This is a genomic window from Lactiplantibacillus pingfangensis (assembly GCF_005404945.1).
Classification (GTDB): Bacteria; Bacillota; Bacilli; order Lactobacillales; family Lactobacillaceae; genus Lactiplantibacillus; species Lactiplantibacillus pingfangensis.
On record NZ_BJDG01000028.1, the window covers coordinates 1 to 43,420 of the forward strand.

Sequence of the window (43,420 nt, forward strand, 5' to 3'; positions counted from 1 at the left end):
AATACCGAAATGAGGTCGCTTAGAGACAACAGTAAATTTATATTATTTCATCTGACAACTTGACAGGGCCTAGCGCATACTTCAACTTTAATACCTACTTTGGCTCATACGGCTTCTTTACCGTTATGATTCTAGGGGCAATTGCCAGTGCTTGCTACATTTATTTGATGAAGAAACATATTACGATTAAAATGCCTGATTCAGTGCCACCGGCAGTTGCCAATGCCTTTACTGGGATTATTCCAGCCGCTGCAGCATTTTACGTCGTTGGGATTATCAACTGGCTCTTCAGTAACTTTGGCCAAACAACCGTTATCGAATGGATTGCCAAAGTTATCCAAGAACCACTATTGAACATGAGTCAAGGTTATGGCGCCGTCTTATTGATGACGTTGTTAGTTCAAGTTTTCTGGTTCTTTGGGATTCACGGTTCCAACGTTTTAGCACCTGTTTTAGATGGGATTTGGTTAACTGCCCAATTAGCTAACGTTAACGCGTTCCAAGCTCACAAAGCCTTACCATATCTCTGGACTCGGAACTGTTTCGACTTGTACGCTTGGATTGGTGGGGCCGGTTCGACCTTACTCTTACTCATCGCTATCTTGATATTCAGTAAGCGTGACGATCAACGTTCCGTGGCGAAATTAGCCATTGGACCTGGATTCTTCAACATTAACGAACCAGTTATGTTTGGGTTACCAATCGTCTTAGATCCAATTTACTTTATTCCGTTCATTTTAGCACCAGTTGTAACCGTCTCCATTGCGTATGCTGCCATTACCGCTGGTTGGGTTGCCCCAATCACCAACAACATTGTTTGGTCAATGCCACCAATTATGAATGCTTTAGTTGCCACCATGGATTGGCGTTCAGTTGTCTTACAAGTTGTTAACGGCTTGATTGCCTTCGCAATTTATGTGCCATTTGTTAAAGCTGCCAACAGAATGAAACCAAACGAGATTGGAGAATAACTAACTCATGAAAACCTTAAAGCAGTGTTTACTCATCGGGATGAACCTTGCATTATTAGCCGTTGTTTTGAGTCCCATGGCCGGCAGTGTTGGTCAATGGGTAACGCTCGGACTAGGGTTAGGAGTCAGTGCAGTGTTGTTTATCCTTTACCGTCACGTTGGACAGCTTGAAAGGAGCCAAAAAGATGCAAATTAAGATGACATTAAAAGCTCCGGTAGACTATTTGTATCAACAATTGATTGACTCAGCTCAAGCAGATATTCAGCAGCAAACTGGTCGACCGGCACCCAAGCAAAGTTTGCAAGGGTTTCAGTATGAAAAGAAATGGCACAACGGCATGGTGGGTTCACTCAAAGTGACCCATGCCGAACCGGGTGTACGATACGCTTACGAGTTGGAAACCCCGCACGACCATTACTTAGTCGATTATCAGTTTACACGGGATGGCGATAATGACGCCGGATTGACTTATGCGGAAACGTTCTTAGGAAAAGATAAGAAAACGGACGCAAATAATCGGATTGGCGTAATGTTATTAGGCTGGTTCCGAAAACGCCGCTTTAAGAAAATGATGGGTCAGATGGCTGCCACGTATTATCAATAGCATGAACGGACGAAAGCAATCCGGTCACTTTGAGATTGAAAATAGGTGACACTGAAATTCAATAGTCTTAGCATTACCAAACAGCTTAGCAAGGCTGGTTGGTAATGCTTTTTTTGTACGACGACTAAAGGTCGTAAATTGAAATAGTTGTTGGCGAGTTAATTTTTAAAAGTTTCGGCTTGATTATAAGTGACTAATCAGTTATTATTGGCACATGCGAAAAATAGATGAACAAAAAAAACTGAAAATTAAAGCGGCCGTTATGACCTTGGTTGACCAGGATGGGCTAACCAATTTAACAACGGCTAAGGTCGCGAAGACCGCTGGGGTCAGTCCGGCAACTCTCTATATTTACTATCAAGATAAAACGGATATGTTAAGCCGGATTTATGAGTCAGTGAAAGATGAGTTACATTTAGGCCTATTGGCTGAGTTGTCAGCAACGGCCCCGGATTTGGCTGCCCAATTGCGAGCCATGTTACAGTTTTCGGTGACACAGTATCGCCAGCAACCGCGGGCGGCGCATTTCGTACAAGCGCTGTGGACGAACCCGGAAGCCTTGGATGAGCAGGCGCTACAGCACGGAACCGAATTGGATTCCGCGTTAGGCCAGTTGTTTACAAAGTTAGTGGCGGATCAAGCCTATGTGAACTTATCTCGGCCTGCATTTGAATTGATCTTTGCCACCCCCACGCAATTATTATTGCGGCAACCAACTGTTAGCAATGAAGAAGTCGAACAGCTAATTGACGTGGTCATTAAAGCGGTTCAGCAATGAGCCACTTTAATTTTTGCCATTTAAGTAACTAACTAGTCAGTTATAAAAAGAGGAGCGATTATTTTGAAAAAAACAATTTTGATTACTGGTGCCACGGATGGAATTGGCAAAGCAACGGCGATGGCCTTAGCACAACAAGGCCATCAAGTGATTGTGCATGGACGTAATCGTGAGAAGGCGCAACGGGTCGTGGCTGAAATTCGCACGGCGACTGGCAATCAGCAAGTCACGTTTTTAATTGCGGATTTATTTTCACTGCGGGCGGTTCAGCAGCTCGCCGCGCAATTTTTAGCGGAGAATGATCACTTAGACGTGTTGATCAACAATGCCGGGGCGGTCCTGAATAATCACCGCGCTGTTTCAGTTGATGGCATTGAAAAAACGATGGCTCTGAACGTGCTGGCGCCATTCTTGTTGACACAATTATTAATACCGAGCCTTGAAAAAAGTTCAGATGGTCGCATTATCAATATGTCTTCAGCCTCACATCGGGCTAGTGGCCGACCTGACCTGAACGATTTGAACTTGGAAAAGGATAACTCGGCGCAACGTCGGTATTCGTTATCAAAATTATTTGTGATTTGGAATACGCAGCATCAGGGCAAATTATTGAAGCAGCAAGGCGTTCAGAATGTGACTGTTAACGCGTCGCATCCTGGGGCAATCGTCACTAATTTTGGTCAGGATAGTGATAAGGGATGGTTGGTAAACTTAGTGTATAAAGTCGCCATCAAGTTAGCGTCGTTTGGGCCCTTACGCACGATGGCGACACCGGAACATGGTGCAGCAACCAATATTTATTTAGCGACAAGTGAGAACGTTGATGGTATTAGTGGACTGTTTTGGGGTGACGCTAAGCCACAAAAGCCGTCAACACGATACTATTCGGCAACCGCAGAACAACAAGTTTGGGATTATTGTCAGGCGGTTGTGCGACCGTTTTTGAGTGATGCCAAGCATTGAGCTAATTATAATGTTTCAATCGATTAAGGATAGCTGTGCTTGGATTAATTTTTGACTTGTTTCAGTGACACAGGCATAAGTGAGTTCCGCCTCGTGATTGAACCAATAAATGTAAGTTTGCATCACTCCTGCTGCCAGCGAGGTTAAGACTAATTGGTTGGCAGGCGTTTTTTGACGAGCGAGTAGGTTGTCATATAACGTCTCGAACAGCATTTGCTGCAATTGATCTACTAGTCGCTGTTGTTGCTGGTTCAAACAGAGGTATTTAAAACCAGAAAAGTTGGTCATCAAAATCCGATCAAAAGTTGCAATTAATGTCCGAGCATCTAAGTGTGCGCCTGTTAATGAAGCGGCAACCTGTTCAGCCAAAATGACTTGGTAATCATCAAAAATATCAGTGACATGCTCGTAATGACTATAAAAAGTGCGTCGATTAATGTGGGCGGTCCGACAGAGTGCAGTGACAGTTATCGTATCAATCGGTTGGGTCGCTAATAACTTAAATAATGTGGTGGTTAAGGCTTGTTTGGTCTTTCGAACGCGTTCATCCAAAAAAATCATCTCCAGTTAATACACACTTTTAGCAAAAATGACGCTAAAAGCTGATTTAATAAGTCTATGATAATACACAATCTTATTAAACACGAGGAGTTGAAGTATAATGTGGCAGTTTTTGAACAGTCTAGTAGCAACTTATCATGGGACTGGCTATCGCTTGACCGATTTTGTGACCGCTTTTAGTCCCAATAATCCACATTTTGTCAGCACACTATTAGTGGCGGGGCTGACTTTTGCGATTGGCTTTATTGAATATATTTACAGCTTTTTATTGGTGAATCGTGAGGGCAAGTCGCCGTACAATTTGTTAATGCATTCATATTACTTTGCCATTGATTCAATGGGAATTCTTGTCTTTGCAACGGCATCTCACGCGGTCGGGGGCTTTTGGATTTTTGACTTGGCCGCGGTTGCTGAAGTCGTCTGGACCTTGTTTGAAGTCTACAATTTAATTAAGTGTGTTTATGTGGAACGCGCAGATATTTGGGGGCCTGATGTAACGGTGCATTCAGCTTGGTTGCGAGTCGCCGGTTGGGTGATTGTCATGATGGCAACCGTTAACCTGTTCAGGGTCTTCATGAATGATCCGGCGATGTTCAAATGGTATATTTTCACCAATATCTTAATGGGAATTATGCCAGGCCTATACTGGGAAAAACGCGGCACGCAATTAGGTGCTTCCAAAGGATTGGCTATCGTCATTTTGATTGGGACGATTAACTCATTTTTGCCAACCAATATGTGGGCGGCCGTCAGTCCATATTTTAGCGTGCAAAACAATCCGTGGTTTTATGTGGTGGGCGTCATTGCGATTGCCTTTTCGGCCCGAAGCCTGTTAGTGCTACATCGTATGCCGGCAAAACCTGCGACTTTAGCAACGGGTAAGAAAACAATTTGGTGAGTTAAAATTGAGAGACAACTCAGAGTTGTGTGGCAAGCTATTATCCCTTGCTGGAAGCATGATTTTCGCGATAATTTAAAATGCCGTCGGTACGAGCAAGTTCAGACGGCATTGTCAGTCATCGGCGGGGTGTTATTAGCCATTAGTGGCGGTGTCATCGTATGGTGGCGTCGTCGACAATAGGCGGTTAGAAAAATAAAATAATGACAGCAGAAAAGCTGACCCACAATTTTGGTGTGTGGGTCAGCTTTTCGCATTGTAAACTAATTAATTGACAGGCAACCCAAATTATCGTAACTTGAAAGCGTAAACAATAAACTTAATTAATCAGGGGGTCTGTTTAATGGCAGCAATTACGATTTTTGGTAAAGGTAACATGGGTCAAGCTATTGGTGATGTATTCAAGCAAGGTGGCAACGAAGTCAACTACTTGGTTAACGGTGATCCAGTTAAAGATTTAGGTGACATCGTCGTTTTGGCTGTGCCATATCCAGCCGCAATTAGTATCGCTAAGGCAAATCCAACCGCTTTAGTTGGAAAGATTGTGGTTGATATTACTAACCCATTGAATTTTGACACTTGGGATGAACTAGTTGTGCCAGCAGACAGCTCAGCTGCTGAACAAATCAAGCAATTATTGCCAGATGCGAAAATTGTCAAGGCGTTCAACACTACTTTTGCGGCAACTTTGCAAAGCCGTAAAGTTGGCGGCCAACAAACGACAGTTATGGCTGCGAGTGACTCTAGCGAAGCTAAAGCTGCTTTGGAAGCTGCCTTGAAAGACAGCGGCGTGGCCTTTGTGGATGCTGGTACCTTGAAACGTGCCCATGAGTTGGAAAGCTTCGGTTTCTTACAAATGACCTTAGCTGCCAAAGAAAAGATTGGTTGGGATGGCGGTTTCGCTGTCGAAAAGTAATGTAAATCAAATTAAAAGCAGTCATCCAAAAAATGGGTGGCTGCTTTATTTTGGCCTAAAACTTCTTGTTATCAATCATTGCCGCATTATATTCAGTCCAACCTGAAATATGATGCCGTTTTTTGTAAGCTTTCCAAGTCGCCTTGTCAATCCAAATTTTTTCAACCCGATTGTCAACCGGTGAAACTAAGACTTGACTCGCAAATTCTGCGTAGAGCACATAAACGAGAATTACTAAGATAGGGGCATACAACTTTTGCATGATGAAAATTGAAAGTAAAAATGCGATGACAAACACAACATCGGCCGTCGAATGTCGGCGGTAGTATTTGGTATTGTCATCTAAAATTTGTTTAGCCATGTTGGTTAGAACTCCTTGTATAGTCTTTTCCAAAGTATAACATAGTCCTATATCAAATGTGAAAACGCCACCAATAAAAAACGCGACTCAGTAATCCGAGTCGCGTTTTGGCGATTAGTCGATGGTAATCAGTGCTTTAATCGCTTCACGTTTAGTCATCGCTTGGTAAGCCGAATCAATATCGTCAAGTTTAAACCGTTGGGTAAAGACTTTGCCGGGATGAATCTCACCGTCCAAAACAGCTTTCAGTAGGACTTGCTTGTCATAAGTCGTGACGGAAGCCGGTCCACCAGCGATAATTGTGTTGTTATAAAAGGAAGCCGTCATATCCATCTTAGGTTCATGTGGTAAACCGACACGTCCAACAATGGCACCGGGACGCGCCGCTTGCATAGCTGTCTCATTAGACAACTCTGTACCGACACATTCGAGAACCGCATCGGCGCCGGCATGATTCGTTAAGGTCATCACTTTAGCAATCGCGTCGTCACCACGTTCGGCGATAATATCGGTGGCGCCAAATTCTAAGGCTAATTGTTGGCGATCAGCATGGCGACTCATCGCGATAATCCGTTTGGCACCGCGCATCTTAGCGGCAATGACGCCACAAAGGCCAACCGCACCGTCACCAACAACCACGACGGTGTCGCCGGTTTTGACATTAGCGACGCGGGCCGCATGATAACCAGTTGCCATGACATCAGCTAAGCTCAGTAAGGAATTCAACATCGCATCGCTGTAGTCTGCTGGGTGTCCAGGGATTTTCACCAAGGCCCAGTCAGCATGTTGGAAACGGATATACTCTGCTTGGACGCCGTTACTAAAGTTATCTTGATGATTTTGACAATCGCCTTCAAAACCAGCGAGACAGGCGGCACAATAGCCACAGCCATGGGTAAATGGGGCAATGACGAAATCTCCGGGTTGAACGGTTGTAATGTCGGCGCCGACACTTTCGACAACCCCGATGGCTTCATGACCAGAGTTTTCAGAATGGTTGGCCTTTTCTTCCAGACCACGATAAGCCCAGAGGTCCGAACCACAAACACAAGTCCGCACAACGTGAATAATCACATCATCGGCAGCTTGAATGGTTGGTTTTTCAATGTTTTCAACGGCAATTTTGCCGGGTTGCATAAAGATCGCACTTTTCATATTGGTAGCACTCCTTGTGAGTCAGAATTAATTAACCAGCTCAATTATAGAAATAATGACGGTTAATAACCAGTACTTATTTTGCATACTTCAGAATACTTAAAAGGCATGGCTCATCGTGTTGAAATTTTATCGTTGACAAATGTAAACGATGACGGTAAGATATATCTTGTAGTTTACAAATGTAATCGTAAATAATTATTTTGGGAGAAGGCAATTGAGATGACAAAATTACTTGTTTTACTAATTGGTGTGATCATTATCGGGTTTATCCTGTGGTGGTTTTTTGGCAAGCATCAGGTGGCGAGTGCCGAGGCAGCAGTGACTAACGATCGGCAGTCGGTTGATATTGAAGTAAAGGGTGGTTATTCACCGGAAAATGTGGTTTTAAAACAAGGGGTTCCAGCCGTTTTGAATTTTACGCGCAAAGATGCGTCAACTTGTTTAGATCGCGTGGTGTTTAGTGATTTTGGGATTAACCAGGAATTACCGAAGAATCAATTAGAAACAATTAAAATTGATACTAGCAAGCCTGGCGAATATGAGTGGGCCTGTGGGATGGACATGTTTCATGGCAAACTCATCATTAAATAGGGGGTCAAACAAATGACTGAAGCACAACAAACTGTAAAGATTACTGTTGCTGGGGGCTATCAACCCGCGGTGGTGACGCTGAAACAAGGCATTCCCGCTAAATTGATTTTCACGCGAACGAACGCTCAAGGCTGTTTGGATGTGGTGCATTCGACGGACTTGCAGTTTAAAACGACCTTACCCTTAAATCAGCCGCAAACGGTGATGATTTCAACCGATCAGGCCGGAGAATTTAATTATAGTTGTGGCATGGACATGTTTAGTGGAAAGGTGGTCATTGCCTAATGACAGTCACAAAACGCTTTTGGATTTCATTAATTTTGTCATTACCAATGCTTGCGAATATGATTTTAATGCCTTTTGGTTGGATGCTTCCTGGGGGTAATTGGACACAACTCGCGCTAACAACGGTGATCATGTTAGTTTCGGCGGGCCCGTTTGCGCAAAGTGCTTGGGCATCTTTCAAAAAGCACCATTCCAACATGGATACACTCGTGGCGATTGGGACGGTAACAGCTTATTTATATAGTATTTATGCGATGATTACTAATCAAGCGGTCTTCTTTGAAAGTGCCGCCTTTGTCACTGCTTTTGTGCTACTCGGACAAGTTTTCGAAGAACGGATGCGCAATAATGCGTCTGACGCGGTAGAGAAGTTGGCCAATTTGCAAGCCAAAGCCGCGGAAGTCTTACGTGACGGTCAGTTTGTCAAATTACCACTGAGTGAAGTTGTTTTGAATGACGTGATCCGAGTTAAGCCAGGTGAAAAAGTGCCGGTGGATGGTGTGATTGTCAAAGGCAGTTCCACCGTTGACGAGTCAATGGTGACTGGTGAGAGCATGCCCGTGACGAAGCAAGTCGACGATAATGTGATTGGGGCCACCATGAACAGTACGGGGACCTTCTTATTGAAAGCGAATAAAGTTGGCAATCAGACGATGCTGTCACAAATTGTTGAGTTGGTGAAAAAGGCCCAAAATAGTCACGCGCCAATTCAAAAATTGACGGATAAAGTTTCTGATATTTTTGTACCAGTTGTTTTAATTTTAGCCATTTTAACGTTCTTAACTTGGTATGTCTTCTTAGATGCCAGCGTGGCGCGCGCCTTGATTTTTGCCGTTTCGGTGGTCGTGATTGCTTGCCCCTGTGCGCTTGGTTTGGCGACACCCACGGCATTAATGGTGGGAACCGGTCGCGGCGCCAAGATGGGGATCTTGATTAAGAATGGTGAAGTTTTGGAAGCTGTCAACGATGTTAAAACGGTTGTTTTCGATAAAACTGGGACGATTACAGTTGGCAAGCCCCAAGTGACCGATATTGTGGGTGATGAAGCCCAAGTCTTACAAATTGCGGCTAGTTTAGAAGATTCCTCGGAACATCCACTGGCGGCGGCAATTTTAGCACGGGCGAAAACCGCTAAGATTAGCGCTAAGGCAGTTGATCAGTTCCAAGCGATTGAAGGCAAAGGCGTGTCAGCGATTATTGATGGCAAACATGGCTTCGTTGGGAATCACAAACTATTAGCTGATTTAAAGTTTGACAATGACTTAGCTCAGCAAGAAATTAAGTTGCAAAATGAAGCGAAAACCGTCGTCTTTGTTGGCCTAGATGACCGTATTATTGGCATGATTGCGATTCAGGATGTTCCTAAGGAGACTTCAAAAGAAGCGATTGCCGAGTTGAAGGCTCGCGGGCTGAAGACCGTGATGTTAACCGGTGATAACGAACGGGTGGCACAAGCCGTTGCTGAACAAGTTGGTATTGATGAGGTCATTGCGGATGTGTTACCTGGTGACAAAGCGGAACATGTGAAGGCGTTCCAACAAACTGGCAAAGTGGCCTTCGTTGGTGACGGGATTAACGACGCGCCGGCTTTAACGATGGCTGATGTTGGGATTGCGATGGGGTCTGGGACTGATATTGCCATTGATTCCGGTGGGATTGTCCTAGTCAAAAATGACCTGCGTGATGTGGATAAGGCCCTAGCATTGAGTCGGAAAACCTTTAATCGGATCAAGCTCAATTTGTTCTGGGCGTTTATCTACAACGTTTTAGGGATTCCTGTGGCTGCCGGTATTTTCTTCACGATTGGCTTCACTTTGAGTCCTGAACTGGCTGGCTTGGCAATGGCATTTAGTTCACTGTCTGTCGTCATGAGCTCAGTCTTGTTGAATAAAGCTAAGATTAAGACTAAGGCGCGACTAGCCTAAATGATGAAGGACTTGCTGATGACTTGGCAAGTCTTTTTTTGTTACGATAATTAAAATAGTTGACATTAACTAAATGAACGTTTATTATATAATCATGCGAAAAATTGATGAAGGTAAAAAGAACAGAATCAAACAGGCTGTTTTTGAAATTGCTCGTGATGAGGGTATTGCCGGATTATCATTTGGTAAGCTAGCCAAGCGTGCTGGTGTCAGTTCCGGGACACCGTATGTTTATTATCAAGATAAAACGGATATGTTGGGCAAAATTTATCTTGACGTGAAAACGTTAGTGGATGAGGGGCTACAGGCAGATATTGATCAAGGTAAAACGCCGGAAGAACGGCTGTTCAATGCGGTGAATCACTTTGCCAAGCAACTGGTTGCGCATCAACTTGAGGCAAATTATTTGGCCGCAATTGAAGATAATCCGCAGTTGGTCACAGCGGCGGTGTTACAAGCTGGTAATCAATTGGCAGCACCGCTGAAAGTCGCTTTTGAAGCCGCCGCTGCGACTGGCCGGCTGAAAACGACGAATCCAGAAACGGTGATGGCCTTGCTGTTTGGCCCATTTACAATGGTGTTGCGACAACGTTTTGCCATTGACCAACCCGTGTTAGCGAGTGAATTGGAAACGGTGATTCAGTTTTCGATGCAAGGACTACTTAAAGATCGGTAAACCGATTTTTATTTTTAAGCTTTAATTAAATAAATGTTTAATCAATTAAAAGAAAGCAGGTTTCAAAAATGACTAAAAAAACAATCTTAATTACTGGTGCCTCAAGTGGGATGGGTTTAGCGGCGACAAAATTATTTGCTGAAAAGGGCTGGGAAGTCTTCGCTGGTGCACGGCGCGTTACCAAAATTCCAACGGGTGCGCACATTCATGCGTTGCAATTAGATGTGACCGATACCCCATCTAAGCGTAACTTTGTGCAAACCGCGCAAGAGCTGACGGGACGGATTGATGTCTTACTGAATAATGCCGGCTATGGCGAATTTGGCCCGTTAGAAGAAGTCCCAATGGCACGCGCCCGGCAACAGTTGGAGACCAACTTGTTGGGCGCGGCCGAGTTGGCCCAATTAGTTTTGCCGCTGATGCGCCGACAAGGTTTTGGCCGTATCATCAATAATTCGTCGGTGGGTGGCGACATGTATTCACCACTCGGCGGTTGGTATTACGTCAGCAAGCACAGCTTAAATGTCTGGTCCGATGTCTTGGATACAGAAATCCGGCAATTTGGGTTGCGGTCAGTCGTGATTGAACCAGGTGGGACTGCCTCGGCCTGGAGTTCAATTGCGATGGACAATGTCAAAAAGAACCTCAGTACCGATTCGCCGTATCAAGGTTTGGTCGATAAGACCAAAGGGTTGATGACGCGATTGGGTGGCATGAGCTCGGCAACGTCCGCTGATTTAGCCAAAGTCTTTTATCGGGCTGCCACGGATCAACGTCCCAAGCGACGTTATTTCTATGCCTGGTCGGATCGCTTAATGGCTCATTTTTCACGTGTTCATCCTGGCGTCTTTCATCAAAGCATGACCATGATGTTTGACAAGAAATAGTTTAATTGATTGTCTCAGTGCTAACTGGAATTTGGTTGGCTCAAAAAAACACTAAGCTCACTTGGAATTTACAAGTGATACTGGTGTTTTTTTGTGAGCTAAAGATTAAAAGGTGATACTGACTGTCGCTTCCGGTTGGGACGGATAACATGCGGTCGTGGGACCGGGCCAAGCCAAACACGTCTTGGCCCTCGCCCGGAACTCTTGCTAAAATCGCAAGTGTCCCGGCCCGTCCGTGGCATAAAATCGGCAAAACCGGCCGATTCAACGCCACCTTCACGACCGATGTTATCCGTCCCAATCTCCAGCTAACTAGGCTTCGTGGAAACAGGTAGAACCGTGCCACAGTGTCAACAAAATTAGTTGGTTTTAACTCAAACACGGCAGTCAAGGTGCTTATATGACTGAATTAGCGGGAATGACGAATGAATTAGTTTGTAAGCCATAATTACGGCTTGAATGTCCTTTAAATACGAATGATTACCTGAATAAATTAAATAAGGTTCATATATTTTATGAAAACCACTGTTATTTTTCAATGGGTTCTGCTATAGTATTGATGAAATAGTTAACATTTATTTGTTCAGGAATTATATTGTTCGTATTTTAAGGAGGAATTGATTTTGGATAAGTTTTTCAAGCTCAAGGAATCAGGAACCACGGTTGGGACTGAAATTGGTGCCGGTGTCACGACTTTCTTCGCCATGTCGTATATTTTATTTGTTAACCCACAGATTTTGGGTCAAACGGGAATGCCGCAACAGGCCGTCTTTCTAGCGACCATCATCGCTTCCGTTGCTGGGACTTTAGTGATGGGCCTCTTCGCCAATGTGCCTTACGCGCTGGCGCCGGGGATGGGATTGAATGCCTTTTTCACTTATACCGTTGTCATGAGCTTAGGATTTTCTTGGCAAGAAGGACTCGCCTTAGTTTTCTTCTGTGGCATTATCAATATTGTGATTACTGCTACCAAGATTCGGAAGATGCTGATTTCTGCAATTCCCATTAATTTACAACTAGCGATTAGTGGTGGGATTGGCGCCTTCATTGCCTACGCTGGTTTGAAAAATGCGAACTTTCTCAATTTTACGACGGACGCAACTAGTATCACGTCGATCAATAACAAAGTTTATAATGCGGCTCAAACGACGTTCCAACATGGCGTTAGCACCGTGGTTTCTAATGGGAGTGTGACGCCAGCGTTACAAATGTTTAATTCGCCGGCGCTCGTTTTGGCGCTGATTGGGTTGATTTTAACGGTCATTCTCAAAGTTAGAAAAGTTCCTGGGGCGTTGCTGATTGGGATCTTAGCCACAACGGTGATTGGGATTCCCATGGGCGTAACTAATTTACATGTTGCTAGTGGTTATTCCATTGGCGCGTCTTTCCATCAGTTAGGGACAACCTTCTTAGCGGCCTTTTCGTCAAAAGGGATGGGATCACTTTTCGCCTCACAGAACCGATTGATCTTAGTTTTAATGACGATTTTATCATTTAGTTTATCGGATACCTTTGATTCACTGGGAACCTTTATTGGGACTGGTCGGCAAACCGGGATTTTCTCCGGTGAAAAAGAACTCGCACTTGAAAAGGCGCCCGGGTTCAAATCAAAATTGGATAAAGCCTTATTTGCAGATTCAATTGCAACCGGGGTTGGCTCGATTTTTGGCACGTCCAACATTACCACTTATGTTGAAAGCTCTGCCGGAATTGGCGCTGGTGGTCGGACCGGGCTGACGAGTGTCGTGGTGGCAATCTTATTCTTACTCAGTTCATTGGCGTCACCACTATTGTCGATTATTCCAACCGCGGCGATTGCGCCATCTTTGATTCTAGTCGGGGTCATGATGATGAGTTCCTTTAGTAAGATTCCATGGTCTGACTTGAGTGAAGCCATTCCAGCGTTCATGACGGCGTTTATCATGGCATTTGCTTTCAATATTACTTATGGGATTGCGGCCGGGTTTATTTTCTATTGCATCATTCGGACCGTTAACGGTAAAGCGAAGACCGTCCATCCATTAATTTGGGGTGTTTCAGCATTATTCGTGATTAACTTCTTAGTCTTGGCACTAGTTTAAAATTAGAAAAGCTATTACAAACTAAACAACGTCAGCACATAAAATTGTGTTGGCGTTGTTTGATTTGTATTTAATTTTCTGGCATTACCGCGACGAACTGGTCAATTAACGGCATGACTTGATGTCGGTCGGCAGTTAAGTAGCAAGCATAGATCGGCATGCTTGCCTGTGAATCGCTGATGGGGATTTCAACGCGACTATCATCTTGAGCGTGTTGCGCGCGATAGTCGGCATCAAAAATCGACAAGGTTGTGCTGAAATAAGGAAAGTCAGAATATTGCGTGATTTCAGTAAAGGCGTCACGTTGTTTCTGGTAAAAGAAGCGGGCGTTGGGAATGGCTTGTTGAATGAGTGAACGCCATGGTCCAATGTCAGCCATCACGATGAAACTGAGGTCTTTCAGTTCTGAAAAGCTAACGCTAGCTTGGTTAGCTTGATACATAAATTTGTTCAAATGAACGGACAGTGCCTCCGTGCCGATAAAGCGTGAGCTAACTTGATCAGTTTTAATCGAATGATTGGAAAAGATCAGTGAAAAATCATGTTGTCGCAACTGATCGCTGATTTTATCATCAGACAATAGTTGGTCAGTTACCGTAGATTGGGGTGGCAAAGTGACTTGGGCGACTAACAGCAGTGGCCCAGGAATCGTCATGCCGATTTTAAGGCGGTGTTGGGTTTGATCAAAGTTACGAACAGTGGTGACGAGCTGCTGACTGGCATGTAGCAACTTAGCGGCTTCTGTTGCGGCTAAGTCGCCAGTGGGCGTTAAAGTGATCCGATTGGGTTGCCGGGAAAAGAGCTGAACGCCAAAATCGGCTTCCAATTTTTGCATGCCGCGCGTGACGGTTGGCTGCGTCACATTGAGTTGTTCAGCTGTTTTGGCCAAAGTTTTAGTTTGGGAAAAAGTCACGAGTTCTTGTAATAAGTAGTTATCTATCATATTAAGTCACCTCAGTATACGCTATGAGTATACTAGCATGTTAAAGTGGTAATTTTCAAGTGTGACGTCCGATGTTAAAGTGATCACAGTTCAGCAAAGAAAGCAGGGTAATCATGATTCCAACAGTTAAATTGAATAATGGTATTGACATGCCACAACTCGGATTCGGTGTTTTCCAAGTGCCAGAACTGGCAGCCTGTGAAACGGCCGTGACCCAAGCCTTGGACGCCGGGTATCGCTTAATTGATACCGCCACGGCCTATCAAAATGAAGCGGCAGTCGGGCGGGCAATTAAAAAGAGCGGGATAAAACGTGAAGACTTATTTGTAACCTCAAAATTATGGGTTTCAGATTTTACTTATGAACGTGCGCAAAAGGGCATCGATGCCTCATTAGAACGTTTGGGCTTAGACTACATGGATTTGTATTTGTTGCATCAGCCATATGGGGATGTCATGGGAGCTTGGCGCGCCTTGGAAGAAGCCTATCATGCCGGCAAGATTCGCGCGATTGGCGTTTCTAACTTTTATGCTGACCAACTAAAAAATTTGGAGCTAACGATGAGTGTGAAGCCGGTCCTGAACCAGATTGAAGTTAATCCTTGGTATCAACAGTCAACTGAGGTCGCTTTTAATCAACGTGATGACGTCCGGGTCGAAGCTTGGGCACCATTTGCGGAAGGCAAGCACGGTATTTTCACTGACCCAACCATTGCAGCGATTGCGGAATCGCATGGCAAAACAGTCGGGCAAGTAATTTTACGTTGGCTATTACAACGTGGGATTACCGTGATTCCAAAATCGGTGCATTCAACACGGATGGCTGAAAATATCGCCGTTTTTGACTTCGACTTAACCGAGGCGGAAATGCACACAATGGGGACACTTGATCGACAGGAAAGCCAATTTTTTGATCATCGTGATCCGGTAACGATTGAACAGATTTTTGGCGCAAGTCTCAAACAACTAAAGGAGTAATCGAATGACAGCAACAATTAAATTAAATGATGGTAATGAAATTCCAGTTATCGGTTTCGGCACCTTTCAAATTCCGAATGATGGGTCAACTTATCGCGCGGTTAGTGACGCTTTAAAGTTGGGTTATCGCCATATTGACACCGCGGTGGCTTACTTTAATGAAGCCGAAGTTGGGCGAGCCATTAAAGATAGCGGCATTCCTCGAGATCAAATTTGGGTGACCAGTAAATTATGGCTGCAAGATTTTGGCTTTGAAGCAGCTACCAAAGCCATTGAGACTTCCTTAACGAAACTAGGCTTGGATTATATGGATCTTTACTTGATTCATCAGCCTTATGGTGACGTTCCTGGTGCTTGGCGGGCAATGGAAGCGGCGAAGCAAGCCGGCAAGATTAGGTCCATTGGTGTTTCCAACATGACAACTAAAATTTGGCAAAGCTTTGTTCCACAATTTGTGACGAAGCCGGCTGTGAACCAAGTGGAATTTAATCCCTACTTTCAACAGCGCCCACTGCGGGAGTTGCTGGCCGCGGATGAGGTTAAATTAGAAGCATGGGCACCGTTAGGACAAGGTAATCAGGCTTTATTAAATGAACCAGTGATTACAAAACTCGCTGAAAAGTATGGCAAGGATGCCGGACAAATTATTTTGCGCTTTGAAAATCAAAGTGGCATTATCGTCTTTCCAAAGTCCGTACATCCAGCGCGCATCAAAAGTAATCTGGAGATTTTTGATTTTGAGCTGACGACATCCGAAATGACAGCGATTGAACAATTAGATACGGATCATGGCCAACATAATCCCGATGCTGACGGGGTTCAAGCTATCTTGTTGTCAGCTTTCGATGTTCATGCCGATAATTAAGTTGTTTTGAAGTAGTGGTCTAATGATAAGAATGGATTCAAAAGCGACACTAATCAGTTTTTAACTGATGGCGGCGCTTTTTTGGTCTAAGCCATTTTTAGTGATTAATCTGTACATTGCGATAATTAATGAGGTGTAGTTTGCTATAATTAAGATTATTAATTGGATCAGACATGCGGAGGAATCAATGAAAAAGCAGGATTATCAATTAACAATCCCGGCAGAAATCGGGGAACAATTTAAACTTAAAGATCAAGATTCGGCGAAATTGATTGTTAAACGGGGACGCTTAGTCGTACAGTTTGAGGACTCACGCCTGAGTATTTTTCAAAAGCGCGTCTGGATGTGGCCGGTCTTAATGGCTCTATTTGCCAGCATTGGTTATTATATTTATTGTTTAACACAAAATATCAGATCAGTGGCATTAAGTGGTGATAGCTCGCTAGCAACCGCGATTATTGTCATCGGCGTCAGTATGGGAATGCTGCTGTTCGCAGGATTCTTCATTCATGACCGCAATAATCCACATAATCATTTTAGTAAAAATATTTATTGGCGAAACTTTCCAGTCATTGTGCTTTCCTTTGCTTTAATTTTGGCGTTAATCTTGATTGGTGCCATGTGGTTATTAGGGGTCATCTTTAATGGCGCCAGATTTGACTTTTTCACGGCCAGTATCATTTTATTTGTTTTTGGGGTGGTCACGAACTTTGCAATGGTGTACGTCTCACTCATCGTTGATGCGAGCTTGTTATCAACCGTCTTAACGTTGGTAATTATTAGTGGTGTCGCGATTTCAATGGCGGTGAATAATCAACGTTATTGGTGGCAGCACAATTTGAGCTTTTTGGGTACTAAGAATGCCTCAAGTGGCTGGGGCTTTAACGCGACGTTGATCTTTGCGGCGTTATTGATGATTGCCTTGGTGGACTATTTATTTGTCAGCTTGCATCATGCGTTTCCACGGTCACGGCGATTATTTGTGTTGCGGGTGCTGCTGACTGTCACCGCGGTCGATTTAGGCCTAGTAGGGGTCTTTCCGAATAATGCTTGGTCTCATGAGGTTCATGATCAGTTTGCGATTATTTTAGTTTACTTGATTATTGCGTTAATCATCGGGATTCGTTGGCTATTACCAAATGTGTCCAAGGATTTTCTCCATTTATCATACGGCGTGGGCGTGGCGTTAGTCGTCGCGGAAATTCTATTTCAGGGGATTGGCTACTTTTCACTGACTGCTTTTGAGGTTGTTGGCTTCTTGATGGCCTTTGGCTGGTTACTGATGTTGTTGGATCGAATCGAGTCGCTGATTGATACCGGGATTGAAAGTAAGATCACGAAAAAATGAAAAAAGACCGTTGCCAGTAAAAATTAGGCAACGGTCTTTTTTAGTTATTAAAGGTTGAAGACTGGCAATCGCTAGTAATTACCGTCATGTCAATGATTAGGACATGAAGATTGGTTGACACGGCTGTCTCCAGTCGCCACTGATAACATGCGGCCGTGGGACCGGGTCAAGCCTGAGGAACGTTTTGGCCCTCGCCCGGAACCCTTGCACAAATCGCAAGTGTCCCGGACCGTCCGTGGCGTAACGCCGGCAAGGAACATGCCGACCCAACGCCACGGTCACGACCGATGGGATCAGCGGCGACTTCCGGCTAATTTAACTGTTTTTAGGTTAGGTATAGTAGCGGCAGGCAGCGTTGGATTACCACATTAGGAAGGCTAAAGCTAGTTGAAAGCTACCTGATAACAATGATAAGTTAGTGTCGATTGTGGTAGTAAGATGAAATGATGGGATTATTTTCCAGCTGATTAATTGGCCTAGTCCGCATGGAGACGGCAATCTTTGGAAAGACTGACGAAATTGAGTCTGAAAGCGCAAATAAAATCCTTGCAATCGTTTTCTCTCGCCGTTATACTAGGAAATTGTAAATAAGGATTGTTACCGCTAACGCGTTAGTGGGCAAAACCTGATGATTTTGAAGACCGTGATATACTAGTAACTATCACTGGTCACAAAATCGTTAGGTTTTTATTTTTGGCCACGAGTTGAGAGGTGTGAAGCATGCAAATCAAAAAAGTTTTTAATAACAATGTGTTGCTTGCTGAGCAACAGGGTCACGAAGTTGTTTTAATTGGCAAAGGCATCGGTTTTCAAAAGAAAACGGGAGACCGGGTTGATGAAAGTTTAGTGACAAAAACTTACACACCGACCGCTGACAATTGGTTGAAAAACTTTCAAGCGCTAATGAGCGATATTGAACCTGACTATTTTGAACTCACGTCTGAAATTATTGATTTAGCTGAGCAACGGCTTAATACGACCTTTAACGGCTACTTGTTGATTTCGTTGACAGATCACATCCATTTTGCGGTCTACCGGCATCAGCGGCAGATGGATATTAAAAATGAGATATTGTGGGAAATCAAACGAATCTATCATCAAGAATATGAAGTGGGGCGTCAGGCGTTAGCGCTAATTAAGGACCGGTTCAAGGTTCAGTTGCCGGATGATGAAGCTGGGTTTATTGCGATGAAATTCGTAGAAAACAGCCTGTCAGATTCTAATGGGGATCAAACCGTGGCAATGACGAAATTGATCAATGATATTTTGAATATCGTGAAGTACCAATTGTCATTGACGATGAGTGAAGATAGCTTGAGCTTACAACGCTTCTTAGTCCATTTACGTTTCTTTGCTGAGCGCTTGACGCTGAAACAAGCGGATAAGTCGGCCGGTACAGAGGACGAATTCTTATTTGAACACGTGTCACAAAAGTATCCACAAGCCTTCGCGTGTGTGGCAAAAATTGTGGCTTTCATTCAGAAAACGACGGCTCAGCCGGTGTCGATGAATGAACAGATTTATTTAACAATTCATATTCAACGCATGTTGAATGAAGCACAATAATCATATCGGGATTGTAACTATTTAATTAGGCAAAACCCAAGTGATTCACTGGACGTCTGTCATGACGACCAGTGGGTGACTTGGGTTTTTAGTTTTTTAGGAGGAAGAGAAGTATGGATTACAAAGCACTCGCCCAACAGATCTTAACTGATATCGGCGGTAAGGAAAATATTGTGAAAGCTTGGCATTGCGCCACACGCTTACGGTTTAACTTGAAAGCGGTTGATAAGGCCGATACTGAAGCGATTAATAATTTGGATGGTGTCATTACAGTTGTTCAAAGCGCGGGCCAATATCAAGTGGTTATTGGAAATTCAGTGGCGAAAGTTTACGATGCGTTAGCTGACATTGCCGGTTTGGCAAATGACGCGGCCCAGCCACAAGCCACTGAAGACGCTGGGGAAAAGCAAAATATTGTTAACCGATTCATTGGTTTTATTTCAGGAATTTTTACCCCCTTCTTAGGGGCCTTAGCCGGTGCCGGGATTTTGAAAGGGCTGCTCGCTTTAGGTGTAGCCTTGAATTGGCTGTCGGTTAACAGTGGCGCGTATCAAATTTGGTATGCTGCTGGGGACGCGATTTTCTACTTTCTACCAATTTTCTTAGCATTCACTGCGGCTAAACAGTTACACGTGAACCAGTTCGTCAGTGTCTCGCTGGGGGCGGCGTTGCTCTATCCAACGCTAGTTGCTGTGATGTCAAAGTCGGCGACCTTGCACTTCTTCGGCATTCCAGTGGTCCCAACGACTTATACTTCAACCGTCATTCCAATTTTATTGGCAGTTTGGGTCTTGTCTTATTTGGAACCACTCTTTGATAAATTATTTCCAGAAGCCATCCGTAATATTTTCACCCCGTTACTGTCGCTAATCGTGATGGTGCCATTAACCATGATGATCGTGGGCCCAATTGGCGGCGCAATTAGTAATGCCTTAGCCAATGGGATGATGGCAGTTTATAATTTCTTACCAGTCGGTGCGGGCCTGATTATGGGGGCTTTCTGGCAAGTCTTCGTTATCTTTGGGGTTCACTGGACGTTTGTGCCATTGATGATGAACAATATCGCCAAAATGGGTTATGATCCGTTGCTGCCAATTTTGAGTGCAGCAGTTTTATCTCAAGCGGGTGCTGCATTGGGCGTCTTCTTAAAGATTAAAGATCCTAAGATGAAGGCTTTGGCAGGGTCGTCAGTGATTACGGCATTCTTTGGGATTACCGAACCAACAATTTATGGGGTGACGTTGAAATTGAAACGGCCATTCTATTGTGCGGTTGCTGGTGGGGCTGCCGGTGGTGCGATTGCGGGGGCTTTCCAAGTTCACGCCAGCTCATTCACTTTACCAAGCCTGCTCGCGTTACCAACTTATTTAGGTCAAGGGTTCGCTGGTGAATTAATTGGGTTAGCGGTGGCCTTTGTGGGCGCTGCCGTCTTGACTTATTTCTTCGGGGTGACTAATGAAGCGCCTGATGAAACGACTACGGCCAAACTAGCCGATGACACGATTATGGCACCGGTTGAAGGCACTATTATTCCATTGACAAGCGTGAAAGATGAAGTTTTCGCTTCCGAAGCCATGGGTAAAGGCTTAGCGATTGTCCCAACCAATGGTGAAGTTAAATCGCCAGTCACTGGGACGGTCAGCGCCGTCTATCCAACCGGGCACGCTATTGGTATTACAGCCGATAATGGCGCTGAAATCTTGATTCATATTGGGATTGATACGGTGCAACTAAATGGGAAGTATTTTGAAACCTTAGTCAAACAAAATGCCCATGTTAACCAAGGTGAGCTGGTGACTAAGTTCGATGCTGAAAAGATTAAAGTGGCGGGCTATGATACTACGGTGATGGTGATTGTCACTAACACGACTAGTTACGCTGCGGTTGAACCAACCGATGCGACTGAAGCACAAGGCAACTGGTTATTAAAATTACAACCAAAATCAACCGCTAAGGAAGGCGTGACGGCTTAATGTATAAAACAACTTATCCAACCGGTTTTCCAAAGGAGTTCCTATGGGGCGGTGCAACCGCCGCAAACCAAGTTGAAGGTGCTTGGAATATTGATGGTAAGGGTTTGACCACGGCTGAGGTGGTTGAAAAAGCGACTAATCGTAAGAAAATGTCGATGGATGCAGTCACGACTGAGTCGATCAAAGCGGCGGTCGCCGACCCAACCGATGCGCGCTATCCGAAACGTCGGGGTGTCGACTTCTACCATCACTATCAAGAAGATATCAAGTTATTTGCTGAAATGGGTTTTAAAGTGTATCGTTTTTCAATCGCTTGGTCACGGATTTTCCCTAAGGGTGATGAGCAACAGCCAAACGAAGCCGGGTTAGCGTTTTATGACCGCGTCATTGATGAATTGCACCGGTATGGTATTAAGCCGTTGGTCACGTTGTCACATTATGAAATGCCCATTAATCTAACTCTTAAGCAAAATGGCTGGGCTAGTCGTGAGACAATTGCCGCGTTCACTCATTTTACTGAAACGGTCTTCAAACGCTATAAGGGGAAAGTGCCATACTGGTTAACCTTTAACGAGATTAACACCGGAACTTGGGGCTTTCATGAGACTGGTGCGATTGATACAACCATGTCAAAACATGATCAGATGCAACTTCGCTATCAAGCGCTACACCATCAATTTATGGCGAGTGCCATTGCGACGAAGCAGTTACACAGCATTGATCCGACTGCTAAAATCGGGTCAATGTTAGCCCGGATGCAAACTTATCCCGCAACGCCGAATCCTGTCGATGTTCAAGCAGCGCAATTGGAAGACCAAAAGAACTTGTTCTTTACCGATGTCCAAGCGCGTGGCGAATACCCAGAAGTCATGAATCGGTTCTTTGCCGACAACGACATTGAACTTAAGATGGCACCGGATGACCAAGCAATCTTAGCCAAGTATCCAGTCGACTTTATCAGTTTCAGCTATTACATGACGACCGTCACGAAAGCTGATGCGGGTGAACAAGTCAACGGTAACATGGCGACTGGTGGTCGGAATCCATACTTGGAAGAATCCGACTGGGGTTGGCAAATTGATCCAGTTGGACTAAGGATCACGTTGGATGAAATGTGGGATCGTTATCGTAAACCACTCTTTGTCGTTGAAAATGGCTTAGGCGCGGTTGATCAATTAACGGCCGACCACCAAGTTCACGATGATTATCGGATTGACTACTTACGCAAACATATCGCACAAATGCGTGAAGCCGTTGCGGATGGGGTTCAACTCATGGGTTACACCATGTGGGGACCGATTGATCTGATTAGCTTCTCGACTTCAGAAATGTCGAAACGCTATGGCTTTATTTATGTTGATCAAGACGATGCTGGTAAAGGGAGTTTAGCACGGATTAAAAAGGATTCGTTCTACTGGTATCAAAAAGTAATTAAAACTAATGGAGATGATTTAGCCTAAAACCTACCCACGGTTATCTGCCGCCATAGCTGTGGGCCCTTGTGAGCCAATCAAAAATACCGCCAACGAAAAATTAGTTGGCGGTATTTTTGTGTGCGACGATGAGTGCATTGGGGAGCATGTGCCGGACTTTCATAGCCGCATGATCGGTGTTGAGCTGCTTAATAATCGTGTCTAAATCGGTACTTTCAGTCATATCATCACGAAACGAGTGCACGACGAAACTATGATAAGTGACATTGCCGGTATTTGATAAGGCAAACCAGTTTGGCTGAACCAATTTAGCGCCTTTTTTGATGTCCATATCTGGCCAAACGAGGACTTTAGTGCCATCAGTGATTGGATACTGTTCAAGTTGCCAGCCCAAGTCAAAATTGGAGACTTCCTGCCAGCGCTGAATTTTACTATGTTTAATCGCATAGTAGACAATGCTACAATATTTCAGCTTCGGGCTACGGTTGAGTTCAGCTCTAGTGAGTGAGCGGTATTTAGGCTTCGTCTTGACCGCAGTTTTAGCAGGCTTCGTTGGTTGCTGCTGCGGTTGTTGGTGGAATAGCAACCAGCCCCCACCAATCGCCACAAGAATTAGTAGTGGCAGACCAAATCTAATGATTTTTTTCAAGATTAACAGACTTCTTTCAGTTGAAATGTGCGTTTTTAATGATCAGGATGTTTCTCTTGCCACTCTGGTTGGCCCGAAATCGGCTGGAACGTGGTGGCCACGTTTGGAAGCCAAAAGGCGGTCTTCCAAGCCGGGCTTTTTCTAAGCCGGAAAATCACCGGCTAAGAAAAACGACACCACTGAGCCAATTTCGGACCGCCCGGCGTTAGGAACAGTCTAAATTCGTGATTGATCAATAAAATGTGTATTTAGCCGAGAGGTTGGGTTCTAAAATGCTCAGCCATGAAATTGGTCTTAGTGCGGGCGATCTTCCCGGGCTTAGACCAAGGTCAGTTTTGAAGACCGCTTTTTGGCTTCAAAATGGCCCATGGCGTTCCAGCATTTTAGAACTCAACCGGCAGGCGGCAAGTATATGTCGTCAGCAATCGACTTAATTAATTAAATTTAGGCGCGATAATCACATAGAGAAATTATAAACTTATTATCAAATTTCAACGTCCTTATTTTTTACGTTCGATAGTATAAAAGTTAACTGTTAATTTACCAAGAGTGGGGTAAATAACAACAATTCAGAAACGATGGGGCGAAATAATGGCGGAAAAAGAGAATAAGATTACATTAACCGCGTTAGTCATGATGATTTTTACGACGGTGTTTGGCTTTGCCAACAGTACGGTCGCGTTTTATCTCATGGGTTACGCGTCAATTCTGTTTTATTTATTAGCGGCGGTGCTCTTCTTTATCCCGTTTGCATTGATGATGGCAGAATATGGCGCTGCGGTCAAATCGGATGATGGCAGTGGGATGTATCAATGGCTTCAAGTCAGTGTTAATGCAAAGTTCGCGTTCGTTGGCACTTTCATGTGGTTTGCGTCCTATATAATTTGGTTGGTCTCGACGTCTGCTAAAGTTTGGATTCCCTTTACCACGACATTCTTTGGGAGCGACCAAACGCAGAAATTTGCGCTATTTGGTCTCAATGCGACGCAGGTAATCGGGATTTTGTCCTGTTTGTGGATGATTCTCGTGACGGTGGTGTCAATCAAAGGGGTCAAAGGGATTGTCCGCGTCACTAGTTTGGGCGGAATTGCCGTGACAAGTTTGAACGCGATTTTGTTGGTCGTTTCGGGGATCATTTTAGCCTTGAATCATGGTCAATTAGCCCAACCATTTGTGCACGCACTACATTCACCCAATCCAGATTATCAGGCACCGGTTGGTCTCATGAGTTTCGCTGTCTTTGCTATTTTTGCCTATGGCGGTTTGGAAGTCTTAGGCGGGATGGTTGATAAGACTAAGAATCCAGAAAAAACTTTTCCACGGGGTATTATGATTTCGGCGGTCATTATTACGCTTGGTTATGCGCTGGGAATTCTTTGCTGGGGCTTTAGTACTAACTGGGATGCGGTCTTGTCAGATCCGACAACTAATATGGGAAATATTAGTTATGTGATGATGAAAAATCTCGGTTATGTATTAGGTCAGTCATTAGGGTTAACCACGGCGACGAGTACCACGATTGGACTATGGTTTGCCCGATACACGGGGCTTGGGATGTTCTTAGCCTATTCTGGCGCCTTCTTCACGTTGACCTATTCACCTTTAAAAACGTTGATTCTGGGGACCCCGAAGTCTTTATGGCCCAAGAAATTCACTAAATTAAATAAAAATGGCATGCCAAGTTACGCGATGATTGTCCAATGTACAGTTGTCATTGTGATCATTTTGTTAGCCTCATTTGTGACCTCGGATGCTTCGGCGTTTTATAACATTTTGACTTTAATGGCCAACGTTTCGATGACATTACCATACTTATTCTTGCTCTATGCCTTTCCTAAATTCAAACAAAATAAGGCGATTCATAAGCCGTTCGAAGTTTATAAATCACAGACTTGGACAACAATTATTAGCTGGGTCGTGTTCGTGGTTGTTTTGGGAGCCAATATTTTCACCCTGATCCAACCAATTTTGGAACATGGCAAGATTCAAAGTACCATTTGGATGCTTGTTGGGCCAGTAGTCTTCGGCTTACTCGGCTGGATCTGGTATGAGGTTCGGACCCGCCAAACGGTCAAGCAATAAAATCAGGAGGAGTCTGGGACGAACCCCCAGACTCTTTTTGTAATTCCGAATATTAATAGTCGAAACGTGGAACAAAAGGCACGGATGCAACAGAGCTACGAAAACCGAACGATTGAAAGCCCCAATCATCCGGTTTCCTAGGCTATGCTCGGTGGCAAACCGCCTTTTATCCCACTCTTTTTATTGCTTGACCTCGAACGCGTTTGAGAGGGTAAAATGAAGTTACTTAAGACGGGAGCGTGGCAATTGATGATAAAACAGTTATTTTCCGATTTAGATGGCACTTTATTGAATCCAGAGGGGCAAGTCAGTGCTGGCAATGTGGCGGCAATTAAGGCTAGTAGGTTGCCGTTGACGCTAGTTTCCGCGCGAGCACCGATTGAAATACTCGGGGTAATTCGCGCCCTAGACTTAACTGGTCCTCAGATTGCATTTAACGGTGGTTTGATTTTTCGCTACGGGGATGGTGAAATTCAACCGTTACAGTTGAATCCCATTGGGCATAATCGTGCGCAAATGTTACTGACATTTATTCAAACGAGTTTTCCGACCGTCAGTTTGAGTTGTTATACCCAGGATCGGTGGTTGACAGAAAAAATTGATCGTGGCGTGCGGGCCGAATCCCAACTTACTGGTCAAGCGGCAACGGTCATTGGGTATGCAGACTTATTTAAGACTGATGGGCAGCCGGTGTTCAAAATCATGATTATGACGCTTGATATAGCGCGGATGCGAGAATTGGCGACGGCCTTGAAACAACTAAATTATCCGGACATTAGTGTGAAACTTTCCGGTCAGACTTATTTAGAGATTACGAGTGATAAGGTCAAGAAGTCCCGTGGCATTGCATTTATTAAAGCGGAACAACGTTTAGATACTGAAGAATTGGCGGCATTTGGGGATGGCGAAAATGATCTGCCAATGTTTGAAGCAGTTGGAACCCCAATCGTGATGGCAAATGCGACACCGGCCGTCCAAAAGGTGGGGCGCTGGATTACTAAGTCTAATCGTGAAGATGGGGTTGCGTATGCGTTGACGCATTATTTGCGTGAGGTGCCGGAATGACAACTATTAGAGATATTGCACGACTTTCAGGTTATTCAGTTTCGACGGTGTCACGCGTCATTAATCAGCGAAACTATGTGTCACCGGCGACTAGAATGGCGATTCAAAAAGTGGTTGATCAATTAGATTACGCGCCCAATGCGGTGGCCCGTGATTTGAGTCGTGGCCGGACTTTTAATGTGGGCGTTGTGTTGCCGCATTCGGACCATCCGTATTTTACACAATTAGTCCACGGCATTATGCGCGCGGCATTTAAGGCCAATTATCGCGTCGTACTGTTGCCATCCAAATATGAGGTCAATTTGGAACGCGGTTACTTAGCCGATTTGAGGCAGCATGCCTATGATGCCTTGATATTCACGTCACACGGATTGCCGTTGACTGAACTTAATGATTACCGGCGTTATGGGACAATTGTTGTGTGTGAAAATCCACATGATTGTCCGATTCCAGCTGCATACGCAGCGCGCCAAACAACCTACGTCGAAGCTTTTGAGCTCCTAAAACAACGCGGGGATAGACGAGTGGCAATATTAGCCAGTCGATCATTGGCTAAAAGTGCCACGACACAAGCGATGGTCGCGGCTTACCAGCAAGTCTTTGGCACTAAGCCCGCGGCAGCGCTCGTATGCACCGGCGTGACGACGCCGGCAGATGGTGAACGTGCGGGTCAAACGTTACTGAAACAGTCCCAACCAGTTGATGCCGTGTTAACTAATGGTGATGATATTGCGGTTGGCTTGCTACGGGCCTACCGTGCGGCCAAAGTATCAGCACCATTCTTGATTGGACAAGAACACCAACCATCGGGAGAAGCACTCAGATTGCCAACGATTGATCATCATTTTGAAACGGTTGGTGCCCGGGCCTTTCAGTTAGCCGTTAGTGGCGAAGTGGCACAGATTCCAGTTGACTCACAATTAGTAGTTCCTGAGACCTAGCACAGCGATTTCTACCAGTCGGAGCGGGATCACTACTAATTTTGGAAGTACCTTTAGCTTATGATTAAATATTTAAACGCTCGGTTAGCGTCAAGCACGAGACCTCACTTTTTAATGGTGAGGTCTTTTTTTGCTTTAAAATAAAATAATTTATAAATTAGCGTTAGTAGCGAAAAGTTGACCGCCTACACTATTTTTAGGGGTGAAGACAGTTGACGTCAGCAAATCAGACTATAATTAATTGTAATGTTCATGTATATTAACCCAAAACAAAAATGACTATTTTAAAGCGGAAATCTTGCAGTTACCATAAAATTAATAATAAATATTAATAGTTAAATTATTTATTTGTAAGACTAGAATTATTAGCACCCAATATATTCCAGCAATTGCATTTGGAGGCTATATGTCGAAACGCTGATGTGACGGCGTTTGTAGCTTGAATCACTTCTGTTTAAGGCCTACACTATTAAAGATGAATGAAATTAGAGAATTCTAAATAGTTAGTCTATGTCAGCCGTGCGACCAGCCTATCTGTGACCGGTCCTAACGAATTGGCAATAATAAGGAGCGATCAATAATGCGTAAAAATTCAGAAAATAGTCAAAAATTGCACTATAAAATGTATAAAAAAGGCCGTTTCTGGTTATTTGCTGGGGTGTTAGTTATGACAACTTGGCAAGGTAATCAGGCGATTGCGCACGCTGATACCGCAACTGCCGCAAGTAGTAGTGATGAGAGCAGTGCGGTGACGAGTAATACTGCACAGTTAACGGCTAAGACAGTCACTTTGAGTAGCAGTAGTAGTGCGACTAGTTCGCAAGCTGCAACCAGCGCTACTTCAACTAGTTCTGTTGCCAGTGACACTAGTGCGACAAGTGCCGACAACACTAGTACTAGTGTTAGCCATGCAACCGAGACGGGTACCGCAACCAGTGCGACAAAGACAAGCAGCGCTGCCAAAAGTGCTGCAGCGGCAACTACTGAGTCAACAACGACAGCAAGTCAGGCTAACGCGGCCACTAGTACCGCGACGACAGCTGCGACATCTTCAGTAGCAAAACAAACTAATTCTCAAGCAGCTAGCCAAGCAACCACTGATGAGTCAACAAGTGTTTCCCCAGAATCGGCAACAACAGTTGAAGCAACGTCTGATGAAAATTTAGCCAATGATGACAACAGTCTCAACCCAGTTACGGCTGAGATGATGGTCGCGGCGCCGGCAACAACCAGTACTGAACAACAAGTGACAAGTAACCGGGCAATGTTATTACGTGCCGCGGCGGTTGCCGCCGATATTGCGGACGGGACTGATTGGGCTATTGATAGTGCAGGGACGTTGCACCTCAATACGGGTGTCTTGACGGCTAATACTGCGGTTAGCTTGAATGCTGCCTGGACGCCATATGTGTCACAGATTACGGCGATTTCAATTGATACGCCGGTGGCCGCTGGAACGAGTACCGCGAATTTATTCAAAAGGTTAAATCAGGTCAAAACGATTAGTGGTTTATCTAATTTAGACACAAGTTTGACGACTAATTTTGGCGACATGTTTTTCCAAATGACCAATTTAACCAGCTTAGATTTGTCTAGTTTCAAAACGAGCAGTCTGACTAACACGGCGCAAATGTTTTACGGTGATAGTAATTTAACGAGTGTGAACGTTAGCGGATGGGACACAAGTAAAGTCACCAACATGGGCCGGACTTTTGGTAGTTGTTCAAAATTGACCAGTTTAGATTTGTCTAGTTGGGATACGAGTGCGGTCACGAGTATGGGCTCGATGTTTTTCGGCGATAGTGCCTTAACCAGCTTGAATTTAACTGGTTGGCAGACCGCCAATGTGACTGACATGAGTGGGATGTTTACAGCCAATAGCAAACTAACTAGTTTAAATTTAAGCAACTGGGATGTCAGCAAGGTCACGAATATGACGAATATTTTCAACGGCGACAGTTCTTTGATGACTTTGAATGTTGATGGTTGGCAGCTAAACGCTAAAATTACGAGTATGGCTTCATTTTTCGCTGGGTTAAAAAGTTTGACGGAATTAGATGCGAACAATTTTAGTGCGAGTGCTGTGACTGATGTCACGAATCTGTTTAATGGGGATACTGCCTTAACAACTTTGAATGCCAATAATTGGGATTTGAGCAATGTCACAGATCTATCGAATCTATTGGCGGGGCTGACTAACTTAACAACGGTCAACGCGAAAAATTGGCAAGTTGGTAAAGTAACCAGCGTCTTTCAATTGTTTTACACGGATTCAAAGTTAGCAACTGCTGACCTCAGTGGCTGGGATACGAGTAGCTTGACTAATATGCGCGGGGCTTTCAATATGGATTCGAGCATTACTAAACTGGCGCTCGATAATTGGGATACGAGCAAGGTTACCGATATGGGTTATTTGTTTAACCGGAATAGTGCGTTGACAGATTTGAACCTCACCAATTGGGATACTAGTAGCCTAGTGGAAGCTAGTGATATGTTTTATCAGGATAGTAATCTGACCAGTTTGGATGTTGCCAACTGGAATATGAGCAATTTAGTGACTGCTAGTGATATGTTTCATTTTGCAAGTGGGTTAACCACTATTGATGTGGCGAATTGGGATATGAGTCACTTACAAAAGGCTGATAACATGTTTGCCAGTATGACAAGCTTGACCGGTCTTGATACGACAAGTTGGAATTTGAATCAGTTAACCGTCGGCAATGATATGTTCTTTGGTGATGTGAATTTAACCAAACTTGACACAAGTAACTGGGGACTGACCAACTTGCAAAATGCCTTTGCGATGTTTAATAGTGATAAGGCATTAGTGACGTTGGCGACGAGTGCTTGGAATCTCAATAATGTGACCCAGTCAGATTTTATGTTTGCCAATGATCTTAGTCTAACCAACTTAGATGCTAGCAGTTGGGGGCTTAAAAATGATAAGACTGCCACATACATGTTTGAAATGGATCCCAAGCTGAAACAGCTAGCGACTAGCAATTGGGATCTGAATCAAGTTGTTGATGCGAGCTACATGTTTGCGAATGATCCGCTATTAGCTAATCTGGATACGAGTAGCTGGGGCTTGGAAAATCTGACCAATTCCTATGAAATGTTCGCGTTTGATTCAGCATTGACCCTAACGGATACGACGAATTGGAATTTAGCCAAGCTTGTCACGGCGCGAGCGATGTTTTATCACGATACCAGTTTAACGCAACTAAATGCCGAAAATTGGGATATGCGTAGTGTGACGAATGCTGGCAATATGTTTCAAGGTGACACTGCTTTAACGACGATTGGCAACACGGTTAACTGGAATTTGACTAATTTGACGAATGGGACTGATATGTTTTGGCAAGACACCGCGTTAACTAGTTTAGATACGACTAATTGGGGCTTGAACAATTTGGTCCAAGCATGGGCGATGTTTGATCGCTTGACTAGCCTGACCAGTCTCGGCGATACCACTAATTGGAATTTAAGCCAACTTCAAAATGGGAATTCAATGTTTTGGGATATCGGTAACTTGACAAACTTAAATACGACCAATTGGGACTTAAGCAGTTTAACTGATGGCACGTCAATGTTTTCAGGGGATGCTAGTTTGAAAGCCATTGATGCGAGTCAGTGGAAAATCAACGGTGCCGTGCTAGTACCTAAAATGTTCCTAAACGATTCAAGTTTGACGGCTTTAGATTTATCAAACTGGGATTTAACTTCGGCTCCCTCAGTGCTTAATATGTTTGGTAATAATGTCGCGCTCCAACAATTAAAAGTCGGCCCGAAAGTGGTCTTTATCAATGACAGTGGTACTGCGGCGTTACAAGATGCCCCGTTAAATGACACATACACTGGCAAATGGGTGAACCTCGAAGGCCAAACGTTCACGGCGGCTGAATTGATGGCGTTGTATCAAAATACGCCAGCCGCAGTTGCGGACACCTATGTTTGGCAAACGGATCAGACTGCGGTAATGGCGCATGATTCGACTGTTGATCAAAGTGGTCAAAACACTTGGACCGCCGCTGATAACTTTGACAGTGCGACGAATGCGACTGGTCAAGCCTTAACCTTAGCCGATGTAACGGTCACTGGGAGTGTCGATACAACAACCCCCGGGACGTATCAAGTGACTTATCAGTACTTGAATAATGTTGGCAATCCGATTAGTTCAGTGGCGACGATTACCGTGGTTGCCAGCCAAGTTTCAGTCACTGCCCATGATACGACGATTATGCAGGGTCAAGCTTGGAGCGCTGCTGACAACTTTGACAGTGCGACTGATTTTGGTGGCAATGCCGTTGATTTTAGTGATGTCACGGTGACCGGTGCGGATCAAGTTGAAACCCAAACACCAGGGACATATGATGTCAACTACCATTACACGGATGCTGACGGTAATGAGGCAACTAAAGTCGTTATGATTACGGTCAAAGCCAGCCAAGTTTCAGTTGCGGCAACTGATCAAACCGTTACCCAAGGCCAAACTTGGACGGCGGCGGATAGCTTCGTTGGTGCAACAGATGCAGCCGGCAATGCCATTGATCTTAGTCAAGTCACCGTCACTGGTGCGGATCAGGTCAATACGACTGTTCCCGGAACTTATGCCGTGACTTATAGTTACACTGACGCCTATGGCAATACTAAGACGCAAGTCGTGACAATCACGGTTCAGGCCGCAACCACGACAGATAATAATGGGAGTGATATCGGTTCGACGACTGGGGACACAGACACGACCAGCCAAGCGGATACGATTACTACGACGAAAGACCCAACGGCCAGTGCTAAGGACGGGTTATTACGAACGGTTGCAACGGCAGATGTCGTACAACCTACTGCAACGACTACGACTCAAACTAGTGGGACGACAACTCAGGTCGCGGCAATGCAGCCTAAGTTGCAAGCCACCAGCTCAGCACCAAAAGCGGCGAGCGACCAAGCTAAAAAATTACCACAAACCAACGAAAGCTCCGCAGATAGTGCCGTTATTTTAGGTGCCATCATGTTAAGCATGACCGGGTTGTTCAGTTTCTTCAATAAAAAACGGCGGACAAGATAACGCCGGTTCAACAAGACGCTTCACTTTTAATAGTGGGGCGTCTTTTGTTTTGGGCGATTGTAAGTAAAGTTAGTAAATTTGATCAAAATTGTGATCATGGTTAAACACGTCAACTATATTGCCGAAATTAGTATGCTTCAATGCCTTAATCAGTTATAACTAATCATAATGTTTATTATGATCGACCGAAAAGTAACTCGGCGATTTTTCGGTTGTTTTGTTACGATTTATTTTAAATCAATAATAACTATTAATGGGGACATAATAGCGGTCAAAAAAATAGTGTTTCAATTAGCCATTGTATTACAGCTGTGTATAAATCACAACCCACTACAAATGCTGATACTAAGGCATTCCTTAATTTGATTCTTTATAGTATAGGGGATACACTATTAATGACGATAAATGTATATGAGTGATAATTGAAAATCAAATCCGCGAGAATTTTAACCGATCGGTAGCGGTAAGGAGTGAGTTTACGATGAGTCAGAAAACACAAGTATCAGCCGAACATTACAAAATGTATAAAAAGGGCCGTTTTTGGTTATTTGCAGGTGTGCTAGTAATGACTACTTGGCAAGGTAATCAGATGATTTCCCATGCCGACGAGACGGGGACAAGTAACACAGCAGAGACGACGCCGGTAGTGACTTCGGCTGCTGCTCAGTTAACCGATCAGTCGGTGACGCTAAGTGCAGGTTCGGCTAGTTCAGCGGCTACTGAAAGCGCTGTCTCGGCCAGTGAGTCAACGACAACTAGCGCGACCAGTGACAGCCAAGCGTCAACCAGTGCAACAGCTGAGGTCAGTCAAGCTAGTCAGGCAACGGCGTCAACTGCTGCACAGCTAGCCAACAGTGTCGCCACTGAAGTTAGTTCGGCTGCCGAAGTGACTAAGTCAGGGACGACTGTCGCAGCACAAAGTCAGGTTGCCGGATCGGAGACGACAACGGTGGCAAGTTCTGCGGCTCCAACTAATAGTGCTGCTTCGCAAGCAGATCAGACGGTGACCGATGATTTGGCAGTTACGGCGGCCGTCGATGACGTTACCACTCTCGAAGCGCCTACGACTACGGCTGTCAATAAGTCAGTTACTACGGATGAGAACGTGGTTGCGCCGTCAACAACCACGACTGATCAAAAGGTAACCGCTCAGCGGACGATGGTGATGCGCGCCGCCGTCACCGCCGCTGATATTGCTGCTGGTGATGGTTGGAATATTGATAGTAATGGCGTCTTGCACATTTTAAGTGGTGCCAATTTATCCAGCAATGTGACGCTGAATGCGCAGTGGTTAGCTAATGCTAGTGCGATTACGTCGATTGTTTTTGACGGACCTGTAACGGCAGGAGCAAGTACCGGGAATTTATTCAAAGGGTTAAGCAATGTGACTACAATTACTGGCTTAGCTAATTTAGATACTAGCAAAACGACTAACTTTGGCGCCATGTTTTCAGGAATGTCCAGTTTAACTAACTTGGATTTATCGTCCTTTAATACGAGTTCAGCGACTAATCTTGCCCAACTGGTTTATGGCGATAGCGCGTTGACTAGTCTAAACGTGAGTGGTTGGGATACGAGCAAAGTCACCAATATGGGGAGTGTCTTTAATGGCCTAAAATCGTTGACTAGTTTAGACCTCTCCAGTTGGAATACGAGCGCGGCGACGACCACGAACTCGATGTTTAGCGGGGATAGTAGCTTGACTAGCTTGAATTTGAGCGGTTGGGATACTAGCAACGTGAAGAACATGGGCGGCATGTTTTCTGGTGACACGAGCTTAGCCAGTTTAGATTTAAGCAGTTTTAACACTGATAAAGTCACTGATATGAATACAATGTTTACCAATGATAAAAGTCTACAAACGATTAATTTTGGGACAAATTGGGATACGGCCAATGTTACGAATATGGTCAACATGTTCAAAAGTAATAGTGCGCTAACTAGCCTAGATTTGAGCAGTTGGGATATGCATAATGTGACTAACATTAGCACGATGTTTTTGAATGATACGGCGCTGAAAACCCTAAATGTGAGCGGCTGGCAACTTAATTCAAGTATTACGAGTTTAGCGTCTTTCTTCGCCGGTCTAACGAGTTTGACCGATTTAACGGCTGATAACTTTAATGCCAGTAGCGTCACTGATGTCAGCAACTTAGTCAAAGGTGATACGCAACTGGTAACGCTGAATGCTGCCAATTGGGATTTGAGCAGTTTGACTGATTTAACGGCGTTGTTTAAGCAGTTGCCAGCGTTAACGACAGTCGTGGCGCCAAATTGGAAAATCGGGCAAGTCACGAGCGTGTATCAGCTATTTATGATGGATGCCAATTTGACGTCTGCGGATCTAAGCGGTTGGCAGACGGGCAGTTTGACAACGACTAGATCACTATTTTATCAGGATGCTAACCTCACGACTGCGAATTTGGCAAATTGGGATATGAGTCATGTCACCAACATGCACCAGATGTTTAACCAAGACACAGCGCTAAGTCAGTTAGATCTTTCAAATTGGGATACGAGCAGTCTCACGGATGCTGGTGCCATGTTCTACCAAGATAGTAGTTTGACGACTTTAGATGTGGCTAACTGGGATACCAGCAAGTTAAGTGCCGCAGATGGCATGTTTAGCAGTATGACGAATTTGGCAACCTTGGACGTTTCTAAGTGGAATACGAGTCAGCTAACCAATGGTGTTGACATGTTTTACATGGACCTCGGTTTGACGACTTTAGATATAGCCAATTGGGACGTTGGTAATCTCGTCAATGGCTTTGCGATGTTTAATGGAATTCCGAAAGTGACAGTGTTAGATGTTTCCAAATGGCGCCCAGTGAACCTTCAAAATGCCGGCTACATGTTTTCGCTGAATTCTGGTGTGACTACGTATGACTTATCCAATTGGGGTGCATATCAGATTACGACGATGGCACATATGTTTGATACTAATACTGCGCTGACATCACTCGACCTATCCGGGGTTGATATGTCTAATGTCACCGATGTTAATATGATGCTGATTTACACGAATGCACTGAAAAAATTAACGTTGGGTACCGAGAATAAATTTAATTTCGCGTCAGCGGGGACCTATTTGCCTGAAATTCAGCCGACAGCCGGGATTGGTGGTTATACTGGTTACTGGGTTGATAGTAAAGGAAATATGTACACATCAACGCAATTAATGGCGCAATATAACGGGGCAACCATGGCGGATACGTATGTCTGGCAAACGCGGCAAACTACCTTGAACGTTCATGATTCCACTGTTGATCAAACGGGGACAAATCACTGGCAATTGGCAGACAACTTCACTGATGGCACTGACATCAATGGGAACGCGTTGACGAGTACCGATGTTGAAGTTGTTGATGGCACAGTTGATACAACGACTCCTGGCACTTATACGGTGACTTATCGTTATACCGATGCAGCTAATTATGCCGTGACGGCGGTGGCAACGATTACGGTAGTTGCTAGCAAGGTAGCCGTTGAGGCGCATGATACCACGGTAATGCAAGGTCAAACTTGGGATGCGCAAGACAGCTTTGATCAGGCGCTTGACTTCGATGGGCAATCCGTTGATTTTAAGGACGTGACGGTAACTGGCGCGGATGCAGTAAAACCCAATGTTCCTGGCGATTATCAAGTGACTTACAGTTATACGGATGCAAATGGCAATGTCGATAGCAAGACGATTACTGTGGCGGTTGCAAAATCAGCGGTGGCCGTCAATGCCAACGATACAACGATTACACAAGGCGAAGCTTGGACCGCGGCTGACAGTTTTGAAGGCGCCACCGACGCTGATGGCAATGCGGTTGATTTCAGCGATGTCACAGTGACTGGGGCAGATGCCGTTAATAACCAAGTGCCAGGAACTTATCAAGTGACTTACAGTTATACGGATGCTTATGGCAATGTTGCCGAAAAGACGATTACGGTGACAGTGGCTGCTAGTCAACTTGGGTTGGATGTCAAAGATGTGACCGTTCAACAAGGGTCGTCATGGACCGCAGCGGATAGTTTTGTCACTGCCACGGATGAAAACGGACAGCCCGTAGACTTTGCTAATGTGACGGTAACTGGTGATGATGCGGTTGATACGACGACTCCTGGCAGTTATCAAGTCAATTACAGCTATACGGATAAGTTTGGCAATACCGTAACGAAGACGGCAACGGTGACAGTTGTCGCTGACAATAATACGGATAACGGTGACGATGGTGATCCTGATGAAATTGATCCTGGGACTGACCCTGACACTAGTACCAGCACCGACACTGGTAATACGGACGGTAATGGGACAACGAACAGTTCGAACAATAACGGCCAAGCTGATACGATTATTGACTCAACTAGTTCTCGAACTGGGACGACGATGAAACCAATGACGAGTCGGCCAACCACAAGTCAAGGGTTGCCAAAATCATTATCGACCACTAAGACGTCTGCTGATAAGGCCAATACTTTGCCACAAACTGATGACCAGCGTGCCAGAGGCGCAATTTTACTGGGCGTAGCGTTATTGAGTTTGACGACGGCACTAGCTTTCTTTGGGAAGAAACATTGGATTGAAAAATAAGTTCAGGCAATAAAAAATGATGCCACTTCTGAGATTTAGGAGTGGTATTTTTTGTGATTGAGAAAGTGTGTGACAGTCTAATTGTTGTGATGATGTTAATTTTGTTTAGTTTTTGTAAACGCGAACAAATGTTCTTTGAATAGTGTTATCTTTAAATAGTACCATCAGAAGATTTACCGAGTAAGTGTTAATCAACTTGCCCGTATAGCACTCAATACTACAACGTTGTATTTATAAAGTGTTACAATGTGTGTAGAGGTGATGATAATGTCAAAAGATACCACGTTAACAATTAGGTTAAACAAAGATGTTAAGGCACACGCTTCGGAAGTTGCCGCTGGCATGGGGATTGACTTGAGTACGGCAGTCAATATGTTTCTGGTCGAACTAACTAAAACGAACGAATTGCCGTTTGTTCCGACCGGTAAGTCAAACTTTCCAGATATTTGGAACGATGATCCAAAAGACATTGCGGCATTTAATCAGCAGATTGGCATCATGGCTGATGGGGTGTCACATGGCGGAGAGAACACGGATTAAACAAGATCTGCTTTGTTGGGTCGATGCTGAGCCGTATGCTGGGCATGAGGAAGGCGGTCACAGTCACTTCGCGGGTAATATTAGACGTCCGGTGGTTGTCGTTTCAAATGAACAATACAATCTATCTGGGATGGCAATTGTTTTTCCCGTGATTTCTAAGAAACAGCACAGTCGTTACTTGTTGCCGGTAATGGCAAAACGACCATCGAGTATTATTTTAACGCAGGTGTTAGGTTACGATATGATTACAAGAAACGCGACTGATATGGGCGTGAGTGTCTCTAAATTACAGTTGGACTATTTGAGAAAAATTATTCAGCGACTGTTATAAGCTAAAACTAGTCTGCCATAAATTTGGTGGGCTATTTATTTTGTCAAAAAAACTTTTTCAAATCGCCTTGACTTGAAACCCGTTCGATAAGTTACAGTAAGGATGAATTAAGAAAGCGCTTAATAAATTGATGATACTGGTGGCCACCGGTAATTGAACCCTGACTTAATGGAGGTCTTTATGATGATGAAATTATTCCAACGTAAACACACAATTACTTTAGCCGCACCAGTCAATGGCATGTACGTTGACTTACGTAAAGCTGGTGACACCGCTGTGACAGCGGGATTCGCCATCGAACCAATGGAAGGCGAGATTCATGCACCAATCGCGGGTCAAATTACCAAAGTCACGGATCAAACGGTGACAATTGCAGCCGATTTTGGTTGCGAGTATCTTGTTCAAGTCGGGACGATTGCTGACGCATTAGATCCACAAGTGGTTAATTGGCAAGTCGCTGTCGGCGATGCCGTTGCCCCAGATGTCATTTTAGCAACGGCGTCGATTGATGCCATTCATGCTGCGAACCAGTCCGCATTGGTGACTTGCGGTTTAATCAACAAGCAAGCCGACGACTTTGAAATCAGTCAGACCGGGTTGGTTTCACAAGGCAACAACTTAGCGACACTTAAAGTTAAAGCTTAAAAACCGGAAAGTCGACGAAATGTCGGCTTTTTTTGTTAAAATGACTTAGTTAGCTTTTATCTGGTCATCTTAGTTAAAACGGGGGAATCTATGAAAATTCGAAACTATCAATCAACCGACATATTGGCGATTCGACGCCTATTTAAAAGAACTGTCTTGCAAATTAATGCCGCCGATTATACGCCTCAACAACTAACTGCTTGGATTGGACCAGATAATGAGCAAGTTGCAGCTGCATGGCAAAAATCGCTGGCGGCGCATACTGCCTTAGTTGCGGTCCAAGCAGATCAGATTGTTGGGTTTGCGGATATGAGTGCCAGCGGTTATTTGGACCGATTGTATGTCGATGCCGATTGTCAACGGCAAGGCATTGCAACGACTTTAGTTGCCGAGCTGGAGTCCCAAGTTGATTGCGAGCGTTACACAACGGCTGCGTCGATTACAGCCCGACCGTTTTTTGAAAGTCGCGGGTATCAAGTAGTCCAAGCACAATGCGTCGTGCGAGCTGGTATTCAGATGACTAATTATTTAATGGCAAAACCTGGTTAAGTTGTGCCACAGTTTAAGCTGTTTATTTTTGGTTAGCCGGTCTTTCTGGGCATTAGCGATTATCGCACTGTACTTAGGACGACCAAATTCGGTATACTTGGGTTATTATTAGCAGACGAGTTTAAACTTGTAAATAGGCAGGAAGTGATCAGATGCGGCAATGTCCAAATTGTGGCACACGCAACACTAAAACAGCGCAGTTTTGTGTCAGTTGTGGCACATCATTACAAAATCAACCAGAAATGCCAACTTGCCCCAAATGTGGCCAACCGGTTTCAGCAAAGAGTCGGTTTTGTGAGCATTGTGGGTATCAGTTAAGCACGACAACCTCACAGGCGACGGCTAGTCAGGGACGATCAAGTCGAAAACCACCTAAACGTCCGGTTTGGCCAAAAGTGGTGACTGGGTTAGTGGTTGGTTTGATTATTGTGATGGCGGCCTTTGGCTGGTTGATGTATCGCCGGACTCAAATTAATACCCAAAATGAGCAACGGGTGGCACAGGAACAATCTTCCAAGGCGCAACAAGCTTCCGCTGAGCGATTAAAAGCCGCCAAGGCGTCATCGGCTGCGGAACGTGAGTCCAATAGTCGCGCAACTTCTAGCCGACAGGAATCGCTCGCTGAGTCAGCGTCAAGTTCGGCAGCGGCAGAATCTTCAAAACAGGCGGAATCGTCAAGAAAAGCCGACTCAGACAGCGTTAGTGCGGCTAGTTCTGAATCAGCTGCAACTATGGCCAAGTCATTACGTCGCATGTTGGTTGACGACTTTGACTGTGATCAGGCCGCCGTGGCGGCAATCCCGGACAAGGTGCTGGCTAATATGTTGTTAGCATCTAGTAAGGCCGGCGAAGATATCGGTGGCTTTTACAATCGGGTCAAAGCACGCTATCCCAAGATTGGTGGCAACATTCTAGGGCCGGACGCCACTAGCAGTGATCAAAATGTGGACGCTGATTCGGGAAGCTAAAAGTCCGCAGTGAATTTTATGAAATTATTTGTTAAACTAAAACTATCAGCTTTATCAGAACAGCAACGCTGATGATTAGGGTCGTTGCGCAAGTCTAGTTAGGCATTAGAACAAAAGCAATCCAGTTGAAAAACGCACTTTCTGTGGATCAGGCCAAGTTTGACAAAACCTAGAGGCCTTCACGCCAATCCAAACTATTTGTTGGGGGAAGTCACGATGGAAGAACTATTCGTTAAAAAGCCGATTCCACAGGCTTATTTTCAACTGGCCTTACCAGTTGTTTTCGGGATGTTAGCCAGTATGATTTATAATCTGGCTGACACCTTTTTTGTCTCGCAAACGCAGAATACCGCGTTGGTCGCTGGCGTAGCGCTTTGTACGCCATTATTTTCATTTATGTTGGCGATTGGGGATATTTTTGGGCTCGGTGGGAGTGCCCTGATGTCACGCCTACTGGGTAAACAAGATACGGCGACCAGCCGACGTGTCAGTAGTTTTAGTGTCTATGCTGGGATTGCCACGGGACTAATCGTAACGGCGTTATTACTAGTATTTGAACGCCAAATTTTAATGCTATTTGGCGCCACTAGTGAAACTTATCGCTATGCGGCCCAGTTCTATCGGATTATGGCATTAGGCGCGAGTTTTATTATTTTTTCGTTGATTCCAAGCAACATGATTCGAACGGAAGGCTTAGCCAATCAGTCGATGATTGCGACCGTCGCGGGGACGGCCGTGACGATTGTTTTGGACCCAATCTTTATCTTTCCACTGGGTCTGGGTGCGGCTGGTGCTGCACTTGCAACGGTCATTGGGTATGCGTTGACGGATGCGATTTTGGTATTCTTCGTCTTAACGAAATGTCAGGTAAATAGCGTTAGTTGGCAACAACGGCAGCTGAGTGGCAGCTTGATTAAGGCCATTCTGTTGATTGGCATACCCGCTTCCATTACAAATTTAATGCAGAGTTTTGGAACGGCATTGTTGAATAACTATCTTGCTCACTATGGCGCGAGCCAAGTGGCGGCATTTGGGATTGCCAGCAAAATTTACATGATTGTCATGTTGCTCATCGTGGGTTTCGCGTTTGGCGTGCAGCCGATGATTGGCTATAATTTTGGTGCACGAGAATTTAAACGGCTTAAACAGATTATTCGTTTTGATTTGTTTGTAGAGGCTGGCTTAGCCTTTGTTTTGGCGATTATCTTGATGATCTTTGCACCAACCGTTGTCAGTTGGTTCATGCCACAGGTTGCGATTGTCCGGGCGGGGAGCCTATTACTCCGAAGCTTACTTAGCACGACGCCTTTGATTGGCGTGATCCTCGTATTCACGACCGTTTTTCAATCAACTGGGCAGGCACTCGGGGCGTTTATCATGTCGATTGCGCGCCAAGGGGTGGTCTTCTTAGTGGTAATTGTCATCGCTGATCGCCTATTTGGTTACTTAGGGGTTGTCTGGGCGCAACCGATGGCGGACATCATCACCGTTTTAATCGGGTTTGGATTCTATCATTGGAAATTTAAGCCGTTATTGGCAACAACGTAAGTCAGTTAGTCTTTTCGTCAGAATCGAAAAAGCAGTTTGCCATTACGCGTGTGACTAGCGTAATGACAAACTGCTTTTTGAAAATAAAAATCTTATTTTTGTAACTCGCGAATAGCTAAGGCAAAGTCGCCAAGGGTGGCGGAACCATTGTCTTTTACGACTGGCATGGTAATGTACTTGTCCAAGTCGGGCACTTCAACGTAATCATTCAAGAGCGTCTTGAATTGGTCACGTACTTTGACTAGGAACGGTTCACTAACGACACCACCGCCAAAGACGATTTTTTCAGGCCGTAAAATTAAGGTTGATTGGATCGCGGCTTGAGCGACATAGTAAGCCATGATATCCCAAGTGTGATCGCTCATTGGCACGTCTTTGCCGGGTTTGCCGAGCCGGGCGTCAAAAGTTGGTCCGGCGACGAGTCCTTCAAGACAATCGCCATGAAATGGGCAAACGCCTTTGAAATCTAGGTCATCTGGGTGACGTTTGAGTAAGGTGTGGCCCATTTCAGGATGCCCCATCCCGCCAACAAATTTACCATCGGCGATGGCGCCAGCACCAACGCCGGTACCAATCGTGTAATAGACTAAAGAGCTGATCTTTTCGTTGGCTAGTGTTGACATGACGTATTCGCCATAGGCTGAGCCGTTTACATCGGTTGTCCAGAACATTGGGATGTTGAGGGCCTGCTTGAGTGTGCCTAAAAAGTCGGTATCACGCCAACCAGGTTTAGGCGTTGAGGTGATATAGCCATACTTTGGTGAATTCTTGCGTAATTCGATTGGCCCAAATGAGGCAATCCCTAAAGCTTTAATATCAAATTGCTTAAAATAATCAATCGCTTTTTGTAATGTTTCTGCTGGTGTCGTGGTTGGAAAATGAACACTATCCTTGATACGGTAGTCTTCGTCACCCACGGCACAAACGAATTTTGTGCCACCTGCTTCAATACTTCCTACTAGCAATATAAAATTCCTCCTATGATGAAAATCTGCAATCGCTTTCAATGACTTAAGATACCATTATGAAAACCGGGCGTCAATCGCAATTATGGCTGGAACGGCTTTTAACCGGTTGTTTTTTCATCAAAGTCACCATTTTTAAGCAGTCTTCGGAATTTTTGACTGGCACTAACTGTTAGCTTCCTGTTACTATAATGATAAGGATTTTTAATGGATTGGCATGACTTAATTCAAGTGGAAAGGCGCGTTAAGATGACTTTTGCAGATTGGTTTAATTTTAAAGGACGGGTGAAACAAGACCAGGTACTGGTTAAAACTGTCGATGGCCAGCAGGATACTAAGGTTGTTCGTGGCTCATTCAACTGGTTAGCATTCTTATTTACTTGGTTCTTTGCATTATTTAGTTTTCGTTATCGGACGCCATTTTTTATTGTTAAAGCGTTGGTGCCGTTCATGGCATTGATGACGATTAACCTGTTGACACAGGCACTATTTAGTACCAATGTTCAACTCGTGATTAATATCTTAGGCGCAGTATGGTATGGTGCGATGTTTAATACCTGGTTCCGCAATCAGTTGTTAGTGAATGGGTATCAGTTGCAAAAAGCTGAATAATAAGAAACTACAAGCAGTTTTGTCGCAGAGACCAGCTTAAAAAATGGCTCTTTGTCAACTGTTGTTGGTAATCAGCTATCATTAGCGCCCAGCCGCCCCGTGGCTGGGCGCTTT

General features: G+C 44.6%; 36 protein-coding genes and 1 pseudogene. 31 read left to right on the forward strand and 6 right to left on the reverse strand.

Going from position 1 to position 43,420, the window contains the following annotated elements; genetic code table 11:
• Positions 1-77: 77 nt before the first annotated feature.
• From FFM74_RS11715 to FFM74_RS11735, 5 genes and pseudogenes are all read left to right on the forward strand, one after another.
• Positions 78-971: pseudogene (locus tag FFM74_RS11715) on the forward strand (PTS sugar transporter subunit IIC); the annotation flags it as partial.
• A gap of 7 nt (positions 972-978) precedes the next feature.
• Entirely contained in the window at positions 979-1,167 is a 189-nt protein-coding gene (locus tag FFM74_RS11720; RefSeq protein WP_137626816.1) for a hypothetical protein, read from the forward strand.
• Positions 1,157-1,576 carry a DUF3284 domain-containing protein gene (locus tag FFM74_RS11725; protein WP_137626817.1) on the forward strand — a complete coding sequence of 140 codons (420 nt, stop codon included), beginning with the start codon at positions 1,157-1,159 and terminating at the stop codon, positions 1,574-1,576. The genes FFM74_RS11720 and FFM74_RS11725 overlap by 11 nt, the downstream gene beginning before the upstream one ends.
• A 214-nt stretch (positions 1,577-1,790) precedes the next feature.
• Positions 1,791-2,354: a TetR/AcrR family transcriptional regulator gene (locus FFM74_RS11730; protein ID WP_137626818.1), complete on the forward strand. Its 564-nt coding sequence runs from the start codon at positions 1,791-1,793 to the stop codon at positions 2,352-2,354.
• Positions 2,355-2,417: 63 nt separating this feature from the next.
• Entirely contained in the window at positions 2,418-3,317 is a 900-nt protein-coding gene (locus FFM74_RS11735; RefSeq protein ID WP_223877232.1) for an SDR family NAD(P)-dependent oxidoreductase, read from the forward strand.
• Positions 3,318-3,332: 15 nt separating this feature from the next.
• Here FFM74_RS11735 and FFM74_RS11740 read toward each other — a convergent pair whose 3' ends face one another.
• The gene (locus tag FFM74_RS11740; RefSeq protein ID WP_137626820.1) at positions 3,333-3,869 is read right to left on the reverse strand and encodes a TetR/AcrR family transcriptional regulator; all 537 of its coding nucleotides are present in this window, start codon (positions 3,867-3,869) and stop codon (positions 3,333-3,335) included.
• A 109-nt stretch (positions 3,870-3,978) separates the two neighbouring features.
• Between FFM74_RS11740 and FFM74_RS11745 the strand changes: the two genes are divergently transcribed.
• Both FFM74_RS11745 and FFM74_RS11750 read left to right on the forward strand, forming a co-directional pair.
• Complete coding sequence (locus FFM74_RS11745) at positions 3,979-4,776, forward strand: hypothetical protein (protein WP_137626821.1); 798 nt, start codon at positions 3,979-3,981, stop codon at positions 4,774-4,776.
• Between the two features lie 343 nt (positions 4,777-5,119).
• A complete protein-coding gene (locus tag FFM74_RS11750; RefSeq protein ID WP_137626822.1) occupies positions 5,120-5,692 on the forward strand; it encodes an NADPH-dependent F420 reductase in 573 nt (190 codons plus the stop codon).
• A gap of 55 nt (positions 5,693-5,747) precedes the next feature.
• Here FFM74_RS11750 and FFM74_RS11755 read toward each other — a convergent pair whose 3' ends face one another.
• Together FFM74_RS11755 and FFM74_RS11760 are read right to left on the reverse strand one after the other, a co-directional pair.
• Positions 5,748-6,053, reverse strand: a complete 306-nt coding sequence (locus FFM74_RS11755; RefSeq protein ID WP_137626823.1) for a hypothetical protein — start codon at positions 6,051-6,053, stop codon at positions 5,748-5,750.
• Positions 6,054-6,167: 114 nt separating this feature from the next.
• Complete coding sequence (locus FFM74_RS11760) at positions 6,168-7,208, reverse strand: zinc-binding dehydrogenase (protein WP_137626824.1); 1,041 nt, start codon at positions 7,206-7,208, stop codon at positions 6,168-6,170.
• 222 nt (positions 7,209-7,430) lie between these two features.
• On the opposite strand from FFM74_RS11760, the gene FFM74_RS11765 reads away from it, so the two are divergent.
• The 6 genes from FFM74_RS11765 (at position 7,431) to FFM74_RS11790 (ending at position 13,656) form a co-directional block, all read left to right on the forward strand.
• Positions 7,431-7,802 carry a cupredoxin domain-containing protein gene (locus tag FFM74_RS11765; protein WP_137626825.1) on the forward strand — a complete coding sequence of 124 codons (372 nt, stop codon included), beginning with the start codon at positions 7,431-7,433 and terminating at the stop codon, positions 7,800-7,802.
• Positions 7,803-7,814: 12 nt separating this feature from the next.
• On the forward strand, positions 7,815-8,087 hold the full coding sequence (locus FFM74_RS11770) for a cupredoxin domain-containing protein (RefSeq protein WP_137626826.1): 273 nt from the start codon (positions 7,815-7,817) through the stop codon (positions 8,085-8,087).
• Positions 8,087-10,012, forward strand: a complete 1,926-nt coding sequence (locus FFM74_RS11775; RefSeq protein ID WP_137626827.1) for a copper-translocating P-type ATPase — start codon at positions 8,087-8,089, stop codon at positions 10,010-10,012. Before FFM74_RS11770 ends, FFM74_RS11775 begins: the two co-directional genes overlap by 1 nt.
• Before the next feature lie 94 nt (positions 10,013-10,106).
• Positions 10,107-10,688, forward strand: a complete 582-nt coding sequence (locus tag FFM74_RS11780; RefSeq protein WP_171000730.1) for a TetR/AcrR family transcriptional regulator — start codon at positions 10,107-10,109, stop codon at positions 10,686-10,688.
• Between the two features lie 68 nt (positions 10,689-10,756).
• On the forward strand, positions 10,757-11,575 hold the full coding sequence (locus FFM74_RS11785) for an SDR family NAD(P)-dependent oxidoreductase (RefSeq protein ID WP_137626829.1): 819 nt from the start codon (positions 10,757-10,759) through the stop codon (positions 11,573-11,575).
• Between the two features lie 623 nt (positions 11,576-12,198).
• On the forward strand, positions 12,199-13,656 hold the full coding sequence (locus FFM74_RS11790; RefSeq protein ID WP_137626830.1) for an NCS2 family permease: 1,458 nt from the start codon (positions 12,199-12,201) through the stop codon (positions 13,654-13,656).
• A 70-nt stretch (positions 13,657-13,726) separates the two neighbouring features.
• Here the strand turns inward: FFM74_RS11790 and FFM74_RS11795 are convergent, their stop codons facing one another.
• Positions 13,727-14,599: a LysR family transcriptional regulator gene (locus FFM74_RS11795; protein WP_137626831.1), complete on the reverse strand. Its 873-nt coding sequence runs from the start codon at positions 14,597-14,599 to the stop codon at positions 13,727-13,729.
• Between the two features lie 113 nt (positions 14,600-14,712).
• On the opposite strand from FFM74_RS11795, the gene FFM74_RS11800 reads away from it, so the two are divergent.
• From FFM74_RS11800 to FFM74_RS11825, 6 genes are all read left to right on the forward strand, one after another.
• On the forward strand, positions 14,713-15,576 hold the full coding sequence (locus FFM74_RS11800; protein ID WP_171000731.1) for an aldo/keto reductase: 864 nt from the start codon (positions 14,713-14,715) through the stop codon (positions 15,574-15,576).
• 4 nt (positions 15,577-15,580) lie between these two features.
• Positions 15,581-16,441, forward strand: a complete 861-nt coding sequence (locus FFM74_RS11805; RefSeq protein ID WP_137626833.1) for an aldo/keto reductase — start codon at positions 15,581-15,583, stop codon at positions 16,439-16,441.
• A gap of 187 nt (positions 16,442-16,628) precedes the next feature.
• Positions 16,629-17,789 (forward strand): DUF998 domain-containing protein, encoded by a 1,161-nt coding sequence (locus FFM74_RS11810; protein WP_137626834.1) that lies wholly within the window; start codon positions 16,629-16,631, stop codon positions 17,787-17,789.
• A 720-nt stretch (positions 17,790-18,509) separates the two neighbouring features.
• A complete protein-coding gene (gene licT, locus FFM74_RS11815) occupies positions 18,510-19,355 on the forward strand; it encodes a BglG family transcription antiterminator LicT (RefSeq protein WP_137626835.1) in 846 nt (281 codons plus the stop codon).
• Between the two features lie 113 nt (positions 19,356-19,468).
• On the forward strand, positions 19,469-21,328 hold the full coding sequence (locus FFM74_RS11820) for a beta-glucoside-specific PTS transporter subunit IIABC (RefSeq protein WP_137626836.1): 1,860 nt from the start codon (positions 19,469-19,471) through the stop codon (positions 21,326-21,328).
• On the forward strand, positions 21,328-22,788 hold the full coding sequence (locus tag FFM74_RS11825; protein WP_137626837.1) for a glycoside hydrolase family 1 protein: 1,461 nt from the start codon (positions 21,328-21,330) through the stop codon (positions 22,786-22,788). The genes FFM74_RS11820 and FFM74_RS11825 overlap by 1 nt, the downstream gene beginning before the upstream one ends.
• 73 nt (positions 22,789-22,861) lie before the next feature.
• Here the strand turns inward: FFM74_RS11825 and FFM74_RS11830 are convergent, their stop codons facing one another.
• Entirely contained in the window at positions 22,862-23,410 is a 549-nt protein-coding gene (locus tag FFM74_RS11830) for a hypothetical protein (RefSeq protein ID WP_137626838.1), read from the reverse strand.
• A gap of 591 nt (positions 23,411-24,001) precedes the next feature.
• Between FFM74_RS11830 and yjeM the strand changes: the two genes are divergently transcribed.
• The 11 genes from yjeM to FFM74_RS11885 all read left to right on the forward strand — a co-directional run bounded on the left by yjeM (position 24,002) and on the right by FFM74_RS11885 (position 41,729).
• Entirely contained in the window at positions 24,002-25,492 is a 1,491-nt protein-coding gene (gene yjeM / locus FFM74_RS11835; RefSeq protein WP_137626839.1) for a glutamate/gamma-aminobutyrate family transporter YjeM, read from the forward strand.
• Between the two features lie 216 nt (positions 25,493-25,708).
• A complete protein-coding gene (locus FFM74_RS11840; RefSeq protein ID WP_223877233.1) occupies positions 25,709-26,557 on the forward strand; it encodes an HAD family hydrolase in 849 nt (282 codons plus the stop codon).
• Complete coding sequence (locus FFM74_RS11845; RefSeq protein ID WP_137626840.1) at positions 26,554-27,498, forward strand: LacI family DNA-binding transcriptional regulator; 945 nt, start codon at positions 26,554-26,556, stop codon at positions 27,496-27,498. Before FFM74_RS11840 ends, FFM74_RS11845 begins: the two co-directional genes overlap by 4 nt.
• Before the next feature lie 580 nt (positions 27,499-28,078).
• Positions 28,079-32,566: a BspA family leucine-rich repeat surface protein gene (locus FFM74_RS11850; protein ID WP_137626841.1), complete on the forward strand. Its 4,488-nt coding sequence runs from the start codon at positions 28,079-28,081 to the stop codon at positions 32,564-32,566.
• Positions 32,567-33,047: 481 nt separating this feature from the next.
• The gene (locus tag FFM74_RS11855) at positions 33,048-37,148 is read left to right on the forward strand and encodes a BspA family leucine-rich repeat surface protein (protein ID WP_137626842.1); all 4,101 of its coding nucleotides are present in this window, start codon (positions 33,048-33,050) and stop codon (positions 37,146-37,148) included.
• 267 nt (positions 37,149-37,415) lie between these two features.
• Complete coding sequence (locus FFM74_RS11860; RefSeq protein ID WP_171000732.1) at positions 37,416-37,688, forward strand: type II toxin-antitoxin system RelB/DinJ family antitoxin; 273 nt, start codon at positions 37,416-37,418, stop codon at positions 37,686-37,688.
• Complete coding sequence (locus tag FFM74_RS11865; RefSeq protein ID WP_171000733.1) at positions 37,666-38,019, forward strand: type II toxin-antitoxin system PemK/MazF family toxin; 354 nt, start codon at positions 37,666-37,668, stop codon at positions 38,017-38,019. Before FFM74_RS11860 ends, FFM74_RS11865 begins: the two co-directional genes overlap by 23 nt.
• A 183-nt stretch (positions 38,020-38,202) precedes the next feature.
• Positions 38,203-38,664, forward strand: coding sequence for a PTS glucose transporter subunit IIA (locus FFM74_RS11870; protein WP_171000734.1), 462 nt, complete (start codon positions 38,203-38,205; stop codon positions 38,662-38,664).
• Positions 38,665-38,754: 90 nt separating this feature from the next.
• Positions 38,755-39,213, forward strand: coding sequence for a GNAT family N-acetyltransferase (locus FFM74_RS11875; RefSeq protein WP_137626846.1), 459 nt, complete (start codon positions 38,755-38,757; stop codon positions 39,211-39,213).
• Between the two features lie 152 nt (positions 39,214-39,365).
• On the forward strand, positions 39,366-40,181 hold the full coding sequence (locus tag FFM74_RS11880) for a zinc ribbon domain-containing protein (protein ID WP_137626847.1): 816 nt from the start codon (positions 39,366-39,368) through the stop codon (positions 40,179-40,181).
• Between the two features lie 216 nt (positions 40,182-40,397).
• Complete coding sequence (locus FFM74_RS11885) at positions 40,398-41,729, forward strand: MATE family efflux transporter (protein ID WP_137626848.1); 1,332 nt, start codon at positions 40,398-40,400, stop codon at positions 41,727-41,729.
• Positions 41,730-41,821: 92 nt separating this feature from the next.
• On the opposite strand, the gene scrK is transcribed toward FFM74_RS11885, so the two are convergent.
• Complete coding sequence (gene scrK, locus FFM74_RS11890) at positions 41,822-42,694, reverse strand: fructokinase ScrK (protein ID WP_137626849.1); 873 nt, start codon at positions 42,692-42,694, stop codon at positions 41,822-41,824.
• Between the two features lie 249 nt (positions 42,695-42,943).
• On the opposite strand from scrK, the gene FFM74_RS11895 reads away from it, so the two are divergent.
• Entirely contained in the window at positions 42,944-43,306 is a 363-nt protein-coding gene (locus FFM74_RS11895) for a hypothetical protein (protein ID WP_137626850.1), read from the forward strand.
• Positions 43,307-43,420: the final 114 nt, after the last annotated feature.

Excerpts from the sequence above, each read along its gene's own strand:
- FFM74_RS11870 (WP_171000734.1), top strand. The coding sequence starts at position 38,203 with ATGATGAAATTATTCCAACGTAAACACACAATTACTTTAGCCGCACCA.
- FFM74_RS11885 (WP_137626848.1), top strand. The coding sequence starts at position 40,398 with ATGGAAGAACTATTCGTTAAAAAGCCGATTCCACAGGCTTATTTTCAA.
- FFM74_RS11775 (WP_137626827.1), top strand. The coding sequence starts at position 8,087 with ATGACAGTCACAAAACGCTTTTGGATTTCATTAATTTTGTCATTACCA.
- FFM74_RS11770 (WP_137626826.1), top strand. The coding sequence starts at position 7,815 with ATGACTGAAGCACAACAAACTGTAAAGATTACTGTTGCTGGGGGCTAT.
- licT (WP_137626835.1), top strand. The coding sequence starts at position 18,510 with ATGCAAATCAAAAAAGTTTTTAATAACAATGTGTTGCTTGCTGAGCAA.
- FFM74_RS11765 (WP_137626825.1), top strand. The coding sequence starts at position 7,431 with ATGACAAAATTACTTGTTTTACTAATTGGTGTGATCATTATCGGGTTT.
- FFM74_RS11730 (WP_137626818.1), top strand. The coding sequence starts at position 1,791 with ATGCGAAAAATAGATGAACAAAAAAAACTGAAAATTAAAGCGGCCGTT.
- FFM74_RS11725 (WP_137626817.1), top strand. The coding sequence starts at position 1,157 with ATGCAAATTAAGATGACATTAAAAGCTCCGGTAGACTATTTGTATCAA.
- FFM74_RS11780 (WP_171000730.1), top strand. The coding sequence starts at position 10,107 with ATGCGAAAAATTGATGAAGGTAAAAAGAACAGAATCAAACAGGCTGTT.
- FFM74_RS11860 (WP_171000732.1), top strand. The coding sequence starts at position 37,416 with ATGTCAAAAGATACCACGTTAACAATTAGGTTAAACAAAGATGTTAAG.
- FFM74_RS11845 (WP_137626840.1), top strand. The coding sequence starts at position 26,554 with ATGACAACTATTAGAGATATTGCACGACTTTCAGGTTATTCAGTTTCG.
- FFM74_RS11810 (WP_137626834.1), top strand. The coding sequence starts at position 16,629 with ATGAAAAAGCAGGATTATCAATTAACAATCCCGGCAGAAATCGGGGAA.
- FFM74_RS11785 (WP_137626829.1), top strand. The coding sequence starts at position 10,757 with ATGACTAAAAAAACAATCTTAATTACTGGTGCCTCAAGTGGGATGGGT.
- FFM74_RS11805 (WP_137626833.1), top strand. The coding sequence starts at position 15,581 with ATGACAGCAACAATTAAATTAAATGATGGTAATGAAATTCCAGTTATC.
- FFM74_RS11840 (WP_223877233.1), top strand. The coding sequence starts at position 25,709 with ATGAAGTTACTTAAGACGGGAGCGTGGCAATTGATGATAAAACAGTTA.
- FFM74_RS11850 (WP_137626841.1), top strand. The coding sequence starts at position 28,079 with ATGCGTAAAAATTCAGAAAATAGTCAAAAATTGCACTATAAAATGTAT.
- FFM74_RS11895 (WP_137626850.1), top strand. The coding sequence starts at position 42,944 with ATGACTTTTGCAGATTGGTTTAATTTTAAAGGACGGGTGAAACAAGAC.
- FFM74_RS11755 (WP_137626823.1), bottom strand. The coding sequence starts at position 6,053 with ATGGCTAAACAAATTTTAGATGACAATACCAAATACTACCGCCGACAT.
- FFM74_RS11800 (WP_171000731.1), top strand. The coding sequence starts at position 14,713 with ATGATTCCAACAGTTAAATTGAATAATGGTATTGACATGCCACAACTC.
- FFM74_RS11855 (WP_137626842.1), top strand. The coding sequence starts at position 33,048 with ATGAGTCAGAAAACACAAGTATCAGCCGAACATTACAAAATGTATAAA.
- FFM74_RS11760 (WP_137626824.1), bottom strand. The coding sequence starts at position 7,208 with ATGAAAAGTGCGATCTTTATGCAACCCGGCAAAATTGCCGTTGAAAAC.
- FFM74_RS11795 (WP_137626831.1), bottom strand. The coding sequence starts at position 14,599 with ATGATAGATAACTACTTATTACAAGAACTCGTGACTTTTTCCCAAACT.
- FFM74_RS11820 (WP_137626836.1), top strand. The coding sequence starts at position 19,469 with ATGGATTACAAAGCACTCGCCCAACAGATCTTAACTGATATCGGCGGT.
- FFM74_RS11745 (WP_137626821.1), top strand. The coding sequence starts at position 3,979 with ATGTGGCAGTTTTTGAACAGTCTAGTAGCAACTTATCATGGGACTGGC.
- FFM74_RS11865 (WP_171000733.1), top strand. The coding sequence starts at position 37,666 with ATGGCGGAGAGAACACGGATTAAACAAGATCTGCTTTGTTGGGTCGAT.
- FFM74_RS11720 (WP_137626816.1), top strand. The coding sequence starts at position 979 with ATGAAAACCTTAAAGCAGTGTTTACTCATCGGGATGAACCTTGCATTA.
- FFM74_RS11875 (WP_137626846.1), top strand. The coding sequence starts at position 38,755 with ATGAAAATTCGAAACTATCAATCAACCGACATATTGGCGATTCGACGC.
- FFM74_RS11825 (WP_137626837.1), top strand. The coding sequence starts at position 21,328 with ATGTATAAAACAACTTATCCAACCGGTTTTCCAAAGGAGTTCCTATGG.
- yjeM (WP_137626839.1), top strand. The coding sequence starts at position 24,002 with ATGGCGGAAAAAGAGAATAAGATTACATTAACCGCGTTAGTCATGATG.
- FFM74_RS11880 (WP_137626847.1), top strand. The coding sequence starts at position 39,366 with ATGCGGCAATGTCCAAATTGTGGCACACGCAACACTAAAACAGCGCAG.
- FFM74_RS11750 (WP_137626822.1), top strand. The coding sequence starts at position 5,120 with ATGGCAGCAATTACGATTTTTGGTAAAGGTAACATGGGTCAAGCTATT.